Origin of the sequence: Okeania sp. SIO2C9 (assembly GCF_010672455.1) — a bacterium.
Taxonomy (GTDB): domain Bacteria; phylum Cyanobacteriota; class Cyanobacteriia; order Cyanobacteriales; family Microcoleaceae; genus Okeania.
Genome location: NZ_JAAHGO010000029.1, coordinates 1 through 57,671, shown reverse-complemented (window position 1 = coordinate 57,671; position 57,671 = coordinate 1). Strand labels below are relative to the sequence as shown.

General features: G+C 37.5%; 42 protein-coding genes and 1 pseudogene. 17 read left to right on the top strand and 26 right to left on the bottom strand.

The window, feature by feature from the left end; translation table 11 throughout:
• Positions 1–579 precede the first annotated feature (579 nt).
• From F6K23_RS21745 to psb35, 4 genes are all read left to right on the top strand, one after another.
• A complete protein-coding gene (locus F6K23_RS21745; RefSeq protein WP_293159718.1) occupies positions 580–834 on the top strand; it encodes a MoaD/ThiS family protein in 255 nt (84 codons plus the stop codon).
• A gap of 903 nt (positions 835–1,737) precedes the next feature.
• Positions 1,738–3,051 carry a threonine synthase gene (gene thrC / locus F6K23_RS21740; protein ID WP_293159716.1) on the top strand — a complete coding sequence of 438 codons (1,314 nt, stop codon included), beginning with the start codon at positions 1,738–1,740 and terminating at the stop codon, positions 3,049–3,051.
• A 196-nt stretch (positions 3,052–3,247) separates the two neighbouring features.
• Positions 3,248–3,523, top strand: coding sequence for a MoaD/ThiS family protein (locus tag F6K23_RS21735; protein WP_293159714.1), 276 nt, complete (start codon positions 3,248–3,250; stop codon positions 3,521–3,523).
• 312 nt (positions 3,524–3,835) lie between these two features.
• The gene (gene psb35, locus F6K23_RS21730; protein ID WP_293159712.1) at positions 3,836–4,003 is read left to right on the top strand and encodes a photosystem II assembly protein Psb35; all 168 of its coding nucleotides are present in this window, start codon (positions 3,836–3,838) and stop codon (positions 4,001–4,003) included.
• Positions 4,004–4,132: 129 nt separating this feature from the next.
• Here psb35 and F6K23_RS21725 read toward each other — a convergent pair whose 3' ends face one another.
• The 4 genes from F6K23_RS21725 to F6K23_RS21710 all read right to left on the bottom strand — a co-directional run bounded on the left by F6K23_RS21725 (position 4,133) and on the right by F6K23_RS21710 (position 7,590).
• Positions 4,133–4,372, bottom strand: a complete 240-nt coding sequence (locus F6K23_RS21725) for a helix-turn-helix domain-containing protein (RefSeq protein WP_293159710.1) — start codon at positions 4,370–4,372, stop codon at positions 4,133–4,135.
• Positions 4,373–4,437: 65 nt separating this feature from the next.
• The gene (locus F6K23_RS21720) at positions 4,438–5,199 is read right to left on the bottom strand and encodes a DUF2993 domain-containing protein (protein ID WP_293159708.1); all 762 of its coding nucleotides are present in this window, start codon (positions 5,197–5,199) and stop codon (positions 4,438–4,440) included.
• Positions 5,200–5,342: 143 nt separating this feature from the next.
• Positions 5,343–5,963, bottom strand: a complete 621-nt coding sequence (locus F6K23_RS21715; RefSeq protein ID WP_293159706.1) for a pentapeptide repeat-containing protein — start codon at positions 5,961–5,963, stop codon at positions 5,343–5,345.
• A 226-nt stretch (positions 5,964–6,189) separates the two neighbouring features.
• The gene (locus tag F6K23_RS21710; protein WP_293159704.1) at positions 6,190–7,590 is read right to left on the bottom strand and encodes a DICT sensory domain-containing protein; all 1,401 of its coding nucleotides are present in this window, start codon (positions 7,588–7,590) and stop codon (positions 6,190–6,192) included.
• Between the two features lie 176 nt (positions 7,591–7,766).
• Between F6K23_RS21710 and F6K23_RS21705 the strand changes: the two genes are divergently transcribed.
• The 3 genes from F6K23_RS21705 (at position 7,767) to F6K23_RS21695 (ending at position 11,296) form a co-directional block, all read left to right on the top strand.
• Positions 7,767–9,104, top strand: a complete 1,338-nt coding sequence (locus F6K23_RS21705) for a TMEM143 family protein (RefSeq protein WP_293159702.1) — start codon at positions 7,767–7,769, stop codon at positions 9,102–9,104.
• A 47-nt stretch (positions 9,105–9,151) separates the two neighbouring features.
• A complete protein-coding gene (locus F6K23_RS21700) occupies positions 9,152–9,325 on the top strand; it encodes a hypothetical protein (RefSeq protein ID WP_293159700.1) in 174 nt (57 codons plus the stop codon).
• Positions 9,326–10,831: 1,506 nt separating this feature from the next.
• Positions 10,832–11,296, top strand: coding sequence for a matrixin family metalloprotease (locus F6K23_RS21695; protein ID WP_293159698.1), 465 nt, complete (start codon positions 10,832–10,834; stop codon positions 11,294–11,296).
• 560 nt (positions 11,297–11,856) lie between these two features.
• Here the strand turns inward: F6K23_RS21695 and F6K23_RS21690 are convergent.
• From F6K23_RS21690 to F6K23_RS21645, 10 genes are all read right to left on the bottom strand, one after another.
• Positions 11,857–12,801 (bottom strand): hypothetical protein, encoded by a 945-nt coding sequence (locus tag F6K23_RS21690; RefSeq protein WP_293159696.1) that lies wholly within the window; start codon positions 12,799–12,801, stop codon positions 11,857–11,859.
• Positions 12,802–13,183: 382 nt separating this feature from the next.
• Positions 13,184–13,966, bottom strand: a complete 783-nt coding sequence (locus tag F6K23_RS21685; protein WP_293159694.1) for a glycoside hydrolase family 19 protein — start codon at positions 13,964–13,966, stop codon at positions 13,184–13,186.
• A 524-nt stretch (positions 13,967–14,490) separates the two neighbouring features.
• On the bottom strand, positions 14,491–15,096 hold the full coding sequence (locus tag F6K23_RS21680) for a C39 family peptidase (protein ID WP_293159692.1): 606 nt from the start codon (positions 15,094–15,096) through the stop codon (positions 14,491–14,493).
• Positions 15,097–15,189: 93 nt separating this feature from the next.
• Complete coding sequence (locus F6K23_RS21675) at positions 15,190–15,363, bottom strand: hypothetical protein (RefSeq protein ID WP_293159690.1); 174 nt, start codon at positions 15,361–15,363, stop codon at positions 15,190–15,192.
• 224 nt (positions 15,364–15,587) lie between these two features.
• Positions 15,588–16,199: an RNA polymerase sigma factor gene (locus F6K23_RS21670; RefSeq protein WP_293159688.1), complete on the bottom strand. Its 612-nt coding sequence runs from the start codon at positions 16,197–16,199 to the stop codon at positions 15,588–15,590.
• Between the two features lie 1,046 nt (positions 16,200–17,245).
• Complete coding sequence (locus tag F6K23_RS21665; protein ID WP_293159686.1) at positions 17,246–17,830, bottom strand: hypothetical protein; 585 nt, start codon at positions 17,828–17,830, stop codon at positions 17,246–17,248.
• On the bottom strand, positions 17,790–18,248 hold the full coding sequence (locus F6K23_RS21660) for a hypothetical protein (RefSeq protein ID WP_293159684.1): 459 nt from the start codon (positions 18,246–18,248) through the stop codon (positions 17,790–17,792). Before F6K23_RS21660 ends, F6K23_RS21665 begins: the two co-directional genes overlap by 41 nt.
• A gap of 618 nt (positions 18,249–18,866) precedes the next feature.
• Positions 18,867–20,012 (bottom strand): hypothetical protein, encoded by a 1,146-nt coding sequence (locus tag F6K23_RS21655; protein ID WP_293159682.1) that lies wholly within the window; start codon positions 20,010–20,012, stop codon positions 18,867–18,869.
• Positions 20,013–20,459: 447 nt separating this feature from the next.
• Positions 20,460–21,596 carry a patatin-like phospholipase family protein gene (locus F6K23_RS21650; RefSeq protein WP_293159679.1) on the bottom strand — a complete coding sequence of 379 codons (1,137 nt, stop codon included), beginning with the start codon at positions 21,594–21,596 and terminating at the stop codon, positions 20,460–20,462.
• 498 nt (positions 21,597–22,094) lie between these two features.
• Positions 22,095–22,394 (bottom strand): hypothetical protein, encoded by a 300-nt coding sequence (locus tag F6K23_RS21645; RefSeq protein WP_293159676.1) that lies wholly within the window; start codon positions 22,392–22,394, stop codon positions 22,095–22,097.
• Between the two features lie 612 nt (positions 22,395–23,006).
• On the opposite strand from F6K23_RS21645, the gene F6K23_RS21640 reads away from it, so the two are divergent.
• The 6 genes from F6K23_RS21640 (at position 23,007) to F6K23_RS21615 (ending at position 31,304) form a co-directional block, all read left to right on the top strand.
• The gene (locus F6K23_RS21640; protein ID WP_293159673.1) at positions 23,007–25,028 is read left to right on the top strand and encodes a PatA/PatG family cyanobactin maturation protease; all 2,022 of its coding nucleotides are present in this window, start codon (positions 23,007–23,009) and stop codon (positions 25,026–25,028) included.
• Positions 25,029–25,571: 543 nt separating this feature from the next.
• Positions 25,572–25,763 carry a hypothetical protein gene (locus F6K23_RS21635; RefSeq protein WP_293159671.1) on the top strand — a complete coding sequence of 64 codons (192 nt, stop codon included), beginning with the start codon at positions 25,572–25,574 and terminating at the stop codon, positions 25,761–25,763.
• Between the two features lie 784 nt (positions 25,764–26,547).
• On the top strand, positions 26,548–27,405 hold the full coding sequence (locus tag F6K23_RS21630) for an SAM-dependent methyltransferase (protein ID WP_293159669.1): 858 nt from the start codon (positions 26,548–26,550) through the stop codon (positions 27,403–27,405).
• A 1,008-nt stretch (positions 27,406–28,413) separates the two neighbouring features.
• Complete coding sequence (locus tag F6K23_RS21625) at positions 28,414–29,433, top strand: hypothetical protein (protein WP_293159667.1); 1,020 nt, start codon at positions 28,414–28,416, stop codon at positions 29,431–29,433.
• A 587-nt stretch (positions 29,434–30,020) separates the two neighbouring features.
• Positions 30,021–30,569, top strand: coding sequence for a hypothetical protein (locus F6K23_RS21620; protein ID WP_293159664.1), 549 nt, complete (start codon positions 30,021–30,023; stop codon positions 30,567–30,569).
• 276 nt (positions 30,570–30,845) lie between these two features.
• Positions 30,846–31,304, top strand: coding sequence for a matrixin family metalloprotease (locus F6K23_RS21615; protein ID WP_293159662.1), 459 nt, complete (start codon positions 30,846–30,848; stop codon positions 31,302–31,304).
• Positions 31,305–31,627: 323 nt separating this feature from the next.
• Here the strand turns inward: F6K23_RS21615 and mnmH are convergent, their stop codons facing one another.
• From mnmH to F6K23_RS21570, 9 genes are all read right to left on the bottom strand, one after another.
• Positions 31,628–32,644 (bottom strand): tRNA 2-selenouridine(34) synthase MnmH, encoded by a 1,017-nt coding sequence (mnmH, locus tag F6K23_RS21610; protein ID WP_293159660.1) that lies wholly within the window; start codon positions 32,642–32,644, stop codon positions 31,628–31,630.
• 689 nt (positions 32,645–33,333) lie between these two features.
• Positions 33,334–33,648 carry a Mo-dependent nitrogenase C-terminal domain-containing protein gene (locus tag F6K23_RS21605; RefSeq protein ID WP_293159658.1) on the bottom strand — a complete coding sequence of 105 codons (315 nt, stop codon included), beginning with the start codon at positions 33,646–33,648 and terminating at the stop codon, positions 33,334–33,336.
• Positions 33,649–34,048: 400 nt separating this feature from the next.
• Complete coding sequence (locus tag F6K23_RS21600; RefSeq protein ID WP_293159656.1) at positions 34,049–34,564, bottom strand: isoprenylcysteine carboxylmethyltransferase family protein; 516 nt, start codon at positions 34,562–34,564, stop codon at positions 34,049–34,051.
• A 228-nt stretch (positions 34,565–34,792) separates the two neighbouring features.
• Positions 34,793–35,215, bottom strand: coding sequence for a peptide chain release factor 1 (locus tag F6K23_RS21595; protein ID WP_293159654.1), 423 nt, complete (start codon positions 35,213–35,215; stop codon positions 34,793–34,795).
• A 31-nt stretch (positions 35,216–35,246) separates the two neighbouring features.
• Positions 35,247–35,849: an urease accessory protein UreG gene (gene ureG, locus F6K23_RS21590; RefSeq protein ID WP_293159652.1), complete on the bottom strand. Its 603-nt coding sequence runs from the start codon at positions 35,847–35,849 to the stop codon at positions 35,247–35,249.
• Between the two features lie 279 nt (positions 35,850–36,128).
• Positions 36,129–36,842: an urease accessory protein UreF gene (locus tag F6K23_RS21585; protein WP_293159650.1), complete on the bottom strand. Its 714-nt coding sequence runs from the start codon at positions 36,840–36,842 to the stop codon at positions 36,129–36,131.
• A 156-nt stretch (positions 36,843–36,998) separates the two neighbouring features.
• Positions 36,999–37,436, bottom strand: a complete 438-nt coding sequence (ureE, locus tag F6K23_RS21580) for an urease accessory protein UreE (RefSeq protein ID WP_293159648.1) — start codon at positions 37,434–37,436, stop codon at positions 36,999–37,001.
• A gap of 14 nt (positions 37,437–37,450) precedes the next feature.
• The gene (locus F6K23_RS21575; RefSeq protein WP_293159646.1) at positions 37,451–38,005 is read right to left on the bottom strand and encodes a DUF4168 domain-containing protein; all 555 of its coding nucleotides are present in this window, start codon (positions 38,003–38,005) and stop codon (positions 37,451–37,453) included.
• An 840-nt stretch (positions 38,006–38,845) separates the two neighbouring features.
• A complete protein-coding gene (locus tag F6K23_RS21570; RefSeq protein ID WP_293159645.1) occupies positions 38,846–40,612 on the bottom strand; it encodes a diguanylate cyclase in 1,767 nt (588 codons plus the stop codon).
• A gap of 325 nt (positions 40,613–40,937) precedes the next feature.
• Here F6K23_RS21570 and F6K23_RS21565 point away from each other — a divergent pair, with 325 nt between their 5' ends.
• Positions 40,938–42,947: an ABC transporter ATP-binding protein gene (locus tag F6K23_RS21565; protein WP_293159643.1), complete on the top strand. Its 2,010-nt coding sequence runs from the start codon at positions 40,938–40,940 to the stop codon at positions 42,945–42,947.
• A gap of 821 nt (positions 42,948–43,768) precedes the next feature.
• Positions 43,769–48,640 (top strand): HEAT repeat domain-containing protein, encoded by a 4,872-nt coding sequence (locus F6K23_RS21560; protein ID WP_293159641.1) that lies wholly within the window; start codon positions 43,769–43,771, stop codon positions 48,638–48,640.
• 223 nt (positions 48,641–48,863) lie between these two features.
• Here the strand turns inward: F6K23_RS21560 and rlmN are convergent, their stop codons facing one another.
• The 3 genes and pseudogenes from rlmN to F6K23_RS21545 all read right to left on the bottom strand — a co-directional run bounded on the left by rlmN (position 48,864) and on the right by F6K23_RS21545 (position 50,997).
• On the bottom strand, positions 48,864–49,916 hold the full coding sequence (gene rlmN, locus F6K23_RS21555) for a 23S rRNA (adenine(2503)-C(2))-methyltransferase RlmN (RefSeq protein WP_293159639.1): 1,053 nt from the start codon (positions 49,914–49,916) through the stop codon (positions 48,864–48,866).
• A 316-nt stretch (positions 49,917–50,232) separates the two neighbouring features.
• A pseudogene (locus tag F6K23_RS21550) lies at positions 50,233–50,463 on the bottom strand (type II toxin-antitoxin system RelE/ParE family toxin); the annotation flags it as partial.
• A 405-nt stretch (positions 50,464–50,868) separates the two neighbouring features.
• Positions 50,869–50,997 carry a type II toxin-antitoxin system ParD family antitoxin gene (locus F6K23_RS21545; protein ID WP_293159637.1) on the bottom strand — a complete coding sequence of 43 codons (129 nt, stop codon included), beginning with the start codon at positions 50,995–50,997 and terminating at the stop codon, positions 50,869–50,871.
• Between the two features lie 269 nt (positions 50,998–51,266).
• Here F6K23_RS21545 and F6K23_RS21540 point away from each other — a divergent pair, with 269 nt between their 5' ends.
• Both F6K23_RS21540 and F6K23_RS21535 read left to right on the top strand, forming a co-directional pair.
• Complete coding sequence (locus F6K23_RS21540; RefSeq protein WP_293159635.1) at positions 51,267–52,823, top strand: ABC transporter substrate-binding protein; 1,557 nt, start codon at positions 51,267–51,269, stop codon at positions 52,821–52,823.
• A 1,941-nt stretch (positions 52,824–54,764) separates the two neighbouring features.
• Positions 54,765–57,419 (top strand): ATP-binding protein, encoded by a 2,655-nt coding sequence (locus F6K23_RS21535; RefSeq protein WP_293159633.1) that lies wholly within the window; start codon positions 54,765–54,767, stop codon positions 57,417–57,419.
• Positions 57,420–57,671: the final 252 nt, after the last annotated feature.

The following is a 57,671-nucleotide window of genomic DNA, read 5'->3' as shown; positions in this document are numbered from 1 at the left end:
GTTGTTCGCCCCTACGCATGACTTTTTATTCAACGCAAAAAATAAAGAAGTAGAAGCTGATTCGCCTTCAAAAGCTCTCGAAAAAAATGCCAGGGAAATAGTTGCGTTTAAACAAAAACTCTGATATTCTGAAGATTATAAGATGTATAAGGGGTTGTTCGCCCCTACGCATGACTTTTTATTCAACGCAAAAAATAAAGAAGTAGAAGCTGATTCGCCTCTTCCCATAACATAAATATGACCAGAAAATTAGGTTTAAAGCCTCTCTATTGTAGAAAGTACTGATAACTGATAACTGAAATCGCCATCACCCTTAAACTATTCGCAGCCTACCAAGAAGCCTATGGAGTCTCCGAACTCCAGCCTATCCTTGGAAATAGTTGCATTCAAACAAAAACTCTGATATTCTGAAGATTATAAGATGTATAAGGGGTTGTTCGCCCCTACGCATGACTTTTTATTCAACGCAAAAAATAAAGAAGTAGAAGCTGATTCGCCTCTTCCCATAACATAAATATGACCAGAAAATTAGGTTTAAAGCCTCTCTATTGCAGGAAGTACTGATAACTGATAACTGAAATGACCATTACCCTCAAACTATTCGCAGCTTACCAAGAAGCCTATGGAGTCTCCGAACTTCAACTCACCCTTTCCCCAGGAACTACCGCCTCCCAACTTTTAGAACAGATCGTCACTCAACACCCCGAACTAGAGCAGTGGCGAAAAGTCACCAAATTTGGCATTAACTTCAACTTTGCTCCACCCGAAACCGTCCTTCAAGACGGCGATGAAGTAGTCCTCATTCCCCCAGTTAGTGGAGGAGTAGGGGAGTAGGGCAGGGTCAATTTATTGTCACCAGAGAAAAAAGGAGGGGGGTGGGGAGTGTGGGGAGTGTGGGGAGTGTGGGAAGCACAGGATCTTAAAAAAATATAGGGTTGTAAATATTCTCGCTACGACAAAGAATTAGCCCTGGGGGAGTAGGGGAGTAGGAAAGAAACCGAAATACATCCTCTTTCTTTTACAGGAATTACGCATAACCACCACAGATAGTAAAGGTTAACAGCCGTTAACCCCTACAAATGATGTGTAATTTCGTATTTTGCGTAAGTCCAGTTTTAATTGGAACTGAGGTCATAATAGGTGACATTATTAGGTAATTTGTCCCAAATTTCATCAATACCGTTACGGTTGCAGAACTGCCAACCATTTTAGATTTTAGATATTTTTTTTAGAAAATATAATTTCTTTAGTATATGGTATTAAACCACTTACCGCTAGAAACTTTTTTACTATAAAATGCTACATTTATTCAAATAAATCAAATCACATTATTAACATTTTATACTAAATTAAATCAAAAAAAATTGACATACTAAAAACAAACTTATTCTGAAAATTAGTAATATTAACAACTAAAATATTAATCAATACTTGCTTAAAAAAAATAATAAATTCAATTGAATTTTTGTAAAAGCAACTTATTTTTAGTTTAATCATAATAAATAACTCATTGATAATACTCCTCAAATAGCCACATTAAAAATAACTACTAAATTATTAAAATTAACTGCCAAAACAGAATAGATATATGTTGCAATCAATAATGAAAAAACAGAATAAAATTATACCCGACTATTTTAGTCGGGTATAGTTGACGGTAATTTTTACCCATGCTAGTATTTCAGAAAGTGCAGATTATAGTTAATAGTTCTTAGTTAGAAGTAGGGAGTAAAGAATATGACCCAGGCTACAAATATCGATAGTCAAATCCACAGTCAAAATACAGCGATAGAAACGCTCAAGTGTAAAGAATGTGGTGAAGAATACCCACTAGAAGCCAAACATATATGCGAAGACGTATGCTTTGGTCCCCTAGAAGTAAAGTATGACTATGAAAAGATCCGTCAAACAGTGAGCCGGGCAACAATCGAAGCAGGTCCTAACTCTATATGGCGTTATCGTCAATTCCTACCAGTAAAAACAGATAACGTAATAGACGTAGGAACAGGTATGACCCCCCTACTAAAATCAGAACGTTTAGCCCGTCGCCTGGGTCTGAAAAATCTCTACATCAAAAATGACGCAGTAAATATGCCTACCCTCAGCTTCAAGGATAGGGTAGTATCAGTAGCCCTGAGTCGGGCCAGAGAATTAGGTTTCTCCACAGTATCCTGCGCCAGTACAGGCAACCTAGCAAACTCCACCGCAGCGATCGCAGCTAAAGCAGGATTAGAGTGTTGTGTATTTATCCCCGCTGACCTAGAAGCAGGCAAAATTCTCGGTACCCTAATATACAATCCAACAGTTATGGCAGTTAAAGGCAACTACGACCAAGTAAACCGCCTCTGTTGCGAAGTTGCTAATACCTACGGTTGGGGATTTGTAAATATTAACCTCCGTCCCTATTACTCTGAAGGTTCAAAAACTCTAGGTTTTGAAGTCGCCGAACAACTAGGATGGCAACTACCAGACCATATAGTTGCTCCCATCGCCTCCGGTTCTCTCTACACAAAAATTTACAAAGGATTCCAAGAATTTGTGAAGGTCGGTTTAGTAGAAGATAAAGCAGTTCGTTTTAGTGGAGCGCAAGCTGAAGGTTGTTCCCCAGTAGCTCAAGCATTCAAAGAAGATCGTGATTTTATCAAGCCAGTTAAACCTAATACTATTGCTAAATCAATCGCGATCGGCAACCCCGCAGATGGTATCTACGCATTAGAAGTAGCTCGCAAAACAAACGGTAATATCGAGTCTGTCACCGATGCTGAAGTTATTGAAGGCATGAAGTTATTGGCAGAAACAGAAGGAATCTTCACAGAAACAGCAGGTGGTACAACTATTGCCGTCTTGAAAAAATTAGCAGAAGCAGGCAAAATCGATCCTGAAGAAACCACGGTTGCCTACATTACAGGTAACGGGTTAAAGACACAAGAAGCAGTACAAGGTTATATCGGCGAACCTCTCACAATAGATGCAAAATTAGACAGTTTCGAGCGAGCTTGGGAACGCGCTCAAACATTAGAACGTCTTGATTGGGAGCAAGTTTTAGTTTAACTCACCTCACCGTAAAGAAAGAAAATGTTTTTAGGTTAGGGGTTCGATCAAAGAACTCCTAATACATATCTTCCAAACATTAATATTGGGTTAGGAAAAATAATTTTTTTCTTAAAAATTTACAGTTTTTCTTAGACCAGCATTATAATAGAAATTTGCAAAAAAGTATTAGCTATATAATGTAGATTACTCAATTATGGCAGTTACAGTTTTAATTCCTACTCCCTTACAAAAGTTCACCGAGAGCAAAGCAAAAATTGAATGTGGCGGTGGCAATATTTCCGAACTAATAGATTCTCTAGAAACAAATTTTCCTGGTATCAAAAAAAGTCTCTGTGATGACCAAGGAGAACCTCGAAGATTTTTAAACTTCTACGTCAACAGCGAAGATATCCGATTTTTAGAAGGAACAAAAACATCTCTACAAGATGGAGATGAAGTGAGCATTGTTCCTGCTGTTGCTGGTGGTTAAATAGGTGTGGTGAAATTAGCTATACGGCTCAAACTACACTCCGCGATCGCACCAGCCAAAAAATATATCAAATTCAGATTCTAGATTGTTTCTTACTTTGACCGAGAAATTTGGGTCTGAATCTTCCTCTTTTAAGAGGATAAAAAAAAGAAGATTCCGTATTTCAACCGATACCCTCTTGATTCAGCTAGAGGTACAGATAACTGATAACTGAAATGACCCAGTCTAGCGATAATGGTTGATTTTATTTTAACTCAATCCAGGCCGTGAGATAATATTTCTAAATTATAGAAATAACTTGGAGATATAATTATGGCCCAGGGTAATATATGGCTGCCAATAGCAGTTGTTGTGGTAGGCTTTGTTGCAGCAGTTAGTATAGGTTCTATTGCTTGGTATAATTCCAAGCGTCCTCCTGGTTGGGAAGATGCCCAACGTCCAGACTACATTCCTAAAGTTAATGACGATAAAGATAGCTAAAAGCATAATTTACTGAAGATTAGAAGCTACTTTGGCTTACCTACACAGAGCCATTAGCTTTCTGTGTAGGGTCTTAATGTCTTTTAAAGACGGTCATAACTTTCTGAGAACCTGAATGTTCTACTTCTACTAGAGCTTTTTCAACTCTGGTAATTGCTTTTTCTGGTTGTAGTAATTTGGTTGGTCTTTTAATTTAGGTAAATGAGAAATCAGAGGGTAAGCATTGACAGGAAATCTGTTTTGCTCCCAACAGTTAAAGCGTTCTCCTAACATTCTGTTGTACCAATATCGACAAATACTGAGCCAGTTATTTAGTGTCAACTTCTGGCTACTTTCTTGATATATACGATATTGGTAAGTATATTTCATTAGCGATTGAGGTTTAAAATACACTAATGCTAATTAGTAGGATAATATTCTAGAAAGATTAACAACTATTTATTCTTAATCCCACTAGGAAACTGTTCAATCTTAGCTATACCATAGAATGTAATGTCATCCCTTCCTACCCGTAGTCGGTCTACTCGCAGTTGAGTATTTTCTAAAGCAAATTTATCTAAATCTAGTAAATTATTAACATGGTCTATTAAAGATTTACCTAAATCTACAGACTCTTGATCGCCATTATATTTTACATTAACAAATTTGATTTTACGCCTATCTTCCACTTCAACGTTAGCAGTGAAATCAACATCTATAGGTTGATTTGGATTTCCTACCCCGATTTGAGTTTTAAGTCTAAGGGCTCGATCTTCAGTGATAGTCATTTGAGTATTTTGGAAATGTAGGGATTGTCCCTGATATTTGAGCCTTTGCAGTTTCTCTACCACAAATGGTGTATTGAAAGATGTGGTCAAGTCAGACTCAGTTAATACAGTCCTCAGAGTGGCCTGAATAGGCTGCCTTAATTTGACTTTACCAGTAAAAATTGCACTAAAGTCTATTGAGACAGCTTGCAGGTAAAGCTCCATAACTTCAATCCGAAGGCCATTGTACATCCGCATTCCTTTGCCAATGAAATCAAACCCATCCAGACTACCCTGTAAAAGTTTGGCCACTGGCTCTGCACGGACATTGGCTTCGACTTTATCAGAGCTTTTAAACAGAGCTGCAATTGCCGCTCCTGCTGCCTTGCTCACTAGGCGATCGCCACTTTGATTTTGCATTGGTACATTGGTAAACAACGCAGTCACCATAATTTTTCAATGTTTGCCTTCACTGATATCCTAACAGTTTGATAAAGAATTGTAAAGTTTACTTGTACTTATGTACTTAATAAGCATTACTTTGCATCTACTTATCAATTTCAGAGAAGACATAGCCTACGCAAATCAAACTTTTAGGAATTGACTGAATCAAGTGGTGTACCTTGCAGACAAGCATCTGTGAGTAGAGCACCATTGAAGTCAGCCCGATCGACTATAGCACAGAGCAAATTAGCCCGTTGTAAATTTGTGCCCCGGAGTATAGCCCCAGTAAAATTAGCTTCTTCTAAATCTGCTTGGGATAAATCTGCACCAGCTAGATTAGCACTACTAAATTCTGCTTGAAATAAAATAGTTCTAGTGAAATTCACACCTCGTAAGTCAGCACCACGAAAATCAACTCCACTCAAGTCCAAATTATTCAGTACAGATCCATTCAAGAAAGCACCTGCAAAGCTAGTTCCTCTAACTTGGGCATCCATAAAAATAGTACCCCGTAGGTCAGCATTACGAAAGTCTGCCCCTCTCAAATCAGCACCAGTGAAGTCAGCTCCACGCAGGTTAGCTCTCAGAGTAGCTTTCAGTAGATTAGCCCCAGCAAAATTAACTCCAACCAAGTTAGCTTGGTAGAAGTCTGCTTCTGAAAGTTGGGTTCCTGCTAAATCTGCACCAGGGAGATTAGCACTGGCTAAAAGTTTGATTTTGCCAACTCGAATGGCCGAAATATCTAGGGATGTTGATTGATTCATATACATAAAAATTGGTCTTAGGTGTTAGGGTGAAAAAAAAATGCTTTTGTGAGGTGAAACTTCAATTATTAAGTAATTAACACAGGCGCAATGACATTTTTGAATGAGCACGCCACTAGCGTATTAATTATTCTGATGTTTACTTCTCCCCCACTCCCCTACTCCCCCACTCAAGAAATAGAAAAGCTCCTACATCCAAAGTCAAGAAAAGATCGAGGTATTTTTAAAGATATTAATTGACTGATGTCTTTGATGTAACTGCTTCCTCTAACCAAACGTTGGGCAGTTGACTTGGCCTTTGAGGTAATTGCATCAAACCCATTTCTGTTAAACGAATCACGTTGCTGAGAGATTCTACAAGAATAGGCTCAAAATATGTGCCACTGTGATTGATACATTTTTCTAAAGCTTCTCCCAAACTAAGAGCTATTCGTTTACCTCGTGCTTGTATTAACTCTTGGAAGTAAGAAATTAACCCCAGAATTCGAGATTCTATGGGTATTTCCTCTTCTCTGAGACCGTCTGGTTTACCACTACCATCCCAATATTCTAAATGATGAGCCACAATTTTAGTTATAGGCGCTAACTCTGGCATTGCTGTTAATAATTGGGCACCAAGTACGCTCCTTTCCTGCCAAAAAGTTAAAGTTGCATCATCTAATTCATCTGGTGTTTGAGTAAATACTTCGTTTGGCGCTGATGCTAACCCCACTCGAAACAATAATCCTGCTAACCGCAAACGTCGTAACTGCAAAGTAGGCAAATCTAACATTTGACCAAGAGTCTCAGATAAAGCTGCTACTTGCAAAGAGGCAATAGGGTTAGTCTGGTCGCGTTCATCTACTTTCTGCGCCATTCGTAAAAATGCTTGCAATTTATTAGCATTTAGGTTGCGACTAACTCGTAATGCTTGACCTTCTAACTCCCAAAGTTCTCTAGTTTGACGATTCATCGCAATCATCTGCTGTTGGGAAGTTTGCAGATAAGAAACTATTCGAGATACCACGTTAGTCATATCTGTAGGTGGTACATCTTTGATAGTTAGAATTTCTTGATGTTGTTTCTGAATGGTGTCTGCTAAGGCAGGATCGTAGGGGCGACATCTTTCTATGAGAATTTCTGCGGCTGTAGCTACTAAAGTTCGGTCGAAAGTCCATAAACCGTAAAATTTTCTTTCCACATCTACAGCAGGCCGACCATTGAGTACATATTCATCTTCTGATAGTTCATGGCAAAGTACCATAGCTCTGTAACTTGGAGCTAGTATAATTAGATTCCATTCATTAACTAAACTATCCTTCGTTTCCAAATTAACTAAAGAGACATTTTCTAGCTGACTTGTAGGATGTTTGGATAACCCACTATCTGGTACTGCGCTAATAACAACGTGACGACTAGATTGTGCTATTTCTTGATAACGATCTGCTTCTTGTAAATACCATTTACCTTGTTGAAAGGTTACCAAAACTAATGGTTTTTCTTCAGAATGTTTAGTGCTAGTTTGTAATATGTGGTCTTCTAATGCATGGCATAGAGCCACCAATGTATTTTTGAAATAAACTCCATAACTAGATGGAAGTTTTCCTTCCGGACTAGCTTCTTTAAGTTGATTTAAAGTTGCTTCTGGATTCATTTTATTAAATGATGATTATTTTATATGTTTGTATTTTATCTTTTAGCTACCTTTATTATCAAGGTGATCGCTTCTTGTATTTATACATACTATGATAATTTTGTCAAGTATTATCGCGTCTTTATGGGGCGAAAAAAGTGTTAAGATATATCCTCATATAATCGAGGTATACAACTATGGCAGTTTATCAAGACAGGGAAGCATTTATTCCTTATTCTAGAAAAGATATTATAGAACTTTGTATTAAAGATGGTAAGTTACCAGAAGGTTCTTTACAAAAGTTTAGAGATTTTTGTTCTATTCTGCTGGCTTATTATCATTTTAAATTACATAAAACACTGGAGATATTAAAGGAAAATTATGCTCCATTTAATCCAGATGCTAATACTAAATATATTGCCTCTCACTCTGAATCACAACTAACAATGATGAAAACTAAAGTTGTTCAGAGTTTTGAGAAAATTCTAGAGCAAGGAAATTTTTTTCCTATATCTCGAGCTAGTTTAGAACGTGCTTTTCAGCAAACTTCGCTAATTGAACTGAAGACAGAACTCAATTTTGATGATTTTGAAGAGATAATATGTTACTGTCGAGGAGATATATATAAGACAATAAAAGTTAAGAATTTTTTTTTCCGCAAAATTGAAAAGAAAATTGATATTTTTGAAAGGGTTGCTTTATTAATTAAGTGCCAAAATACAGAAGATACTGATGGTTCGGAAAACGAAGGGGAGGAATCTCATCTGAGTCCTAAAAAAATTTATATTTCTCTCTATAAAAATATTCCTAAAAATGATATAGAATTTCTATTTCCTAATGTCAAAGTTAGTATGACTTTGAAAGACCGTCTAATCCTAGTAGTACCTGCTATTGGTGCAGCAGTACCTATTGTCCTGAGAATTGTACCGCAACTTTTACTAATTATCGGTGTAATTGTTTTTCTAGTTTTCGGTCCGTCTTATGTAGAAAAATTGAACTTGAGAGCTAATCCGGAAGATGTGAGGAATATGACAGGAGTTTTATTGGCTTCATCATCTCTATTAATAACTTTAGGAGGATTTTGTTTCAAGCAGTATAGTAAATATAAAACTAAACAGATTAAGTTTCAAAAACAGGTAACAGACACTTTATTTTTTAATAATATTGCTAATAATGCAGGTGTATTTCAAACTTTAATTGATGATGCAGAAGAAGAAGAATGTAAGGAAATTATTTTAGTTTATTATCACTTATTAGCAAGCAATACATATCTAACTCCAGAACAATTGGATAAAAAAATTGAAGCCTGGATGGAGCAAAATTTTGATACAAAAATTGATTTTGATATTAATGGACCATTGAATAATCTCACAAAAATTCAGGGCAAAATTGTCAGAGATGATGAAGATGAGGATGAGATTTCAGATATACCATTATTAACCTATGATGAAAATGGTTGTTGTCGAGTATTACCTTTAGATGATGCTAAACAATTAATAGATTATATTTGGGATAATGCGTTTCATTATGCTTAAAGAAACAGGAAATTTAGGAGTCGGGAATTGGGAATTGGAGAGCAATAGTGAATAAAAATAATGTAAGCATTTCCTACGGAATGCTGCGCAAACAGCTATTAGCAGTCAGCTTTTCCTGCGGAATGCTGCGCAAACAGCAGCAAGACCCTCTTGTTAAAGACGTAAGCATTTCCTACGGAATGCTGCGCAAACAGCTATTAGCAGTCAGCTCTCAGCAATAAGACTCTGCTTTTAAGGACATAGTGTAAATGAATATAGACTTTAACGATTTTTGTAGTAAGATTAATTTTAGCTCAATTAATACAGCTTTAAAGCCACATCAAAAGCAATAGCTGATAGCTGATAGCTGACGGCTGAATGCTTACTTAAAGACAGTGTTTAAATTAAAATAGAATTTAAGGGAAAGGGAGGCAACTTTTCTAGTAAGATAATTAATAAAGTTTTTATTGTAAACTAACACGAATAGCTGATAGCTGATAGCTGACGGCTGAATGCTTACAAAATAATAGATAGCATTACTCAGCGGCTTTGTTGTATACCTCCTACATAGTCCCGCATTTCTCACAAATCGCGCATTCATACTTCAATTCAGCAACGCCGTAGTTTAAACCATCCAAAATACAAAATCCCAAATACAAAATTATCAAATCATACCCAGAATCAGCAACGTCGGAATGCCTAGTATGGGAGCAAGATGCTCCCACTGCCATGTCTGATAACAAAAATAATTAGGGCTCGCTGAATAATCATCAAAGCATTGACATATAAAAGTTTTAGCCTTTTTGAATCTAAAAAAGTACGAGATTTTCCCTCGATCAGTCTCAAAAAGTTAGCATTTTCGACAGACAACGGCAGAAAAACCAAGGGTAAATTCTGACTCCTACCTCCTCTATAATTCCCATTCCTCTTCTATCTCTAGTTCAAAAACTTCTTCTATGGTGATTTTTCCATCATTATTCAGATCCTCAGCACTCAGTTCCATCTGTAATGCAGTTTCATCTATTCTTCTATCTTCAAATCCTATTTCATACAGCGCTTTTCAGATGGATGAACCACATCGTCATAACCAAAACCTTGTAGGGGCGGCCGTTCGCCCCTACTGTGGTCTATCGAAATGAAAACCGCTGTAAGATAATACAGCAGCTTGAACAGACAGAGGAGAGGATATTGCCATTGCTATTCCCAAAGGAAAAGCAGCACAAAATTTTGCATTCTTAACAAACATTATTTCTTACCTTTTAATTTGAAAAAAACTACATTATCCGTAAGCATTTACTTAAGAGTTAAAAGTATTTAGGGACAATAGTTATATTACCATTCCCACACTTTCTTGATGCACTACCAAATTTACCATGTTCTACTTAGCATTGGTATAGAGATGTAAACTTTTTGTCCAAGTTTTTTAGAGGACTATCGCTAAATTTTATCCGGTATTAAAGACCACATTCAAGTTAACTATAATCTATATATATCAAGTTTTTCTTAACTAAAAAAATGGTTAAATAAAGTAGTCAAAAAAATATACCATATAATAAAAAGAATAAAAACTAGGTATAATCACGGTAAAAACATAAAAAAATCTAGTTTCATGAAGAATCAGTAAAATTTTTTTTGGAAGGGTTGCGGATTATTAATCATTTAAATAAGATGATTTATTAATAAGGGTGAAGCTTTTTAAACGTTTTTTTTAATTGAATTGTTCAAAATTGTAGATGAGGTAAGAAATTATGTCTGATAATTATGATATTCTGACTGGACTTGCTTTAAGTCCAGATGCAACTTATGGCTATGACAGTAGTATTACACCAGAAGTTCAAGCCTTATTTAACAATACTTTCGACTACATAGAAAACAGAACTTATTTAGACTTTCAACAAGTAGACTACAATACAGCAGAAATAAAAATTAGTATAGATTCAAATACTCCTTATCTTGGCTATGCTTACTTTCCTGGAGAGCATCAAATCAACAGCGATATTTTCTTATCTGATGAATTGCTATATGTTGAAAATCAATATTTACAACAGTATGTGGTATCTCACGAAGTAGTACACGCTATCGGTTTAAACCATACTGTCGGGCAAGATTCTGTTGTATCGGAAGTAGTTGATGACGTAAATTCTCTACACTTATTGCCCACTGCATTTGATTTATGGGCAATAGAAACAAATTATTTAATCTCACAATATTGATACCAATTCTCTATGAAGCTGTGCTTAATATAAGTTAATCAGATATAATAGTGAAGAAAACTAGAGAGCGATACAGCTGATGCCACCCTCCTCTAACGCTCTTGTATTTATGCTTCCTCTCTTAAAAGTCAAAATTAATGAAACAGTTTCCGAACTTGAAAAGCGTTTAATCAATAACAGCTAAAGAAGGAGAACAAATACAAATTATTTATATCATGTCCGGTTAAATACTTACACTTTGGAGGAAGTAAGACAGAAGGGAATAAAAGATTAAAAGAGATAAAGTTTTTTTATCACTGATTATCCAGACATGATATAACACTTCAGTTATTAAGTAATTACCTTTCAACATTTGGCGTTGGTGATTTAAGGTATGATATTTGTCTGGATCAGAGTGCGATAGAACTCCGTTCCGCTTACCCCACAAAAAAACTTTCTCCTTATACTTGGGGTTTCTTCTTATTTCTTCCCTCCTGACTCCTTACTCCTGACTCCTGACTCCTAAGTAATTAAGATTAATATCATACCCTAATTCAGCAACGCCCAACATTTTTGTCCATCTATCTATCATTTCCTAATTTCTCTGAATCAAAATGTTTTTCTGTCGTATTAATAATATCTTTTGCTAATCGCTCGCTAAATCCCACAACAAAAGACAAAGAAAATAGAGACATCCATCTTTGATCTTGCCTCTTTTCGTTATTAATTTCACCAAAGGTAATAGGAATAATTCCCCCCTGTAAAATAGCAAAGATTAAAATGCCAAATGTTCCGCCAATCAGAGGCTTATAAAAACCAACTAAGATAGGAATTATTGAATCTTGATATTGGTGCTCCTCTTCAGATTGTTGATAATTACTAAGTCGAGATAAGATACTAATTATGCTGCCAAGAGCGCCAGCAGTAAAACACAAATTTCCTAGCCAAACTGTCATTTGAAAATCTTTTATATACATATCCGGTGTGTCATTAGTCCTACTAGAAATATCTGAGGAAATAATTCCTTTTGACTGTAGAGCTTGTTCTAAGTTATTGCTTCCTGATGATAAGCCCAGGGGAACTACTATGTATAATGGAAGTCCTAAAATTAACCCTAGTAAAATTTTCAGAATAATCTTCGAGGTAAATTTTCGATAAAAATTAATAGGTAAAGCTAGCCAAAAGTTTTTAATTCTTCTGATTCTAAATTCTCCATCAATTCGCAGTTTTTCAATCAGCCGTTTTTGGGGGTTATGCTGAAAAGATTGAATGGCAATACTAAGATTAAATACTAAATTAGCAACTTCTGATTTTTGGTAACTATTTTTAGTTAATTTTCCAGATAGATATAGAGTTTTAATGTCTGATAGTAACATCAAAAATTTGGAAACTTCTTCTTGATTTTCTTCGCTTAATTCCTGGAGGAAATTATAGTCAGTAATTACCTCGTTTATTTGGGCCAATAAATCATAAACTTTAGTATCTATTTCATCAATAACCGGAATAGAATTTTGTTCCTCAGACATTTGCTTGTTTTCGAGGGAATTGAAATCAGAATTATCAAAATCATTTTGAGGCTGCATACTTATAGCGGTTTTAACAAAGGTAAACTACAAAACTTCTGCCTTCAAGCCAAAATCTCTGTATTATATTTATGATTATTTTTATGAAAACTTCTATTATAGAGAAATAAGAGTTAATCCCATGGGGATAGTTTGGGTTGAAGAATTTAGCTTGCTTCCCGCAAGAGTAACCCAACAAAATATCAATGTTGGGTTGATCCTTCAGATAAGATTTGCTAATAGATAAGTTGCCTTAAGACTAACACTTAACAAAGGCGAACATTTTGAGGTTTACCTGCACTAAATTAACTTTTCTAAGAAGGAGTCAAAATGGGCTGTTCCTTTCTTAATCAATACCAAAAACTCTTTTAGCTCTTTCCCAAAATTGCAGGCGATCGCTATAACCATTCAGACCACCATTTATCAGACGGGTGACTTTTTCAAAATCTCCTTGGTCTGCATACTCGTTAATATCGCGACTTTCCCAATACCAAGCTGCCACCGCTGCATTCGTATAAGGGTCTTGAACAGCCATTTCCGGGTTGTCTTCTAAAGGCAAATCTAATGCTTGACCACATTCACGATAATTAGCTCTACCAGTAAGTTGAATCAGACCCCTTCCTTTATATCGTTTGCCGTCTCCTGGTTGGGTATTACCTAAATCCTCTCGTCCCTCATAATCTGCACCACTAGCTAATTCTTCTTTATAATAGAAAGAACCGCTTTCATGGGCAATTTGAGCAATAAATGCACAAGCTCTAGTTGTTGTTGCTAAATCAAAATCATGTATAACTTGATTGAGAGGAGCGACATATCTATGAATATCATCATCAGAAGCATCGGGCATAATTGCTTTCAGATTTTCAGCAGTCAATAAATCTGAGTTATTAGATTCTATAATTTCTGCCTGATTTTCCCAGGATAGCTCCCAATGATCGGAGAAAATATACCAGGTTCCAGCATTATTATTGAGTTCAATTTGGTAATGTCCCTGTTCTGCTGGAGAATAATTGAGAACTTCATAAGTTTTTCCTTGAGCAACAGATGTTTTTTGACTCTCAGGAAGTTGAGAAGCTTGAGCTACTGCTTTTTTGAGAACAGTTTGACTAATTGCTTTGATAGTTTCCATTTTTTATAGTCTTGATATTTTTGTAAAGGTCATTTCAGTTATCAGTTATCAGTTATCAGTACCTCCGACTAAATTCGGAGGCTTGAAATACTGAATTGAATATTCTCTTGGTCGATTGGATATGGCGAGGAAACCTCGCCATCCCACCCTACGGGAAGCTGCGCTAACGACCGCTTTTTCATCCCCTTAAAGAGGCTTTATACCTTGATTTTTCGGTAAAGGAGCAAGGGAGTGGAAAGTTGACAAAGCAATTCCATTAGAAAGCAATCTTAGGGCATTAGAGATTGCTTCTCTCCACTCCGTTCCAGTCGCAATGACCTAGTGATATTTAATACCAAATCCGGTTTAGATAGGAACTTTATTAGTGAAGTAAGGCAAAGGGCAGATTACAGATGGCAAAAAGGTTAGAGAGAATTTGGAAAAAGTACCTTTTCATCATCGAATTTGGTATAATTAAGCATAAATCTTAATGTTTTTCCACCATTGCCTGTAGGAGAGAACAGGCAAAGACAGCATAGTAGAATCTACAAATTTTGAGGTAATCCTGTTGGTTTTCCTTTAACAGAAACAGTGACTCGACCCCATCCTGCTTCTTTTCCCTGATCGACCCAAATTTGTTTTAAAAGATCGAAACTGCAAGGATCGTAAGCTGCTTTTACCCCTACCTGGTAAGTATTGCCCGCTCCATCTCTAATACCATAAGGATCGTGTATGAAAATTTTCTGTTTGTCTAGATCGAATCCCGTAGCTACCACCATATGTCCGCTACCTTTATATGCCATACCCATAACTACTGGATATCCTGCTTGCAAGCACAGGATTAAATCTTCAATTGAAAGTGTATAGGAAAAATAGGTATCTACTTCAAAATCTCTTAAAGCACGAGTATTTGCTTGATGATCCGTAGTATCGCCATACTTATCTAGTGTCTTCCCGTACATACTTTCAAATTCACGATAACCCTCTGATTTGGCTTTTTCAACAAGATCGGGTCTGAGGAAGGCTAAAAACATCGAACAAGAAGTTAGATTACATTGTCTGTAACCAGGTCCGTGATAGGCCGTATCGTTATCCAACTGAGAGAAATAGGGAACTTCGAGTTTTTTGAATCGTTCTTTTGTCTGTGTCATTTGAGAAATTAGGGTTGTGTACGAAATAGTTAAATTTGGTATCAAATCCAGTTGAACAGTTGTCATTGTGAGGTATGAAGCAACCCTCCGCTTTTAGATATTGCTTCCTTGTTCGTTGATTTCAACTTCTAAATCGTACATACAGGGTTTATTGTTAATAAGTCTTTTATACGAATGCCCTATTATGGCAGCAGTCATAATGACATCAGCATCTGTAACAGGATTACTATTTTTGTTTAGTATTCCTTTTTGTGTGATATGTGCCATTTTGTTTATCCTCTTTGAATTTCGTTACTTCAATTACAAGACTTGTAATTGCTTTCATTAATTAGACGCTTGGGGAAGCAAATTTCTGAATTATTTTTTTCCGAAAATTCAAAGAAACTTTTCCTAGATGTTGTATTCTGAAAAAAAGCAACTTTTGAGATCATTGTCTCACCCAGGACATTTCCTATCAACCGCTCTATTACAGCAAGTGGAAATATTTTTTTTCATCTTCTTGGCCACCAAGCCCCGATAAAATATTCCCTCAACTCCTTTTGTAAAATCTTCCGTGCCTGAGAAATGCGCTTACAGACATTATCGTAAGAAATATTTTGTTGTTCGGCAATCTCTTGATGAGACAGTTGCTGACAAAAATGCAGGATAAAGGTCTCACGCAGTCTGATCGGCAAATTATCAATAGCATGACGAATCACAATCCTTTTCTCTTGTTCTTCTATAGCAGAATCTGGCCTTTGTTGAACTAAAACCAATTCTTGCTCCTCAGCAAATGTGTAATCTTCGATATTATCAACTCTATTCGCACCCCGAATGTGTTCTCGATGAATATCTACACAGAGGTTATAAGTGAGTTTTGTCAGCCATGCCTTAAAATTATCAATTTTTGTTGGATTCTTTTGCACCTTTTCCCAAGCTTTAATCATTGCCCGACTAAGTGCGTCTTCAGCATCAGTCAAGTTTCCACCCATCCACTTGACACAGCAAAAATAAAGATAATCTTGATGCTTCAGCCATTGCTGCCAAAACTCTTGCTCTGTTTTTTCAGCACAGTTGAGAGCTAAAGTAGGAACTGAAACTACTTTGAGAAAACTTGATACCATAATAGTCAAACCTTAAGGAAATCTATAAATTTTGGAGGCGAACGATAATTTCAAGGTAGCAGACAGCATTCGTAGGAATTGTGTGTTATATCATGTCCGGTTGAACAGTGATAAATAAATAACGACGGAGGAGTCAGGAGGAAAGAGGAAAGAGGAAAGAGGAAAGAGGGAAGGAAGAAGAAGAACAGGAGAAGAAGGAGAAAGTTTTTTATCACTAATTATCCGGACATGATATTAAATCTGAGTTGGATTATTTAATCATTTCCAAAACACTGATTGATTCCTAGATATTGCCAGCAGAAGTTTACGAACTGTGAAATATCTGAGAAAACCTAATTTATTTAATTTATTCTCAGTACTAATCGTAATTTTAGCTTACTTTTTTGTTCTGTTACTACAGAGCGCTGAATAACTTTATTTCTATTCTACGATCTTGTGAGTAATATCCCAATAAACGCTTTTAACGACTTTATAGTCAGGTTAATTGAGCAGATTACTATTGTCTACTTTGAGCGCTAATTTGCTCAATATTAGTAAAACTCTTTATACCAAGCACCAATCAATGCTTGTTACAAATTCTAGGGAATGAATATTGAATAAAAAAAGCGAAAAATTTATAGGTCAGGACTTACGCAAATTGACTTTCAAACCAACATCTGTAGGGGCAAATGCTATTTGCGTTCCGCAAAGATCCGAATGGCGCTATTGCTATATGTAGAGTCTCTGCGTAAGTCCTGTAGATATCGCTTTATAAAATGAATTGGAGAAGCTTTTTTTAAATATCTCTGATGTAGATGCACCTTTTTGTAGTCTTCTTTTTTTATTTCTGGTATTACTGGATAAATCAACTATAATTCGACTTTCCAGCTTTCCGACTTACCATTCTGTATCATACGATTGAGCATTCCACACTCTGTAAATCTGCTGGTTAGTTTTCAAATTTTCACAGATATGCGATGTCCACTTATTTTGACTGTATTCCCCTAAGTAACTGAGTACCTTCTGAGGTTCCAGATCCTCAAGCAACATTAATAAGACTAAAATGTCTAAACATTAACTTTAGACCATCGACATCTTTTGCCAAAAGCATTGATAATTCTGTACTCGTTCAACGTAGTATATTTTTCCTTTTCTCCATCGGGAAGAAGTCTATAACCTTTAACCTCAAATTGAGGAAGATAAAGATCATTATCCAAGAAATCAAGCATTTTATTCAATTCACCAGGTTGCCATAAATCCTTAGCTTGTTGACCAACAATCTTATTCATTGGTTGGTTACTATTAGCAATAATGGCGGCTTGATTCATCCAAATCACCTCGTTAGTATTCATATCAGTGATAAATTGCGGGTTAACCTCGCCGTAAATATCAATCAGACTTTTACCTAGTTCTTTGAGCATTATTTTTTTCCCTATAATTCTGATACCTCGTCTTGCTCCATTCCAGATGAGGCGAACCTCACCCCACTTAGTAGCCACTAAATTAAACCAACCTTGATATTGATTGTAGATGACAATCACGTCTTCTTTTCTATAGTAAATAGGAGCAATGAAGACGATGCCCTGTTCAAATACGGCTTCAGTCCATCCATCAAGGAATAGACTCTGATTGCCTTTGTTTTTCTTCATCATCTGTATTCTTCTCTAGGACGTTATCTGCATAGATTCGATCGGGTAGTAATTCCTGATCGTAATCAAGGTACTCGCATATAAGGCTGATATCTACATTATTTAAGGCTTGACCTGAAATTGATTTAATGATTGCCTTTCTGACAAAATTGTCCAAAGGAGGATCAGAGTTATCAATTTTGGCTTCAAGAGCTTTTATTCTTGCTTGTTGTTCTGCTAAAGCCTTTTTATAGTCAAAACTTAATTCATGCAGAATATCATATTCTCTGCTCCTAGCTAATCCACTCTCTATGTAAAACAAGGCCAGGCTAACCAAAGTTCGTTCTTCTTGTAAAGCTCTTTCCTCTAGCTGCCTATAGGTTCCTGCGGATATAGTGACAGATATTTTTTCAGACCTTGTTTTTCTATTGCTATCCATCATTATACACTATTCGACTGTCATATAGAACTAAAAATTAGAATAAGCTCTAATTAGCTGCTAATAGTAGTTATTTTAAAAAACTTAATATTTCATTGATAATTTAATTTTTGGGACGAAAACGAACCCATGGAAGTCCAAAATGTGGTGATGTATCTGTTAGCGGTAGTTTTTTCTAGGTTGATGGATGGGACTGAATGAAGGAATACAAAAAAAAGGAGCGATCGCCCCCTTTTGTTGCTGGAGTAAAAACAGCAGTCCAAAAATTCAGAAATTACTTCTGGGAAGCTTCTGAATAAAAAAATACAAAAAAAAGGAGCGATCGCCCCCTTTTGTTCTGGATATGTTGGGGCGATCAGCTTTTAACTTCCCTGGCGGGAAGTCCCGCGCTCTCCCGCAGGGGAGCGTCGTATGGGAAAGCCAGGGCCAAGATTCGGATACCTTCATAAGCTAAACGTTCATATGCCCTTGACAAGCTAGGTACATTTTGTTATTATAAGGCACAACACAGGGGGAGGACATCACCTCTGTCTAAACAGCGGTCAGGGTTTCCCAGACTGAAGAATCCCGCGTTGTCCCGTAAGGGCAACGGCGGGAGTATGTCAAGAATTATCTCAAGCTTTAGGAAAGCATATCAACTTTTTTGCCTACACAATGTACAAAAGCTCTTTGGCGATCCAACAATGCTTCATTGTTAGAAAATGCATTAAAATTCTTGAAATAATCATTGGTGCTTGAGGATACTTCTTTAACTATTTTGCTTACACTCTTCTTGCTATCTCTGTATTGGGTTAAAGCATCTGAGTTTTTCATTTTTGTTAAATCTACTATTTTATCATTCCAAAAAATTTCGTTCCAATTGTCATTGGATATTATTTTTCGGTAGTTTTTGAAGTTATTGCGAAAATCTTTTCCCAGCATTCCCTCGTGCGCCATAGCAGCAATATGCACATAGACATTTTCCATCTTAGGATCGGGAGAATCGGGATTGTTAATCAAGTAACCTTGTTTCGTACCAACTAAACGATCTGCATAACACTTATAGTTAATCGTTTTTTTCACCGACTTGACAATAATGTGTATCTCCTTGTTTTTTTTGCTTAGGAGTTCGACGATTTTCGCATTTGCAGTAATAATTTTTTCATCTACACTTTCCTTGCTAGAAAACCAACTCAGATTATTATCAGCATTTTTTGAGACTGGATCTAGCAAGACGATACGTTTGAGTTTTTGTGTTAATAAATTATCAGATAATTCTGTTACATTTGATTTTGATAGGGACTGGATTGCCAAGGCACAACCTCGACTATGTGCCAAAATAAATACATTTTTATAATCATTGCCTTGTTTTTTTGTCCATTCCAAAAAATCTACAATGAGTTGTTGTGAAACTTGTGAAAAACTATAAAAAGTTTCTTTCTGCATTCCTCTTGCATCTGAATCCTTAGTGTAGTTGGCGTGGCTCCAGTTTACTTTTTCAATTTTTGTTTTAAGTGCTTTTAAAACATCGTTTTCTTGCAATAGTAATTTGACTTGTAAATTTCGCAAAGTGCCAGTCGGGGTGCCTTCTAACCAGTTTCCATCTAGTTTAGACAGATATTCCTTGTCTTTATTATTAATTGAAATAAAACTAACATTAGGATTTATCGTGAGTAGATTAATTTGTAAGACGTCAACTGAAGCAGTTGACAAGTCTTGAAATGTAAATACAGTTTGGGGTTCTGATTGTGTTGTTCCACCAAAAACAATAAGAAGGTTATCAGCCATGTTATTCTCCGTGTCAATTTGTGATTGTGATTTGATGCCCAAAAAGCAACAGCGAGTCGTATTTGGTAGTACGATCGCTATGTGCAGAAATTACTTATTTTAAAGAGGGGTATTTCTGGAAAAACTTTTCCGTCCTTAACTTTCAGTATTTCAAAACAGAGATTGATTGAGTTCCTTTCTCGTTTCTATTAATAAGACGTTTATACTTGTCAATTTCTGAATTTTTTGAGTTAAATTTTAAAGAAAAAATTTGGTAGTCCTGTATAGTAATGGTGAATGGTGGCTGAAATGCTTGCTATACCGTTACCGAAAAAATTACAATGCACCACTACCGAGAATTTTATTATCTACAGAAGTTAAATTGCCTAATTTCCATAACGTCTGAGTTCTGAAAAAAAATTTGGACTTTATTTAATTCTTATTCCTTAGAAAAAACTATCTAAATGCTTAATGAGATCCGATAAACTTTTGAATTGCCTCTCGCACTGGAACCCTTGGCTTCTCATAATAAACATCCCCACAGTCAAGATAACATTCAGCAGCATCGATCAGGTCTTGACAATTATCCGGATCGTCGATATCTTCATTTATTTCTTGATAGTGGTTTCTTTTATCCCTAATATATCTGTTATGAGGCTTTTCTAGTAGCTTTCTGACTCTACCAGGCTGTTTTTCCCTTGCTAAACGGTCATTAAGATCGAAATCCAAACGGAGGATATCGCCCCCTACACTGTCCAGAATTTGGTTACAGATATCTTCAGAATTTTTCGCAGAAGGATTCAGAAAAATGTCCGGTATGTGCTGCACCCAACCCAGTAATCCCCACTCTTTGATTTCTTCATAACTGTAGGGACAAGTTGTATTGCCAGTACCGATAGAAAGTACCGCAATATCGCTCAATTTTAATCCATTGTTTTTTTGAATCCATAAGGCATGAGCGATCGCCACTAAAACAGGATTATTGGCCGATACTCCTCCATCAATATGAGGCAGACTTTCCTCTTCGTTATAGGGTAGTTCATAAGGGGGAAAAAAGGTAGGAGCAGAAGCTGAGGCAGTGCAGATTTTCCATAGTTCGATATTGTCATACCATACTCCTGAATTCGGGGGGTTATTAGTAAACCACGTTGTATTTCGGGAATAAACGTCATAAGCAGGAATCAGAATATGGGGTCGCGTTATCTCGCTAATCTTTGGAGAACCCAACTCCTGGTGAATCAATTTTTTCTGCAAGATTTTAGCCAAACCCTGCTCTCCCTGTTCGTGGGGATATAAGGCATAACTCCCGATCATTTTTCGCATTATAGTAGAAGGTCGAAAAGAGTTTCGCTGCTGACGTACTGACTCTAAAAAGATATTTTTTCCCTCTTCTAGGTAGATGTCAATCATGTCTTTAGCTTTCATCTGACAGACAACGCCCGCAGCCAGAATAGAGCCAGTGGATGTACCAGAAATTAAGTCGAAATATTCGTGTAATTCTTGTCCTTTTTTTTCTTTGACAGTGGTTTCAACCTCTTGCAGAAGTTTAGCTGATAAAACTCCCCGGATACCTCCACCATCTAGACAAAGAATCTTAAAACTCATAATTTTTTTCTCCATATAGCTAATAGGAGAGTTGTCTAGATTTGTGCGTTCTCTAGTATGAATCAATTCTCCCAAGGTTGTTAATATTTTGTCAATGCAAGGAAAAAAAACGATTAATTTTTGAATTTAAAAATAATCGCAGCATTGGTAAAATCAGGTATGAAATTTGTATCAGACCAAGATTGACAGTCAGGAAAAAAGCTGTTTTAACTACTGACTACTGACTATTAAAAATCATACAATCATTTACCAATGCCTAATTGCTTTTAGACTTCTCCAAAAATAAAAAATGAAATCAATTCAAGATATGGAATCAACAATTTCATTCCCTGTTCCCTATTCCCTGACTTCTGCAAGAAGTCTATTGCTTTGATGCCTGCTCATTCCTGGTCACATACATATACATGTACTATATAACCGGATTCTATATTATTCATGAATAGAATTAATGTTACGCAAAGCAACATTACTAACGTTACTACCATTACTATCTTTTGTTTATTTCTTTTTATTGCTGTTTTCTTTAGCATTTGTGTCTGCGTTTGTTCTTTGGTAAGCCTGAGCAATGTAGTTGTTCATACCTGCCCGAACATTAACGTTACTAACATTACTACCATTACTAGCGTTTGTTTCTTCCTTTTTATTGCTGTTTTCTTTAGGGTTTGTGCCTGCCTCTGTTCTTTGGTAAGCCTGAGCAATGTAGTCGTTCATACCTGCCCGAGCATTATCGGTGAAAAAACCAGACCAGCTACCAATAACCAGTAGCAAAACAAGAGCCATGCGAATTACTGATTTCATTTTTGGACTTCCTCCGAATCAAGTTTGTCAATCAGAATGTTGTTGTTCTACTAATAAGACGATCATGCTTATCAATTTCTGAATTTTTTGAGTGAGATTTTAAGGAGAAAAATTTTATCAAATAAAACTTATAGGCTGATATGGAAGCTAAAAAATAGATATAGAAAGACTTATAGCAATAATCTCAATGAAAACTTTATCAAAATAGTCGATTAAAAATTCAGAAATTACTACTGGGAAACGTCATATAAGTGGAAGGTAAAAAAGACAGGAAATTTTTCTATCTAAGTCCCTTTCTTTTTAAGGTCGCACATTTTGAGGCTTACACTCATAACACTTTTGAGAGCGGTTAACTACACAGTCAAAACTACAACCTTGGTAGGGACTTGATGTAGTCAATTATCAACTATTCCAATTGAGTTATTAGCAAGTGTAAGATATGTTTTTCCTTGTGTGCATCGAGTTAAGAAAAAAATCTACTCGAAAAATTCAGAAAGTGAAGAGCAAAATCGTCTTATTAGTAGAAGACAGGAAAAAGAAAAATTCAACCTTGTCTCCGGTCCAAGACCGACAGAAAACTTTCGGCAACTGACAAAATTATGAGGTTCAAGCATGGCAGCTACACAAACAAACGTTACTGATATTTCAGAATTACCGGGACTCAAACAACTGTGGTCTGAGACCAAAGGCGACTCCCAAATCTGTGTAGCCATTCTTGACGGTCCAGTAGACCAATCTCATCCCTGCTTTGACGGTGCTAACCTCACCAGAGTTAAAACCACAATTTCCGAGAACGCTACAGTTGGGCGGATGTCGAGTCACGGAACGCACATTACCAGCATCATCTTCGGTCAGCATGGCAGTAACGTTCCCGGTATTGCTCCTAGCTGTCGCGGAATCATTGTGCCAGTGTTTTCCGATAATCGCAGAGGTTCCCTTTCCCAGCTAGATCTGGCACGCGCTATCAATCAAGCGGTTGAAGCAGGTGCCCATGTAATTAACATTAGTGGGGGTCAACTTGCTCAAGCGACAGAGGCAGACCCAATGCTGGCGAAAGCGGTCAAATTCTGCAACGACAGTAACGTTATGATTGTTGCTGCAGCAGGAAATGATGGGTGTCAGTGTCTTCACGTTCCAGCTGCCTTACCTTCAGTTCTAGCTGTGGGTGCAATGAATGCACAGGGATTACCCTTCGATTTCAGTAATTGGGGGGAAACATATCAAACCCAAGGCATTCTCGCTCCTGGTGAAAACATCTTGGGTGCGGCATCGGGGGGCGGTACTGCTCTCAAAAGCGGCACCAGCTTTGCAACTCCCATTGTATCTGGAATTGTGGCGCTGCTACTGAGCGTGCAGGTACAACGGGGTGAAAAGCCAGACCCCAATGCCGTCCGCGAGGCTATTCTTAAGAGTGCTTCACCTTGCACCCCAGAAGCGGGTTCAGATTGCCGTCGCTTTTTGGTCGGAAGTCTAAATATTCCAGAGGCTTATGCCTTAATATCACAAGGAGGAACAAAAGAATTGTCTGAGGAAAAATTAGAGCAAGAAATGATTCAACCTAGTGAGGCGACTGACCTCAATCTTGAGGCATCCGCCAACCAGCTAGCAGATACAGGCGAGATAGTGGCAGAAGTCATAACATCTGAACTTGTCTCAGAAACTGTAAGTAATTTGGAGAATACAATGACTGTAACGCCTAGCCAACTAGCAACACCTGCTGTCACCCCTAGTGGTGTGGTAGCTTCTGAAGACTGTGGATGTAACGGTGCCGGTGCAAAATCCCTAGCTTATGTGATGGGAACAGTTAGTTACGATTTTGGCACAGAGGCTCGTCGAGATAGCTTTAAACAGCTAATGCCTTATGTTGCAGGGGAGCCACCTTTCCCGCCAAATCCATACGTTCTTAGCCAGATGGTGGATTATCTCGAACAAAATTCCTACGAAGCAAAATCACTGATTTGGACGTTAAACCTAGAGCTAACACCCATTTACGCAATTGAACCTGGTGGAGCTTTTACCGAGCAAGCTTATCACAACTTGATTTCAGCTCTCAAGGGGCAGATAAAACCAGAAGACGATCCTGAATATGTTTCCCGGGTTTCAATTCCAGGGGTCTTGACAGGTAAGAGCGTCAGGTTATTTTCCGGACAAGTTGTTCCTGTAATCGTTCCAGAAGTTCGCGGGATGTACGAGTGGAATGTTAACCAATTGGTATCAATGGCGGTTGAGGCAGCAAAAACAGCTACACCACCAACAGCTACACCACAAACAGCTAATCAGCACGAGGAAGCTACGCGAGCTTCTCTGAAGGAATTTCTCAATCGGATGTACTACGAATTTCGGAATCTGGGTCAAACATCCAATGAGCGCGCCCTCAATTTCGCAGCGACAAATGCATTCCAAGCAGCACAAGCACTAACTGAGGCAACTGGTCAGGGAATGCAGCTCGCCAGCATTGAGACAGAAAAAAGCCCAATCTGTCGGATGGATTCAGATTGTTGGGATGTAAAACTAAAGTTTTTCGATCCAGAGAACGATCGCCGGGCAAAAAAAATATTTCGATTTACTGTGGATGTGAGCGATCTGATGCCTGTCACGATTGGTCAGATGCGTACTTGGTCTATGTCTAACTAAAAATATCCTGCATAATCTTATTAGACATCTCCAGAAAAGAGGGAACAGGGAACAGGGAACAGGGAACAGGGAACCCACCCCTAGCCCCTCCCCTCCTGGGAGGGGAATAATTGATAATTTCTGGGTAATAATTGATTTTATTTTTGATTTTTGGAGATGTCTATTAAAAATCTTGTAAAAATTTGCCAAATTAGGAGGAGTATTGATATGAATAGTCTGCCCAAGCAATCCCAGCCCATACTGATGAATAATCTGCCTAAGCAATCTCAGCCCGTACTTCGGAATTTAAACCATACATCCCCCTTATTAGATAGTTCAGGTGTCAGCAGTTCTGACTTTAATGACTGTTATAAGCTAACAGGTATGGCTAGGAATATGTGTATGGCTGCCTATTAGAAATCAGTGATTACCGATTAAAAATTACTCAAACAGGAGAAACCACGATGAAAGTTCCAATCCAAGCCGGACACGTACCACGTTACCAGTGGTAAGTATCCGGATGCACAAAACAAGTAAACACTCAAGAAAAAACAAGGAAAAGTAATGGACATTTCCAAACAAGTTACGCCTAAAATGATTAACTTTCCTAAGCAAGTTGCCCCTGTGGAAAGGAGTCTAGCTCCAGCTGCAATTTCTGACCAAAGTGGTATTGAAGCCAGTGCTTGGTACGATCACATTATATCTGGTATTAAGACAGCACTTCCTATTGCTGCTAACGTTGTGAGTCATCTGTAATTCAGCGATCGCTAATCAGCCTAGCTAAACATATCAAATCTGGTAGTATCTAATACTGCCAGCAACCCAGAAACCGGGTTAGTTTTAGATGCCACAATTTATAACATCTAACTCCCAAAAACCCGGTTTCTTACAACACCGGTAGTACCTAATACTGCCAGAAACCCAGAAACCGGGTTGGTTTTAGATGCTACAATGTAAACATCTACCTCCCACAAACCCGGTTTCTGATAACACTTCCGTTGCAGGCGGATTTAAGATCAGCCTAGCTAAACAGCGGTAACAACATTCCTTGTTCGGTGGTTGTCAACAACTACCGAACAACTTCTAAAAACATTAAGGATAAAAAGGCAAAATTATGAACCTGCCCAAACAATCTACACCCGTCGAACGGAATCTAACTCTAACTCCGGGTGCAATTTCAGAGCAAAATGGTGTTGAAGCCAGCGCTTGGTATAACACAGCTCTGGATATTGCCAAGCATGTAGCTCCAATTGCTGCTCCAATTCTCACTTCTCTGATCTAACTCTGAGCAAAGCAACCTAGTCTAGGTTGCTAGCAAACAGTAGCCCTATGGTTGGCTCGGTGGTGGTATGCAAAACAACTACCAAGCCAGTCCCCAAAGCATTAATCAAAACCATCTTATCCTATATCAATAGGAAACTGCAACTAAATAACTTCCTCGGTGGTTGTATAGAAAACAAACATCGAGCATTTCTACAAAAGTTGCAGAACCCGGAATGCCTAGTCAATCCCTGAATGAACTCGTACTAAAAACCGCACAATGAATCTGACTTCTTTACCTGTTGAATCTATTTCTGATACAGCCTTCTTGACAGCAACCTATCGCGCCTTGGAAACTGAGCGTCCAGATTCTCTATTCCAGGATGCCTACGCCCAAATTTTAGCTGGGGAGCGGGGCAAAAAGCTTGTAGAGGCAATGCCAGGAGGAAAAGCAGGAGCAGCAGGCTGTGCGGTGCGTACTTGCGTGATGGATGAGTTGATTCTGCGGACTGTTGAAGAAAATAGCGTTGATACAGTGCTGAGTTTAGGAGCGGGTTTCGATACAAGACCTTATCGACTGCCTCTACCGACTTCCCTACGGTGGTACGAATGCGATCTGGATGTTGTCCTTGCTTACAAAATTGACAAACTCGCTGGTCTGCTGTCGCGGTGTATTCTGCAATCAGTTGCTTTAGATATTACTGACATTATTGCCCGCCATATTTTCTTTAAGAGTGTCGGTATGGCAGCAAAACGAGGACTGGTGTTTACGGAAGGGCTGCTGATTTATATGACTGTAGAACAAGTTGCTACACTGGCGACTGACTTGTATGCACAGCCGCAGTTTCAGTGGTGGTTAACGGATCTTGCCTCGCCAAGTGCGTTGCGATATTTCCAGAAAAGCGTAAATAGTTCGCTTAATTCCGGTGAAGCAACTTTGCAATTCGCTCCTGAAGAAGGCACTGAGTTCTTTAGGCAATATGGTTGGAAGAGCGTTGAATTTCGATCGCTGCTGGAAGAAGGTCAGCGCTTACATCGGGAAGTCTTGCCAAAATCGCTGCTGGCTCAATTACAAACGCCGGAGCATTGGGAAATGTGGCGGAGGATGTCTGGCTTTATTTTACTAAAGCGCCACTAAATTGAAAGTCAAGACTAAGATAAATCGTCGCCAAAAATACTGGAATGATTTAGTGTCACTTTGTCGATGAATACAACCTTTGATATTGTATTAGTATCCTCAACAAAAGGAGTAGTTATGAAACTTCCCAACCAATCTTTACCCGTAAACAGGAGAGAAATCCTAGAGCCTGAAATGAGCTTAGTAAAGTTTCGAGACAGTAAAGGCAATTTGCAACAAAAATATAGTTTTGTGCGGGGTTCTAATGTGAATCTAAACGATCCCGTTAAATTTTCAGAGCAAGTTGATTGTGGGTGTCGGATATTTTCCGGGCTGTCAAGGGCAATGTGCTTTGCTACTTGTGGCATTGTTTAGAAGCTAAATTCGACAGAATTACTTCCAAAATAAATGTTGGGAGAATTGTCTAGATTTGTCCGATTTCTAGTATGAATCAATTCTCCCAAGTTTGTTTTCATCCAAGCAAAATGATTTTACCAATCCCTCGAAACTCTTTAAGACAGCGTAACCAACATCGAAAATAATATTTGTTATTCTCGCAATTTCCAACTGTAGCATTACTGTTGATCAATGGTATCAGGAATGAGGATTGTGTTATTTTTACAAGTTTATAGCAGTTTTCATTTAGGTAAACAGCAGTAGGGACGTTCCATGGAACGTCCCTACTTGTTTTTGGTTGTGATAACGTGGTGAACAAACCTGAAAACTCCTGTAATCGTTTGATTAGATATCTCCAAGAATCAAAAATAAAATCAATTATCCTACAGAAATTATCAATCCTCTCTCCTTGCTCCCTGCTCCCTCTTTTCTGGAGATGTTTATTTAACTGTTGTCTGAGCCATAAAAAAGTTCTGGGGTGTAGTTAATTCTCAAATCCTTCAAAAAAAATTCAGAAATTTCTCTCTAGAATCGTCTTATAAATAGAACTGAACAAAACTGATTCAGAAAACTAGGTTGCATAGCATCTAGTTAGAAAAAAGATAACCAATAGGAGACTGTGTTGTGAATAGTGTGGATAGACGAATAACATTCAAGGAAATGAAAACAAAAATCCCTTCTATGATGGATGAAGTTTATGGAGGAACCACTCCAAATATCGCTCGACTTAACGATGCAAGTGTTGAAGACCACAACTTTTTGCTAGAACAACATTCAGCAGTTGTACGCAAATTCTGTCAACAATACAACTGTCATATATCCTTTAGAGCGGCTGGTGAAGACAGCTTAGACAGGATCAAAAATGGCAACCCCTGCAAAGGCCATGACATCATGGATAAGTCAATCAAACAGAAAGGAAGAAATTGGACATATAAAGCACCTTCAAGTATAGATTTAGAAAATTACAAGGGGTTAGTAGGATACAGAGACAAGAAAGACGAAGCAAACCCACCCTACCTTTTAGGTCTCTGGTATCTGGACGATAATGGCAAATCAGATAAAAAACAGATTGATTCTGTAGATCCAAATCAACAGACACGTTACTTCACTGGAGATTACGATTTGCATGACCTTTTCAGAAATAAGCAAAGGGTGCTGTCGTCAGTTGATGAAAGGCACGATCTCGATATACTTGCCTTAAGAATGATAGATGCCTGCCCATCGAACCGGAAGGATAAATTTAATTCCCAATCAGGACGAGCATTCGAGTCACCCTACTCCTTGGTGAGGCATGGCGCACAAACAAACTTTATCAGTTTCTTACTCAGTCACTCAGGAGAGGGTGATTTGACAAATATCATTCAGGGATGGCAGCAAGATATACCTGCCCGCTTACCTTTAGAAGGCGCAGTAACAACGATCGACGACAATGTGATAATGTACGATCCACAAGGTCAAGCCTCTTTCTTGGATAGTCTTGAAAAAGTCTATCATTATTATCAACGTGAAGGTCTACTCGCTCAAATACCTTTCTACTTTTTCATTGCTAATTTGAAACAGAGGGTTGACTCGGAGACAGACAAAGATTTCCTGAATGACTGTTCTAGAAATATAAACCAATGGTTGAAAAAATGTTATCCAACTGATAATTAAGCGATCGCCACCATGTTTTGAGGTGTGTTTTTTATCAATATAACTCACGCCAAATTCCAGCGTTATACCTATTATAAGGTTGTCTTGCAACACTCCCTACAGGTGGAGTTACTGCGCCAGTCCTGTATAATTAATTTTGTACGACTACTTGAACATTTTTTGGCAACAAAAAACTTGACCTGTGAAATCTAGGTTGTAAGTATTTCAGGGGACATCAAATAACACCTAAACGAGCAGGATGCTATTTCTAACTATAGAAATTATTAGTTTGATGTAAATACAAGTAGCATCACTACGCTCAAGCAAAAACAGTGGGCTGAAAATTCAGAAATTACTTCTGGGAAACATCTATTACAGGACTTACGCAATCCCTACCAAGAAACCGGGTTTATTGCCGTGATATTGTTGTGCAAACGACAAAGTTGCCGCAAAGAAACCCGGTTTCAGCGTAAGTCCTGTATTAGATAGAAAAGCCAAAGTCAGATTTTTCTCAAAAAAATTCAGAAATTGACATCGTAGATCGTCTTAATAATGGAACTACCAAATATGTTCCTGAGCGATCACACACAAAATACATAGGAGAAAAAATGGTCAAACTCAAAGTGGAATTGATTGACGTTTATTGTGCAGATACTGAAGATGTAACCGGAGCTGACGATTTTTATCTTGTTGGTTCTTTAGTTGGTGGGGGAATTACAAAACCAATCCTGACGCACCCTATCAAAATTAATGATAAGCAAAGAAAAAGTTTTCGCCCAGAAGATACCCTTTTATTTGAAGGAGAAATCCAATCAGGGGAAAGTATCAAAGGCGGATTACAAGCTTATGACGAAGATGCTGCCAAAGACTGGAATAATGGTTACGCTGATACAGTTAATAGTATTACTAATACTGTTTCAGGTGCTTTAGCAGCGACAGGTCCACAAGGAGCTACTGCGGCAACGATTCTTAAAGTAGCTACGAAAGGGATAGGTATACTCGCTAGTCTTGATAAAGACGACTTACTAGGTTCTACCGAATTAGAAATTTCTGCTACAGGACCAGCTAATGAAACACGAGAGTGGAAAATGAGTGAAAAAGGTTTGGGTTTTTCTACCTGGGATTACAGCGTTAGGTATCACATTACTCGCTCCTAAAAGATAACTGGTAGAGTGCTTTAGTCATAGCTCACTGCACTTTGTCAATTGTTAGGTTATAGGTTGGGTTGCTACAGTAAGACTCAACCTTTCCAAATCTGAGAACTGAGCGATCGCTACCAGCTTTAGCTGTGAAATACCGGTTGTAAGTATTCAATTGGACATCAAATAACACCTAAATGAGTAGGATGCTATTTCTAACTATAGAAATTACTAGCTTGATGTAAATAAAAGTAGCATCACTACTTTCTTTTTTTCTACTCTTTAAAATTAGTTATGTACCATTACGATATTCTCACTGGACTTGCTTTAAGTCCAAATGCAACTTATGGCTATGACAGTAGTATTACACCAGAAGTTCAAGCCTTATTTAATAATACTTTCAACTACATAGAAAACAGAACCTATTTAGACTTTCAACAAGTAGATTACAATACAGCAGAGATAAAAATTAGTATAGATTCAAATACTCCTTATCTTGGCTATGCTTACTTCCCTGGAGATAGTCCAATCAACAGCGATATTTTCTTATCTGATGAATTGCTATATGTTGAAAATCAATATTTACAACAGTATGTGGTATCTCACGAAGTAGTACACGCTATCGGTTTAAACCATACTGTCAGGCAAGATTCTGTTGTGTCGGAAGTCATTGACCTAAATTCTCTATACTTATTTCCTACAGCCTTTGACTTATGGGCAATAGAAACAAATTATTTAATATCACAATTTTAGGACTATCGGATTTGAGATTAGGCAACTAATCTAGGGCTTAGGGGTAGGAGACAGGAGACAGGAGAAATGGGAATTTAGAGGAGGTAGAAGTAAAAATTGTCCCTAAATTTTCCTGTCATAATCATCCCAAAATACTAGCTTTATGCAGTTTTTGCCACCGAAAAGCTGTTACTTTTTTCAACAAAAAAACGCTCAAGCCAATAGCAGTCAATACTTTGAAAATTAATCAGCAAACCCTAATATACCTATAGATGCGTAACAACGCACCCTACAGAATAACGTAGTTGTTCCCTGTTCCTGGCAATACTATCTGGCGATCGCCACTATATCTGTTGACTTTTTTCCCGCACCAAAACGGCAGTATCAACCGCCGACAAACCAGAAATATCTACTTTCTGAATACTAACTCCTCTTTTTTCCAAATCATAAGTATAGGTTTTGTCATAATAGTGGAGAATTAAATCTGAAGCTGCTGCCAAATTTCCCTCCCTCAGAAAATTAATCGCTTGTTGCGTCCGTAGACCTCCTAAACGCCTCCTAATGCGTTCGGTCGAAGCAATTAAATCATTAATATCCGCTTCTCCATAAATTTCCACCAAAAATGCTACTCTTTCCTGACGACTGCGACTTATTTCAATAACTTTCGCCCTTTCCATTTGCTCAAAAATTTCCTGGGGAATACAACACATTCCAATACGCTTACTCTCCGCTTCAACCCATAAAACTTGACTCCGGTCGAACTTTGCCCATTCCATTGCGATCGCATTCCAAAATTGTTCATTAGTGGGTTGAGGCAACTGCCCCAAAGCACCAAAACTACTACCCCGATGGTTAGCAAGAGCTTCCAAGTCTAACACTTGTTCTCCCATAGAACCCAGAGCAGACAATATCTCAGTTTTACCACTGCCAGTCATTCCCCCCAGAATAATCATTTTTTGGGGAACTGAAAACAGAGAAAGCGCCCAACGTCGAAACCCTTTATAACCGCCAATAAGTAGAGCAACATTAAATCCTGCTGTTTCCAGTAACCAAGCAACTGAAGCGCTACGCATTCCACCTCGCCAACAGTGAATTCTAACTTGACGGTCTGGAGCTAATACCTTAGCACGGGCAACAAAATTAGCTAATTTCGGACCGACGATCGCTAACCCTAATTCTACTGCTTCATCTTTACCTTTTTGTTTATAGCAAGTTCCCACCAAGGCGCGTTCATCATTATTAAATAGAGGAAAATTAACAGCTCCAGGAATATGACCTTGAGCATATTCGCCGGGACTACGAACATCAAGAATGACTCCTGGTGTTTGGAAAAATGCGTCAGGTTTTAGGGATTTTGCCATTAGTTAAAGATGGAAGACAGAAGTAGGAAGGAAAAAAATTTGCATATTACATTTTATCATGTTTGTGTGTAGCATATTTGCTGAAGTCCTAGATTTTTTATTCTGATAACTTGACTAGACACGATCGGGAATTGTGCAAAAGACGAAATTATACAGCATTTGTAGGGGTTAACAGCTGTTAACCCCTACAATAAGTGTTAGTTATGCTTCAACAATGAATAATGAATAATGAATAATGAATAATGAATAATTACCTCTCCTTGAAAAGAAGAGGATTGACAAAGAGATGAAAATTTTTCTTCACAGGAGTCGATTGGATATGGCTCCGAGACCTCGCCATCCCATCCTACGGAATGCTGCGCAAACGACCGCTTATTATCTCCTTAAAAGGGGAGGCGCATACCCACAATTTTTCGGTAAGTACTGATGATATAATTATCTTGAAGCGATCGCATCCGACAATGATAAAGAGCTTAGTTTCATAGAAAAACTAAGCTACTAGTAGTATAATCTAAATATCATTTAGCTACTCTAAGACAAAATGTTAGAAGCAAGTATTTAAAATCAAAAAATATATAGCAATCACCGAATCAGATGTGATAATTTTATTACTTTGGTGTTTCCTGTTTCCTGTTCCCTGTTCCCTAAAAATCTACAATATCTCACAACTCGAATAAGATTGCTATATTTTAACAATAACTCGTAATATCTTCTCCACAAACATCCGCTAGAAAAGTTAAAGCACGAAATCGTAAGCCGATCAATTGGTCATACAAAGGATTCAATTTACACATTGCAGGAATATGAAACAGTAGATGTCCGAATAGTTTCACGTCTCTCTCAAAAGGACATTGAGCCGGGATCAATTGACACAGCAAATGTGCCATTTTTTGATTATTTATTTCTACACGATCGAGATATTCGCGAATTGGTTGCAGTAGTTTATCTAGGTAGTGATGGTTTGGTTGCGCGGCTTGGTGTGAAATACCTGTAATAGAACTCATAATTAGATCGTCCGATATATAAACTAACTCTGTCAATATATTTTCAGTCTAACTTTGATCTCATTTACTTGTATAGTCAATTTGGCCTGATTTTGCAAACTTTCACAATTACTTTAATTTTTATCCTAGTATTGTGAAGATTAGATGAAATCTGTTGATATTTGTTTAAAATAACTAGCTTTTATCGCCAAAATTTGTTATTCCAAAAATCAAATCATTGAAGCTCAAAAAATTACTGTTATTCACAGTTTAGCAGAATATTCAGTAGAATTACGTTAAAAAATAGTTATGGAAATCATAAATTTTTGATAAATTGTTATCTAATATACTGATTTTATTATCTCATTACTTCCGAATAAATATATTGACCTCGAGCCAAATATCGTGAATTAATATCTAATTAATAAATCCTTGGAATTAATTTTTTCACCCGTTGTTGATAATCTGAATATTCTGGATATTTTTCACTTAACCAAGTTTCTTCTCGCCTTGCTTTCAGGTCAAGAAACAAAAAAATCACAATAACACCTACAAAATGAGACAAACTAAGTTGAAAAATGCTCCAACCGAGAGTCAAGAAAATTAAACCGCTATACAAAGGATGTCTGACAATGCCATAAATTCCAGTTTGCACTAGCTCACCATCTGCCCTTGGATAGGGCAAAGGTGTCAGATTTTTGCCTAAATCTAATAATCCTTTCACAATAAAAACTAATGCAGCGACACTAAAAAGCGCTGCTATGATCCAACAAGAGTATATTAATTTTGGCAATTCTAAACTAATTCCTGGTAGGTGATATGTAGGCAAAAAAATAAATCCTACCAGTAATAAGCCTTGAATTAATACCAAATATTCGCCATGTTTGCCACTGCGCCACCCATCTCTGGTAAAACCCCAATTTGTAAGTATTTTCATCGATTATATTTCCATAATTTTGCGTTAGTGATTTGAGGTATGATATCATGTCTCGATAAGAGCGCGATAGAACTCCGTTCCGCTTATGCAACCACAAAACTTTCTTCTTCTTTCTTCTCTCCTGACTCAGTCCTCCTGAGTTACCCTCCTGGGAGGGGTTAGGGGTGGGTTGACTCCTAAGTAATTAAGGCTAATATCATACACGTGCTTCAGCAACGCAATTTTTTTTTAACGTTGCCAATAAGGTCGCCCTTTCCAGAAAACTCCTATAGCTAGACTTATTAATGAAGCTCTAGATGCACTAACTAATACAGGAGGCAGAGGAAATAAAGACTTGAATAATAATCCGATAAATAAACATAAAACTAGCGTCCAAAGACTAGAATTATTCAGTAACCACTGCTTTTGCCAGAATTCTAATAAATAAACTGCTAAAGCTCCCATTCCTACTGCTGCTCCTACAGGTATTAATACCCCAAAAATTGGAGAGGAAAATAGCATACTCAATGGTTTTAGGATAACAACAAAATAAGTGAAGCTTAAGATTAATAATACTTCTGTTGCTACAACTGCCAAAATAGCAATGAAACTTACTAAAAATAGTTCTCGCCAAGGTAAACTTTTTAAACGTTGCCAAATATTATTATTCATGTTTTAAGTTGATAGAGTTAGGAAAATTGAGTTAATCTACAATTAGATACTTGTGGATAAAGTTTAAAACTGCTTCTAAACCAACTTTTGTTTTGAGATTAGTCAAGACAAAAGGGCGATCGCCTCGCATATTTTTAGTATCTTTTTCCATAATATTCAGGTCTGCTCCTACATGGGGAGCAAGGTCAATTTTATTAATCACAAGCAGATCGGATTTAGTAATACCTGGACCTCCTTTTCTTGGAATTTTATCACCGGCAGCTACATCAATTACATAGATTGTTAAATCAACTAGCTCGGGGCTAAAAGTTGCTGCTAAGTTATCACCGCCACTTTCGACAAATACTAAGTCTAGATCGGTAAATTTATTTTCTAACTGCTCAATAGCAATGAGATTAATAGAAGCATCTTCCCTGATAGCTGTATGAGGACAACCACCTGTTTCTACTCCTATTATACGAGAACTATCTAATGCTTGGCTTCGCACCAAAAATTGGGCATCTTCTTGGGTATAAATATCATTGGTGACAACTGCAATATTATATTCTTGTCGCATTGACTTACATAAGGCATCAACTAGAGCTGTTTTACCTGAGCCTACTGGGCCAGCTATTCCAATCCGAAAAACATTCATAAATTACTAATTGTTAATGGGTATAGCAGAAGGAACAAGAAAGAAGGAAGAAGGAAGAAGGAAAAGCCTTACTTTGTCTGAGTTTTAAACTTTTGAACTTTCCACGCCCTTTCTTTCGACGGCTATAATTATAATAGGTAAACTTATCAAACAATAGTTTACCGAAAAATCGTGGTCTAAAGCCTTCCCTTTTAAGAGTATAAAAAAAGAGAATATTTCAGATTTCAAGCCTCCTTATTGCAGAGGTACTGATAACTGATAACTGATAACTGAAATAACCTAACTTCTAAATAATCTAGTATATTGAACTTCGTGAGCCATACTTGCTAGAGATAATCCCCAACTACAACTGTTTAACTCATCATCTTTTAATTTGAGGATTTCTTTGGCACTCAAAACGATTTGATTTTGCAATTCCCATAATAACTTTTGTCCTACTGTTTGACCTAGAGGAATTAATTTGACACCAGCATTAACTAGATTAGTTGCCCAACTATGTAGATAACCTAAAATTGCAGTTTCAATCTCAATTTGCCAGCTAGCAGAAATTAGACCATAAGCGATCGCAAAGTTACAAAAATCTGTTTCTGTTTCGAGCTTTTTTTGGACAAAACTCATTAATTCTGTTGATACATCTGGCTGAATATTCATAAATAAACGAATCAAAGTTCGACCCATTTGTAAACTTTGCAGACGCAATTCTTCTGTCTCTTTGACTGCAGTTGCCCAATTATTCCAATTATTTAAAAGCGGTAAATTTCCTGAATTCGTTTCCAAATAAGCTCTAACTATTAATGCTGCTTCTAATCGAATACTTCCAAATTTGAGAGAATCTATCAACCAATTTTTGAGACTATCATAATCGGAAATTTTTCCTGTAGTTACTAATAATTCAATACCTTCTGAATAACTGTAAGCTCCTACAGGTAATGCCGGACTTGCTAACTGTAAAAGACATAAAAGTTGATTTTCTCCCTGGTTTTGATAGTGCATTATTTGCGGTTTATAAAACAGACTGATAATTGTTTCCTGCTAATATCAAATCCACCTAATTCGATATAAAAAAATGTTCCTTCTGAGCGCCATTATCATATCTTTCTCGATCTCACCATCTCCCCACCCTTCCCACACTCCCCACTCTCCCCACCTCTAATGACCATGACCATAAGCTCCTATTTCTGGTTGAAATGGAGAGATTTCTTCTATAATTTCCATACCTAATTGTTCCAGCATAGCTTTTAACACTGGGTCTGGAGATAACTTTAAATTGGTAGGAGTAATTTCTATTGGTATATGTCTATTACCTAAATGATAGGTTGCCCTGAGTAAATCTAAGGGAGTTTTCCCTGTTATTATCAGGATGGGTTCTGGTTTAGCAATTATTCTGACTATAAACTCACCTGTCTCATTGGCCAGTAAGTCGCGATCGCGCAGCACTGTTCCTCTAGACAAACGCAGATGTAAAATTTCCCCAGTCTCTGTATCAAAACGATAGCGACTCCTGGTCCGTTGTACTGCAGTCAGAGGTAAGGTCAAACAAACTACTGCATTTTGGTCAGCAGCTAAACGTTGGGTTAAAATTACCATTGTCAGTCATGGGTTTATTGACTACTTGTTCGCTCTTGTTGAAGACGGAGCAATTCAGTTTGAATTCTTTCTCGTAAGGTTTGATTAATCTTTTGAGCCATTGTAATCTGATTAAACAGAGTAACGGTCATATCATTACTATCAATAATTTTTTTAGCTTGATTGCAGTAATTCACGGCAATTACTTTAATATTTCGTGGTAGATCGTTAACAGTTTTTTTCTCATTGCAAATAATTGGAGGAATAGAGTCTCCGGGACTTTGTTTTTGAAATTCATTTTGAATTTCTTGATAAACTCCTATTCTTAAGTCTTCAATTTGTAAAACTGCTTTGCTATATTTAGTTATTTCTTCATCTGTAAAGTTTGCTTCTTGTTCTTCTTCTGTATCTGTAAAAGATTCCTGAGCGTAGACAGCTCTATCAAATACAGGAAATAATGAGTTAGATAACCTAGTAGGTATTACACCCATCATTAAGCCTAATATAGATAGAGTTACTGCTGATAAAGATTGGGATATTAGTCTATGGGGATATAGTTGAACAGTACGAAATAAAGCTTTAATCTTCATAATCTGTGATAACGAATAAAAATTAAACTATCTAAATACTTACGAATTATTTTAGTCCGATAAAGTTCCTAATTACTTAAGAGTATCTAATGAAAGTGGAAAAATTAAAGTTATTTATAATACAGCACATCATCTGTGTTTTATCCAAGAATTTGTAATTTTTAGGAGCTAGATATTTTATTCAATAGGTATATTTTCAATATTTAGTTTTTCATTCTCCTGCTTAAATACTTAAAATAAGTTAGTAAAATATTTTACTAATTATTATGCTCAATACTGAAAATCAATAAATTTGATGACCCAAAGCTCTGGGATATGTAATACCAATTACCAAAAGTAATGCTATACTTCAGCTATACTTCAACACCTCAATAGTTACTAAGATTAAAAGTCTGTTTTTGACAATTATTAGTCGGTTAGTATAGATTTTTCGTACGGACGCCCTTATGCAACGTCCCTACCTCTCCCCACACCTCCCACACTTCCCACACTTCCCCACCCAATCATATATAGCATTCTTTTTGAGAAATGGTATAATAGCTGTAGGCCAATTGGGAATTCTACTTATAGAACCCATTTGAGATATATTTAAAAAGAGATGGAAAGTTAGGAAGATGGGGAGTATTTTTCAACCTGCTTGGTGCGCATTCCCTCTCTTGGTCAGCATTCCCATGGCTAGGAGACCTCGCTGGGTTCCGACTGCTTGCGTCTGAGGTGGACGCGGGATCTGACCGCTCTGTTGGTCGATTGGATATGACGAGGAGACCCGAAGAGTGACAAAGCCGCTGCCTCTATACCCTGTCTCCCCATCGACATAAAAGGATACTCTATAAATCGAATTTAGTATAATATGTCATTCCTCACAATCATGTTTTTTCCTTGTTTTTTCGCTTTATAAAGCCCCCGATCGGCAGCAACAATTAAAACTTCACGAGACAATTGTTGATTAGGAACTATGCCAGCAACCCCCATACTGACAGTTACATATCTACTTACATCAGATGAATGATGTACTATTTCTAATAGTCTTACTTGCTGCTGAATTCTTTCTGCTACATGAATACCCCCTTCAGTTGTGGTATTAGGTAAAATTATGGCAAATTCTTCGCCCCCATAACGCGCCACTAAATCAGCAGGACGTTTCACCGAGAGCTTAATAGCTTGAGCAATTTGCCTTAAACAATAGTCTCCTGTTTGATGGCCATAAGTATCGTTATAGCTTTTAAAATAATCTATATCGCACATAATTATAGTTAGGGGCAACTGTTCCCGTTTCAATATTTGCCACTGTTGACGCAAATATTGATCGAATTCACGACGATTTGCTACTGCGGTTAAACTATCTATAGTAGCAAGGCGCTCCAGCTCTTGATTAGCTCTTGACATAGCTGTTTCCATCTGTTTACGATCTGTGATATCTTTCCCTACTCCTACTACACAAGCTTCTCGATCTATGTAAATAACTTCTGCGGATAGGAGAGTCGTTACAATTTTCCCTGACTTGGTGCGAAAATTAACTTCTTGGTTTTTTACTTTTCCTTTTAAAGTTAATATTTTAGTAATGCGACCGCGTTCTTTTGAGTCTACCCAAATTCTTAAATCTATAGTGCTTTGGCGAAGTAATTCCTCTCTGTTATAGCCACTTAAGCTACAAAAACTATTATTTACATCCAGTAACTGCCCTTCTCTGAGGGTACAAATCATCATTGGAGCTGGATTAGTACTAAATGCTTTGGCAAATTTTTCTTCAGATAATCGCAGCGCTAACTCTATTTCTTGGCGTTGAGTTATATCAGTTTGCACGCCTATATAGTGAGTTAATATTCCAGTAGCGTCTGGTACTGGAGAAATAGATAGTTGATTCCACCATATTGTGCTATTCTTACGAGTATTTTTTAAGATTACATTACATTTTCTTTGTTCTTGCAGAGCTGTGGAGACTTCTATCAGAGCAGTTTGATTTGGGTGGTTTTTGTGTAAAAATCTCGGGTTTTTTCCCATTACTTCTGCTTTTGAATAACCAGTCAGTGTTTCAAAGCCTTGATTGACATAAACAATTGGATTATCTGTTTGAGTAGAGTCAGTAATCATTATCCCATTTTGACAAGCATCAATTGCTCTGTGTAATAATTGTAATTCCTCCTCGGTTTGTTGATGTTCTGAAATCTCTTGTTTGAGTTTAGTATTTTCTTGTTTCAATTTTTGTTTTTGTTGAGTCATCATCATTTGATTTTCTACACGAGCCAATAATTCTTCTATTTTTAGTGGTTTAGTAATATAATCTACTCCTCCCATGCAAAATCCTTTTACTTTATCTACAGAACCGTTGAGAGAGCTAACAAATATGATAGAAATATCTTTCGTTTTAGGGTTTGCTTTTAAGTGTTGACAAACTTTATAACCATCTATTTCCGGCATCATAATATCTAATAAAATTAAATCTGGCACTTGTGATTGGATAGCTATTAATGCCATTTCTCCATTGGTGGCTTCCCTTACTTGATACCCTTTTTTAGAGAGTATTTTAGCTAAAATTCGGAGATTATTAGGTTGGTCGTCCACTACTAAGATATCACCCAAAAATTCTTTAAATTTATTGTTATCCATAATTTTAAGTATATACACTTAAATTAGTAATTTACTTTAACTAAATTCATTGAAATATTTCAGTAAAATTATCTAAAAAAAGATGATTTTTTCACGTTATTTATTATCTAGTAGGTAATTATTATCTACTAAGTCATAGTTGGTAACTATTTTACCTTAATAATTTTCTAGATCCAAATACTTGTTAGTAGAGTCTCTAACTGGGCAAATTAAAAACTAGATAATATTGTAACTATTAAAAAATTGACAAAATCATAGTCTTGTTATATAATATTTGAAAAAATCTTATATATAAATTAACCTAATTATTAATACTTAGTTTATAATGAGTAATATTGTACTAGATGTTCGCGAACTTAAAGTTAAATTTACAACAGAAGAAAAACTACTAAAAGCTGTTGATGGTATATCTTTTGCAGTCAAACGAGGACAAACTCTAGGAATTGTAGGGGAATCGGGCTCCGGAAAATCTGTTACATCTCTGGCAATTATGGGTTTATTACTAACAAAATCTTGTCAAATTAGCGGTGAAATTTGGTTCAATAATTCTGCTAAAAATGAACAAAATTCTCAACCAATAAATTTATTACAGTTACCAGAAGAGCAAAAACAAGAATACCGGGGTGGCAAAATAGCCATGATTTTTCAGGAACCTATGAGTTCTCTTAACCCTGTTTATACTATTGGATTTCAGTTAACAGAAGCTATTAGATTTCATCAAAATGTTTCACCAGCAGAAGCACGACGTCAAGCAGCATCTCTACTTCAAGAAGTAAAACTTTTGCCCAATGATGAAGTGTTGCGAGAAAAATGTATAGAAGAAATAACAGAAGAAGGAAGAAGGAAGAAGGATGAAGTAAGAAGGAAGGAGGATGAAGGAAGAAGCGGTGCGACTCAAAATCAGGCAAAAAGATTAGATGCTTCTAGTAAACCTTTTGTCAGTCAAACACAAATAGGTAGTGGCACAAGCGATCGCGAAATTATGCTACAAGTCAACAAAAAAAAGCTGGCCATGTTAGACCGTTATCCCCACGAACTTTCTGGCGGTCAATTGCAAAGAGTGATGATAGCAATGGCGATTTCTTGTAATCCCACTTTATTAATTGCAGATGAACCTACAACAGCTTTAGATGTCACAGTGCAAGCGAGAATTTTAGAATTACTGCGGGAGTTGGGAGAACGCAGAGGAATGTCAGTCATATTTATCTCTCACGACTTAGGAGTAATGGCTGAAGTTGCGGACACTATAGCAGTAATGTATCAAGGTAAAATAGTTGAGTCTGGCGATATCAGACAAATATTTACTCAACCACAACATCCCTACACAAAAGGTTTATTAGCTTGTCGTCCTCCCCTCCATGGAAAAATTTTGCGCTTGCCTACTGTTTCTGATTTTATGGAAGAGGTAACAAACTCAAATGGCGAAATTGAAATTCGCGAAAAAAAGACAGCAGCAGCAAAACAACAAAATGTAAATTTGCTAAAACAAACTGCTCCGCAAACAACGGAAAATCCAATTTTACAAGTTAATAATTTGCGAGTAGGGTTCCCAGTAAAAGGAATGTTTGGTCAAACTAAACGTTTATATATGGCAGTTAATGACGTTTCTTTTAGTGTTGCTCCTGGTGAAACTTTGGGTTTAGTGGGAGAATCTGGTTGTGGTAAAAGTACCTTAGCTAGAGCAATATTACAATTGATTCCGATTACAAGTGGGCAGGTATTTTTTGAGGGTCAAGAAATTACAAACTCCCATAGAGGTAAGTCGGGAATTAAGAAATTGATGGGGAGGTTGCGACGGGATCTGCAAATTATTTTTCAAGACCCCTTTAGTTCTCTTGACCCTCGTTTCACTGTTGGCGATGCAGTAATGGAACCAATGTTAATTCATCGGGTAGGTAATAATTCCAAAATTAGACGCGATCGCGCAGCACATTTATTAGAAAGGGTAGGATTAACTGTTGATTCATTAAATCGTTATCCTTATGCTTTTTCTGGTGGTCAACGTCAACGAATTTGTATTGCTCGTGCTTTAGCTTTAAATCCTAAATTGATTATTTGTGATGAGTCTGTTTCAGCTTTAGATGTATCGGTGCAAGCGCAAGTGTTGAATTTGTTTAAAGAGTTGCAAGATGAGTTTGGTTTAACTTACATATTTATTTCCCATGATTTGAGTGTAGTCAAATTTATGAGCGATCGAATTATGGTAATGAATCAAGGTAAAGTTGAAGAAATTGGCCTTGCTGAACAAGTTTATAATCAACCGCAACGAGAGTATACGCGACAACTTATTGCCTCTATTCCTACTGGAAATTTAGAGAGGTTTAAGGTTTCTTAATTTAGAGGAGTCAGTAGGGAAGGAAGAAGGAAGAGGGAAGAAGGAAGAAGGAGAAAGTTTTTTAGTCGCGGAGCGGTGTTCTATCGCGCTCTTATCCGGACATGATATTAGTAGGTACGGAGAAAAAAATGATTGGGGTTTTCCTGCTTGCTAATATGCGAAGATATAGCGGTTTTCAAAAGGTGTGAGGTAAATTTATGATCCCCCTAAATCCCCCTTAAAAAGGGGGACTTTGAAGAAATCTCCCTTTCAGTGGTTCCCCTATGATCGCCCTAAATCCCCCTTAAAAAGCTATCCCTTACCCATAAGTCTTGAAACCGTTGTGGGGAGTAGGGGAGCAGGGAGCAGGGGAGAAAGGAGAAAAAATCAATTTAGCCAAGTAAAACTACTGAAGTAGTCAAAATAAATGTATGGAAAAGTACATTTTTTCTCCCGAAAAAGCCGAACCAAGACTAATCCATAACTCGTCTATTTTGTCAATTTTTATGTTAAGAAAGATGTTTATAAAGCATAGCTTAAAAAGGGGGAGTTTGAAACCTCCCTTTAATATCAAATCCGGTAGCATCGGTGTAATTAGATGGGGAGATGGGGAGATGGGGGGAGCGAGAAATATTTGGTAATGGTTGAAGATGGAACATTTTTTTATACTCAATTAAACGGATTTGATATAAGCAGTTCCCCCCTTATTAAGGGGGGTTAGGGGGGATCTAAAACTGTATGTCACGCCTTTTGAGAAATGCTATATATTTATCTTACTCCTATAAATTCTTCCTAATTTTTTTATAATGAAAAATAACTAACACATAACAGATGAAATAATTATGATTGAATTGTTAATTGCTTGGGGGGGTAGTGAAGCGGTTAAATTTATTGCTCAGGAAGTTATTGGAGAATTAGCTAAGGGTACTGCTGAAGACTATGTTAAAGATTTTTTTAAACAAGGTATTTCTGATGCTATTGGTGGCATAACAAATGGAAAAGTTTTACAAAAAGCTACGGCACAAGCTATTAAATATTTTTTAGATTTGATACAGCAAGAGTTAGAAAATGCGGAATTGAGTGAAGGTGAGTTAAAGAAATATACTAAACCTTTAAAAAAGTTTATTGAAAATAAGTCAGTTTTAGAAGTTTTGGTTAGTGCTTTTGATAATGATATAAAATTTTTGGAGACTAAGAAATTAGTTACTATTGGGAATGAAATTAATCCACGTTTGCCAGATGAATTTAACTGGAATTTTGTTGCGGAGCAATATCGGAGAAGGGTGAAAAAGATTATTCGCGAGTCGGATGAATTACGGGAAATTTTAAATTCAGAAAATCTGGATAAATTGGCAAATCAAAATACGGAAATTAAACCAGATTTTGACCTAGAAAAATATCAGGAGGGAATCCGAGAACAATATGGGAATCTGAAATTAGAAAGTTTAGATACGAGTGGTTATGCTTATAATCAATTGAAATTATGGCGAATGTTTATTCCTCAAAATGTCCGGGAATCTCAGGAATTTCTGCCTCAAGTACATGAAATTCCTAAAGAATATCGGCAGCGATTAAAGGAGACTGGACAGTTTGAGGAAGAACTTTCTCAAGAAAGATTAGAAGGTCTTAGACGCAGATATTTTGAACAGCAGACTCGCTCGGTTTTAGAATTAATAGAAAATAGCAATTATCAATATTTAGTTATTCTGGGAAACCCTGGTTCTGGCAAGTCTACTTTATTACAATATATGGCTCTTCAATGGGCAGAATTATCTCGGAAAGATTTATATTTACAGCCAATTCCTATATTAATTGAACTGCGGACTTATGTTAGAAACCATGATGCTAATAAATGCCAAAATTTTCTGGATTTTCTGGAAAAAGGTAGCGGAATAACTTGTCAATTACCTCAACAGGAACTCGATGCTAAATTACATAATGGCGATGCTATTGTGATGTTTGATGGATTGGATGAAGTTTTCGACCCTGCTAAACGAGAGGAAATAATTACTGATATTCATCGATTTACTAATGTCTATAAAAATGTGCGGGTTATTGTTACTTCGCGGGTGATTGGTTATAAGCCACAAAAACTCCGGGATGCTGAGTTTTATCATTTTATGTTGCAGGATTTGTCAGCGGAAAAAATTGAGGATTTTATTCAACGTTGGCATAATTTGACTTATCAAGATGAGGCGGAAAAAGAGAGGAAAAGAGAAAGGTTGAAACGGGCAATTAAGGATTCTCGATCTATTAAAGAGTTGGCAGGAAATCCTCTGTTATTAACGATGATGGCTATTCTAAATCGAAATCAAGAATTGCCGAGAGATAGAGCTGAACTTTATAATCAAGCTTCGCGGGTTTTGTTACATCAATGGGATATGGAAAGAGCATTAATTGATGCGAAAATTGACCCGATTACTATTGACTATAAAGATAAACAGGCAATTTTGCGTCGAGTAGCTTTTTTTATGCAGGGAAATACTGCGGGTTTAGCTGGTAATTTGATTTTGGGAGATGATTTAGAAAGGATTATTTGGGAGTATCTAAAAAGTGTAGATATTAATGATGCTAGAGGTGTGGCTAGGGCGTTGATGGAACAGTTGCGGAGTCGGAATTTTGTTTTGTGTTTTGTTGGAGCTGAATATTATGCTTTTGTGCATCGAACTTTTTTGGAATATTTTTGTGCTTGGAGTTTTGTTTTGCAGTTTGAAAAGGAACAGAAAATTTCTAAAAAAGAGTTAATTGAGGATGTTTTTGGTAAGCATTGGCGGGATGAAAAATGGCATGAAGTTTTGCGATTAATTGCTGGAATGATCGATGCTAGATTTGTAGGAGAAATTATTAGTTATTTAATGGAGCAAGAGGGGGAATATGAAAAGTTTATGAATTTATTTTTGGCTGGCAAGTTGTTGTTTGAAGTTAGGGTTCGTCATGGTATTTCTAATATAGAATCTCGGTTATTAGAAAAGTTAAAAGATTTGACGAGGTATGAAGTTGGCTATTATTATGACAACTATTATTACGGACCTTATACCGATTATTCTAGACAACTTCGTTTAGAAAGCGATCATAAAAATGAATCCTTAGTTCGTAAAATTAATACTCAAGCTGTGGTAGTCGTAGCAGAAACCTGGAATGATTATTCAACTTATACTTGGCTGAAACAAACAGCTAAGTTTGGTTTTAATGAGGATGTACGACGAGAAGCAATACAACAAATAATTATTGGTTGGAAAGATAAACCGGAAACTTTACCCATGCTCCAACAATTGGCACAATATGATGGTGATTGGCAGGTGCGACAAGAAGTAGTGCGACAGTTAGCAGATGGTTGGAAAGACGAGCCAGAAACTTTATCCATGCTCAAACACCTGGTACAGTCTGATGATGATAGATTTGTGCGACGAGAAGCAGTGCGACAGTTAGCAGATGGTTGGAAAGATGAGCCAGAAATGTTAACTATACTTAAGCACCTAGTACAGTCTGATGATAATACTTGGGTCCGACAAGAAGCAGTGGAACAAATAGCAACTGGTTGGAAGGATGAACCAGAAACTTTATCAATTCTCAAACACCTAGTACAGTCTGATGATGATGAAGATGTGAGAGTAGAAGCAGTGCGACAGTTAGCAGATGGTTGGAAAGATGAGCCAGAAATGTTAACTACACTTAAGCACCTAGTACAGTCTGATGATAATACTTGGGTCCGACAAGAAGCTATAGACCAAATAGTTGCTGGTTGGAAAGATGAGCCAGAAACTTTACCCATGCTCAAACACCTAGTACAGTCTGACAATGATACTTGGGTCCGACAAGAGGCAGTGCGACACTTAGCAACTGGTTGGAAGGATGAACCAGAAACTTTACTCATGCTCAAACAACTGCTACAGTCTGATGATGATGAAGATGTACGAGAAGAAGCAGTGCGACACTTAGCAACTGGTTGGAAAGATGAACCGGAAATTTTAACCATGCTCAAATACCTGGCGCACTCTGATGATAAGTTGCGGGTTGAAGTAGTGCGACACTTAGCAACTGGTTGGAAAGATGAACCGGAAACTTTGTTGATGCTGAAACACCTGGTAAAGTCTGATGATGATTCGGTTTTGCGACTTGTCGCAATGCAGCAATTAGCAACTGGTTGGAAAGATGAATCAGAAACGCTACCAATGCTAAAACATCTGGTACAGTCTGATGATGATTTGATTTTGCGACGAGAAGCAGTACGACGGTTAGTTCTTGGTTGGAAAGATGAACCAGAAATTTTACCCATGCTCAAACACTTGGTACATCCTAATAATAATTGGCAGGTGCGACTAGAAGCAGTGCGACAATTAGCAACTGCTTGGAAAGATGAACCAGAAACCTTACCCATGCTGAAACACCTGCTACAGTCTGATGATGATTTGATTTTGCGATGTGAAGCAATGCAACAATTAGCAACTGGTTGGAAAGATGACCCAGAAATTTTACCGATGATTAAACGCTGTGTAGAGTCTAATGATGATAAGTTAAAGATAAAAGCAGTGCGACAATTAGCAACTGGTTGGAAAAGCAAACCAGAAACTTTAGCGATACTGAAGCATTTGGTACAGTCTAATGATGATTCAGATGTGAGACGAGAAGCAGTGCGACAATTAGCAACTGGTTGGAAAAGCAAACCAGAAACTTTAGCGATACTGAAGCACTTGGTACAGTCTAATGATGATTCAGATGTGAGACGAGAAGCAGTGCGACAATTAGCAACTGGTTGGAAAAGCAAACCAGAAACTTTAGCGATACTGAAGCACTTGGTACAGTCTAATGATGATTCAGGTGTGAGACGAGAAGCAGTGGAACAAATAGCAACTGGTTGGAAAAGCAAACCAGAAACTTTAGCGATACTGAAGCACTTGGTACAGTCTAATGATGATTCAGATGTGAGACGAGAAGCAGTGGAACAAATAGCAACTGGTTGGAAAAGCAAACCAGAAACTTTAGCAATGCTGAAACACTTGGTACAGTCTAATGATGAGTATCTAAAGGGAGAAGCAATGAAACAATTAGCAACTGACTGGAAACGTGACCCAGAAACTTTACTAATAATTAAACAAATAGCACAGTTTGATTCTGATGAGTATCTAAGAGAAGAAGCAATGGAACAATTAGCAACTGGTTGGAAACATTACCCAGAAACTTTACCAATACTTAAACAACTAGCACAGTCTGATGATGATTCAAATGTACGACAAAAAGCCGTGGAACACTTAGCTACTCTGGGAAAAAATAACCCAGAAACTTTACCATTACTTAAACAACTAGCACAGTCTGATGATGATTCAAATATACGACTAGAAGCAGTACAACAAATAGCAAAAGGTTGGAGACCTGACCCAGAAATGTTTGAATTATTTCGTAATTGCGCCCTTAATGACCCCTTTCAACCTGAGTATGACCTTAAAGATCGACCCCGAAAATTTGTCCCTGTAATTTCTAGCAGCATTAAGTATCGTCCCTTTTATGATGACCTAGATGATTTAATTCGCGATCGCCTCCGCAATGAATTTCAAACTATTGAAGACAACCCTCGACAAATTGCACTAAAAGCAATAGTCAAACATTACCCAGAGCATCCGCAAACTCTCCCACTATTAAAAGACAGAGCAGAAAATGACCCAGACGAACAACTGCGGGAGTGGGCAAAAAAGAAATTGCAGCGATTAGAGAATTAGTCCACGCTATTTCAGTTATCAGTTATCAGTTATCAGTTATCAGTACCTCTGTCTACATTTTTTGGTCAGATTTTTCGCTTTTGTTGGGTTGTGCTGCCGCTTAACCCACACCTCCCACACTCCCCACACCTCCCACACCTCCCACACTCCCCACACCTCTCACACCTCCCACACCTCCCACACCTCCCACACTCCCCACACTCCCCACACCTCCCACACTCCCTTACTCCCCTACACCACTAACCCGCGACGCCCGTAATTGCCCACAAGCGGCATCAGCTTCTAAACCACGGGAATAACGAACGCTAACTGCAATATGTTTTTCTTCGAGAGCATTAACAAAAGCGTTGATATCTTCTCCTGTTGGTCTTTGATAGTCAACCTCACTAATAGGATTATAGGGAATTAAATTAACATGACACTGAAACCCCCGCAGATTTTTAGCTAATTCTTTAGCATGGTCTGGTAAATCATTAAAACCTGTTAACATCACATACTCAAAACTAATTCTTCGCTTTGTGAGGTTGACATATTCACGACAATCTGCTATTAAATCTCCCAAAGGATAAGATTTAGCACTAGGAATCAGATGTTCCCGCAATCTTTGATTAGAAGCATGAAGACTAACAGCGAGAGTCACTTGCAATTTATGTTCGGCTAATTGACGAATGCGATCGCGAATTCCCACAGTTGAGATAGTTATATTACGTTGTCCAATACCCACATCTTGATTCAGGGACCTAACAGCAGCCAAGACATTTTTAGTATTCAGCAACGGTTCCCCCATTCCCATAAACACAATATGGCTAACTCGTCGCTCAAAATCTTCTTGCACAGTCAGCACCTGGTCGATAATTTCATGTGCTTCTAGGTTCCGCGTAAAGCCTCCTTTTCCAGTAGCACAGAAATCACAAGCCATTGGACAACCGACCTGAGAAGACACACACACAGTTAGACGTTTATGACTAGGAATGCCCACAGTTTCAATAATATTACCATCTGATAGTTGTAGCAAATATTTAACTGTTTTGTCTGGAGCAACAGAGCGGTAATGTATGGCAGATCGACCTATGGAAAAATGCTTAATCTCCTCGCGCCATTGTTTGGAAAATACTGTGATGTCTGCCAGAGACTTAGCCCCTTTTTGATATATCCATTGATAAAGTTGTTTGCCTCGATAAGCAGGTTGTCCTTGCTGTTGTACCCACTCTGTTAACTCAGGTAAGGATAAGCCTAATAAAGGGGTTTGGGTAGGAGTAATTAAAGATTGAGTCATTTCAGTTTAGTAATTCATTTATTTCTATAAATAAGCGGTTGAATGCCTTTATTCTTCAACTATAGCAGTTGAAGCAAAGCTTAGGACATTCCTAAATTCTCAAACGAGCGTCAGAGATTATTTCTGACTGTACGTCGCCAATTCGATGGCTCCCTATACAATGTACCACTACTAAACAATTAACGATCGTACTAGCGCGTTTAGGCTAAATTTGTGGGAAAAACTCAACGCTACGATCCCCCCCAACCCCCCTTGGAAAGGGGGGGGGAGAGGTCTATATTTTCTAAAATTTACCCACATTTTCAAGCTAGACGAGCTAGTACCCTGAATTTTCATCTGACTGAAACAAGTTTTTTAAATAACGAGAACCATGCACAACTCGTAGAATTTCTAAAGTATTATCAGCAACCTGATATAAGATAATATATTTATCTAAAGGTACACCTCTTAACCCCGGTCTAATTTCTGCATAACTGCGCCCCATCATCGGAAAATTAATTAAGTTTTGACATTTTTTTGAAAGGCTACGATAAAACTTTCCCCTCTGGTAATATTGAAATCGGCAAAATAATCTATAATTTCGTTTAAATCTTTACTAGCGGAGGGAGCAATAATATAAGGGACTAGCAAAAAAATAGACTACCAGCTAATTAATTGATAGAGTAGAGATTGCTTCGGCTGGCTTGACTATTTCCGATTGGGGTTGAGTCTAATATTATCGCCTCGCAATGACAGCCACGGAACTTTTTCTACAGTAATAATCGGTACTTTATTAAGTTGCAAATCCCTAACGATTCATACTTACTTATTTTTGACGAGATTGACGTAACTTTTCTTTCAACTGATTAACAACAATTTCTACATCTATTCCTTCACCTCGCCTGATTTCTTCAATAGCTATATCTACTTTTTCTTGAGTTTCTTCTATCCATTTTTGATAGGTTATATCTCGTTATTCTAATAATCTAAAAGCTTCGACAATGACTTCATTGGCATCTTGATATCTACCACTTTTTAGTTTTTGTTGGATGAACTCAATTTGTTCTGAATTTAAAGTAATATTCATTGCTAATTTTGACATCGTGTCTCTTTTTGCGTTTATCTTGTCTATAATTCAATTATACTAATTTTATGTGAGGCTGCACAGAATTAGGTGTTAGGTCGTAGGTTGAAATTAAAGAGCTAACACTAGAATCCGGACATGGTATTAAATCTAGCTTTGATAATTTTAATCTCAACTATACAGTTATGATACTATACAGTTATAATACTATATTTATCAAATAAAAACAAGTTAAAAAGTAGTCCTATCAGGACAAGGCTTCAAATCTAATTTTTCGGTGAATAATAATGAATCAGAATCATCTTTTCTGGGTTCCTGCAATCTTTAGTAAGTTGCCCATTTTTAAAATTTCCTCCCTGCTTTTAACGACACTTTTTTTAAGTGTATTTGCTGTTAGCTGTAAAACAACATCATCAACAGAAGAAAAAGTATCCTCCGCACCATCTGATAAATTTGCTGGAGTCAATATCAATGTCATCTCCCTCAGTAAACCTGTTGCTGCCACTGTTGAAAAACGTGCTGATGAATTTGAAGCACTGACAGGAGCAAAAATTACGGTTAAAAGTGCTGGCTATTCTGAACTATATCAAACAATTTTGCAGGATCTGACAACAGGTACCAATCAATATGATGTGATGATTATGACCTCAAATTGGATGCCAGACTATATTGAATCTGGTTACCTCAAAGACCTAACGGAATATGTCAATGAAGATTCAAATTTGGCATGGAACGATATTGCACCATTTTTTCAGGAATACGGTCCTGTTTATGCCAACAAAATCTATGCAATTCCCATTGATGGCAACTATCATCTAATGTATTATCGAGCCGATCTATTAACTGAAGAAGGTTTTGAGCCTCCCAGAACTTGGGATGATTATCTCAAAATTGCCAAGTATTTTCATGGTAAAGACTTAAATGATGACGGGGAAGCAGACTATGGTTCTTGCTTATCAAAAAAACAGGGAAACGTTACCTACTGGGCAATGTGGTCAATTGCAGCTTCTCTTTTGCAGTCTCAAGGAACCAAACAAGGGGTTTTCTTTGACCCCAATACCATGAAACCCATGACGAATAATGTTGCCTTTGCTAAAGCTCTCGATATTTACAAAGCAACCAATGAGTATGGCGCTCCTGATGAAATGGAGTGGGGGTTGAACGACGGTCGTCAAGCCTTTGTTTCCGGTCGCTGTGCTTTATCTATGGATCATGGAGATATTGGGACATTAGCACTCTTACCAGGGTCAAAGGTTAAAGATAAATTTGGTACTACCATTATGCCAGGGTCTACCGAAGTCCTCAATTGGGAGACTGGAGAATTAGTACAATGCGATAAATTTACCTGTCCGTTTGCAATTAATGGGGTAAACCATGCCCCTTTTACAGCAGCCATTGGTTGGGTCGGAACGATTAATACGGCAGCAGAACCCGAAGTTCAAGCAGCAGCAGCAGCCTTTATTTCTTATATTAGCCAGCCTGATCGCTCCAATATAGATGTAACAAATGGGCGATCGGGTATGAACCCCTATCGTATTTCACAGTTTTCTGATTCTCAGAACTGGATAGCAGCAGGTATGACCCCCGCAGTGGCTAGCACCTACTTGGGGGCAATTGGCGCTAGTCTCAACAGTCCCAATATGGTGTTGGATTTGACTATTCCCAGAAACTACAATTATCAGAGAGAACTACTAGATGCAGCAGTTTCAGACTTTCTCGCGGGGAAGATTAACCGGGATGAAGCTATGGCGAAGATTACTCAGGAATGGGAGAATCTCACCGATGAAATGGGACGAGATTCCCAAAAAACATTCTACCAGAAGAGTTTAGGATTGGAACGTTAGCGCTATGCGCTACGCGCAAGTTAAAAGTTAAAAGGTAAAAGTTAAAAGTTAAAAGTTAAAAGTTAAAAGTTAAAAGTTATCTCTAATATCATGTATTGTCAATTATTTCCCCCTATACCCTATTCCTTATTTTCTCTCCCGCCTTCCACCAAAATCTAATTACTAAACCGGAACAGAAATTGTCAATTATTTCCCCCTATACCCTATACCCTATTTTCTGGAGGAGAAAACCTTCTACTCCCGCCTTCCATCAAAATCTAATTACTAAACCGGAACAGAAATTGTCAATTATTTCCCCCTATACCCTATACCCTATTTTCTGGAGGAGAAAACCTTCTACTCCCGCCTTCCATCAAAATCTAATTACTAAACCGGAACAGAAATTGTCAATTATTTCCCCCTATACCCTATACCCTATTTTCTGGAGGAGAAAACCTTCTACTCCCGCCTTCCATCAAAATCTAATTACTAAACCGGAACAGAAATTGTCAATTATTTCCCCCTATACCCTATACCCTATTTTCTGGAGGAGAAAACCTTCTACCTCCCGCCTTCCATAAAAATCTAATTATTAAACCGGAACAGAAATTGTCAGTTATTTCCCTCTATTCCCTATACCCTATTTTCTGGAGGAGAAAACCTTCTACTCCCGCCTTCCATAAAAATCTAATTACTAAACCGGAACAGAAATTGTCAGTTATTTCCCTCTATACCCTATACCCTATTTTCTGGAGGAGAAAACCTTCTACTCCCGCCTTCCAACAAAATCTAATTACTAAACCGGAACAGAAATTGTCAGTTATTTCCCTCTATACCCTATTCCTTATTTTCTGGAGTAGAAAACCTTCTAACTCCCGCCTTCCATAAAAATCTAATTATTAAACCGGAACAGAAATTGTCAATTATTTCCCCCTATACCCTATTCCTTATTTTCTCTCCCGCCTTCCACCAAAATCTAATTACTAAACCGGAACAGAAATTGTCAATTATTTCCCCCTATACCCTATACCCTATTTTCTGGAGGAGAAAACCTTCTACTCCCGCCTTCCATAAAAATCTAATTATTAAACCGGAACAGAAATTGTCAATTATTTCCCCCTATACCCTATACCCTATTTTCTGGAGTAGAAAACCTTCTACTCCCGCCTTCCATAAAAATCTAATTATTAAACCGGAACAGAAATTGTCAATTATTTCCCCCTATACCCTATACCCTATTTTCTGGAGGAGAAAACCTTCTACTCCCGCCTTCCATAAAAATCTAATTATTAAACCGGAACAGAAATTGTCAGTTATTTCCCTCTATACCCTATACCCTATTTTCTGGAGTAGAAAATCTTCTACCTCCCGCCTTCCAACAAAATCTAATTACTAAACCGGAACAGAAATTGTCAGTTATTTCCCTCTATACCCTATTCCTTATTTTCTGGAGTAGAAAACCTTCTAACTCCCGCCTTCCATCAAAATCTAATTATTAAACCGGAACAGAAATTGTCAATTATTTCCTCCTATACCCTATTCCTTATTTTCTGGAGTAGAAAACCTTCTACCTCCCGCCTTCCATCAAAATCTAATTACTAAACCGGAACAGAAATTGTCAGTTATTTCCCCCTATTCTCTATTCCTTATTTTCTGGAGTAGAAAACCTTCTACCTCCCGCCTTCCAGCAAAATCTAATTACTAAACCGGAACAGAAATTGTCAATTATTTCCTCCTATACCCTATTCCTTATTTTCTGGAGTAGAAAACCTTCTACCTCCCGCCTTCCATCAAAATCTAATTACTAAACCGGAACAGAAATTGTCAATTATTTCCTCCTATACCCTATTCCTTATTTTCTGGAGTAGAAAACCTTCTACCTCCCGCCTTCCACCAAAATCTAATTACTAAACCGGAACAGAAATTGTCAGTATTCCCTATTTTCTAGAGATATCTATTTTTATGAACTATTGGAATCTTAGTAGCAAACTGGTTATCGCTTATTCGGGATTAATTGCTCTCACAGCAGGCGCACTTTCGATCACAATCTATTGGCAACTGCGGATATCCCAGCAAGTCGCACTGCAAGACCGCCTCTTGGGGATAACCAGTTTGGCCGCTCGTCAAATTGACAGCGATTATCATGGTTTAATCAACGACCCCGAAGATGTTGATACAGCTTACTACACTGTTAATCAGCGGCGACTCAAGGAAATTCAAGCCTCAGACCCAGATATTGTTCGTCTTTATACCCTGCGCTTTCGAGATGGAAGTTACAGAGTCGTTTTAAATTATGCACCAAATTCTCAACATCTCAAGCAACCCCTTGCCAAGTTTGGAGATGTACCACAGGATTTGCCACCACGCTTACAGCAGAAGACAGAAATCCAGACTCCAATTACCGAAACTACTATCCGTGCTAATGGTGTAGGTCAATTTGTTTTGTATGGTTATGCCCCCATTAAAAGTCAATTGGGGCGTTCCGACGGTATTCTTGTAATTGAGATGGATGCTACTACTGTGACTCAGAGTGCAGTGGGAGCATTAGCTGTTGCGGGGGGAATTTTCCTAGTTGTTTTGCTAGTTTCCTTACCGTTAGTTTGGTGGCTCGCCCAATCAGTAGTGGTACGACCAACATTACATCTTAATCGTGTTGCTCACCGTTTGGCAGACGGACACTGGGATGAACCGTTACCTACAAATCGCCGGGATGAATTGGGGCAGTTAGCGGACTCGTTTAGCCACATGGCTTTACAGCTACAAGCGTCGTTTAAAGAATTGCAAGACTACTCTCAAAACCTAGAGCAGAAAGTAGAGGCGCGGACTCAAGAATTATCAGAGTCGCAACAGTTGCTTAACCTGGTGATCGACAATATTCCCCAATCTATATTTTGGAAAGATCGAGAAAATGTTTATCTGGGGTGTAACCAGAGTTTTGCCTCGGTGGCTGGCATGACACGTCAGGAGATTGTGGGCAAAACCGACGATGAAATGTCCTGGAGTAGGGAAGAAGCAGACTTTTATATTAAGAGCGATCGCCGGGTAATGGATTCTGGAAAACCGGAATTGGGAATTGTTGAACCGATAACACAAGGGGATGGCAAACAAGGTTGGTTGGAAACGAGTAAAGTCCCACTCTATGATGTTCAGGGTAGAGTGATAGGAATTATTGGTATTTTTCAAGATATTACCCGTTACAAAGAAGCTGAAAAAGCTGCCCAGCAAGCTAACCATGCTAAAAGTGCTTTTATTGCCAATATGAGTCATGAGTTACGTTCTCCTTTAAATGCAATTCTCGGTTTTGCTCAAATCATGACTCGTTCCCAAACTCTTCCCCAAGAGCATATTGAAAATATTAGTATTATTAGTCGCAGTGGGGAACACCTTCTGACTTTAATTAACAATGTCCTCGATCTTTCTAAAATTGAAGCCGGACGCATTACTCTCAATCAGAAAAACTTTGACCTCCATCGCTTGCTCAATGATATTGAAGATATGCTCTACCTGAAGGCACAAGAAAAAGGCTTACAACTTTTAGTCGAACATACTAATGATGTTCCTCAATATATTTGCACCGATGAACTGAAATTACGTCAGGTTTTGATTAATATTATTAATAATGGGATTAAATTTACTTCAGACGGAGGAGTTTCTCTCAGAGTTGCTCAAAAATTTCCTCCATCTAATCCTAGCAAAATTATTTTTGAAGTTGAAGATACTGGAGCTGGAATTGCAGCAGAAGAGTTAGACAAACTTTTTGAAGCCTTCACTCAAACTGAAACAGGAAAACAAGCTCAAGAAGGAACGGGATTAGGATTACCAATTTCTCGTAAATTTGTCCAACTGATGGGGGGAGACATTCATGTTAGCTCCAGACTTAACAAAGGAACGATATTTACCTTTGAAATCAAAGCTAGCATTGTCAGCGAAAGCGATGTTGTTGAGACCCAAATTCCCCAACGTCGTATTATTGCCCTGGAACCAAATCAACCAAAATATCGAATTTTAATCGTGGATGATAAACCTCTCAATCGTCAATTATTAATTAAGCTGCTTTCTCCTCTTGGATTTGAACTCAAAGAAGCTATTAATGGTCAACAAGCAATAGAAATATGGGATGATTGGCAACCTAACTTAATTTGGATGGATATGCGGATGCCAGTGATGGATGGATATGAAGCCACAAAACAGATCAAAGCTACAACCAAAGGACAAGCAACAACAATAATTGCTCTGACAGCGAGTGTATTGGAAGAAGAAAAAGTAGTAGTTTTATCAGCAGGGTGCGATGATTTTATGAGAAAGCCATTTCGCGAAGCAGATATCTTGAACAAGATGGAAGAATATTTAGGAGTGCGCTATGTGTATGAGGAGATTGAGAGTAAACCTCAACAAAAGAAAAAGGAAGAAACCCTGGAATCTATTCAAGAAAAAGTGAGTGTATTATCTGAAGAATTAAAAGTACAGTTAAGAGATGCTTTACTGACGGGAAATTTAGCAGGAATTGCTAATACAATCACGACAATTCGCCAATCAGATAATTCTCTAGCTGAAGCCATACAAAAATATTGTGATCATTTTGAATATGAGAAAGTTTTGAATTGGTTGAATTATTAATAATATGGAAATATTCAGATAATTTTTCAATTTTTTTGCCCTTAATTAACAATAAAAATTATCAGTTATATCATGTCCGGTAGCATCGGTATTGTATAGTAAATAGGCAACAGACAACAGGCAACAGGCAACAGGCAACAGGCAACAGGCAACAGGCAACAGGCAACAGGCAACAGGCAACAGGCAAGAAAAAAACTTAAATTATCCTGTAGATATCCACGCTAACTTTTACACAAACGATTGCCTTCGGAC

What these genes read in the sequence shown, in the direction of transcription:
- F6K23_RS21745 (WP_293159718.1), top strand. Translation starts at nt 580, where the DNA reads ATGACCATTACCCTCAAACTATTCGCAGCTTACCAAGAAGCCTATGGA.
- thrC (WP_293159716.1), top strand. Translation starts at nt 1,738, where the DNA reads ATGACCCAGGCTACAAATATCGATAGTCAAATCCACAGTCAAAATACA.
- F6K23_RS21735 (WP_293159714.1), top strand. Translation starts at nt 3,248, where the DNA reads ATGGCAGTTACAGTTTTAATTCCTACTCCCTTACAAAAGTTCACCGAG.
- psb35 (WP_293159712.1), top strand. Translation starts at nt 3,836, where the DNA reads ATGGCCCAGGGTAATATATGGCTGCCAATAGCAGTTGTTGTGGTAGGC.
- F6K23_RS21725 (WP_293159710.1), bottom strand. Translation starts at nt 4,372, where the DNA reads ATGAAATATACTTACCAATATCGTATATATCAAGAAAGTAGCCAGAAG.
- F6K23_RS21720 (WP_293159708.1), bottom strand. Translation starts at nt 5,199, where the DNA reads ATGGTGACTGCGTTGTTTACCAATGTACCAATGCAAAATCAAAGTGGC.
- F6K23_RS21715 (WP_293159706.1), bottom strand. Translation starts at nt 5,963, where the DNA reads ATGTATATGAATCAATCAACATCCCTAGATATTTCGGCCATTCGAGTT.
- F6K23_RS21710 (WP_293159704.1), bottom strand. Translation starts at nt 7,590, where the DNA reads ATGAATCCAGAAGCAACTTTAAATCAACTTAAAGAAGCTAGTCCGGAA.
- F6K23_RS21705 (WP_293159702.1), top strand. Translation starts at nt 7,767, where the DNA reads ATGGCAGTTTATCAAGACAGGGAAGCATTTATTCCTTATTCTAGAAAA.
- F6K23_RS21695 (WP_293159698.1), top strand. Translation starts at nt 10,832, where the DNA reads ATGTCTGATAATTATGATATTCTGACTGGACTTGCTTTAAGTCCAGAT.
- F6K23_RS21690 (WP_293159696.1), bottom strand. Translation starts at nt 12,801, where the DNA reads ATGTCTGAGGAACAAAATTCTATTCCGGTTATTGATGAAATAGATACT.
- F6K23_RS21685 (WP_293159694.1), bottom strand. Translation starts at nt 13,966, where the DNA reads ATGGAAACTATCAAAGCAATTAGTCAAACTGTTCTCAAAAAAGCAGTA.
- F6K23_RS21680 (WP_293159692.1), bottom strand. Translation starts at nt 15,096, where the DNA reads ATGACACAGACAAAAGAACGATTCAAAAAACTCGAAGTTCCCTATTTC.
- F6K23_RS21675 (WP_293159690.1), bottom strand. Translation starts at nt 15,363, where the DNA reads ATGGCACATATCACACAAAAAGGAATACTAAACAAAAATAGTAATCCT.
- F6K23_RS21670 (WP_293159688.1), bottom strand. Translation starts at nt 16,199, where the DNA reads ATGGTATCAAGTTTTCTCAAAGTAGTTTCAGTTCCTACTTTAGCTCTC.
- F6K23_RS21665 (WP_293159686.1), bottom strand. Translation starts at nt 17,830, where the DNA reads ATGATGAAGAAAAACAAAGGCAATCAGAGTCTATTCCTTGATGGATGG.
- F6K23_RS21660 (WP_293159684.1), bottom strand. Translation starts at nt 18,248, where the DNA reads ATGATGGATAGCAATAGAAAAACAAGGTCTGAAAAAATATCTGTCACT.
- F6K23_RS21655 (WP_293159682.1), bottom strand. Translation starts at nt 20,012, where the DNA reads ATGGCTGATAACCTTCTTATTGTTTTTGGTGGAACAACACAATCAGAA.
- F6K23_RS21650 (WP_293159679.1), bottom strand. Translation starts at nt 21,596, where the DNA reads ATGAGTTTTAAGATTCTTTGTCTAGATGGTGGAGGTATCCGGGGAGTT.
- F6K23_RS21645 (WP_293159676.1), bottom strand. Translation starts at nt 22,394, where the DNA reads ATGAAATCAGTAATTCGCATGGCTCTTGTTTTGCTACTGGTTATTGGT.
- F6K23_RS21640 (WP_293159673.1), top strand. Translation starts at nt 23,007, where the DNA reads ATGGCAGCTACACAAACAAACGTTACTGATATTTCAGAATTACCGGGA.
- F6K23_RS21635 (WP_293159671.1), top strand. Translation starts at nt 25,572, where the DNA reads ATGGACATTTCCAAACAAGTTACGCCTAAAATGATTAACTTTCCTAAG.
- F6K23_RS21630 (WP_293159669.1), top strand. Translation starts at nt 26,548, where the DNA reads ATGAATCTGACTTCTTTACCTGTTGAATCTATTTCTGATACAGCCTTC.
- F6K23_RS21620 (WP_293159664.1), top strand. Translation starts at nt 30,021, where the DNA reads ATGGTCAAACTCAAAGTGGAATTGATTGACGTTTATTGTGCAGATACT.
- F6K23_RS21615 (WP_293159662.1), top strand. Translation starts at nt 30,846, where the DNA reads ATGTACCATTACGATATTCTCACTGGACTTGCTTTAAGTCCAAATGCA.
- mnmH (WP_293159660.1), bottom strand. Translation starts at nt 32,644, where the DNA reads ATGGCAAAATCCCTAAAACCTGACGCATTTTTCCAAACACCAGGAGTC.
- F6K23_RS21605 (WP_293159658.1), bottom strand. Translation starts at nt 33,648, where the DNA reads ATGAGTTCTATTACAGGTATTTCACACCAAGCCGCGCAACCAAACCAT.
- F6K23_RS21600 (WP_293159656.1), bottom strand. Translation starts at nt 34,564, where the DNA reads ATGAAAATACTTACAAATTGGGGTTTTACCAGAGATGGGTGGCGCAGT.
- F6K23_RS21595 (WP_293159654.1), bottom strand. Translation starts at nt 35,215, where the DNA reads ATGAATAATAATATTTGGCAACGTTTAAAAAGTTTACCTTGGCGAGAA.
- ureG (WP_293159652.1), bottom strand. Translation starts at nt 35,849, where the DNA reads ATGAATGTTTTTCGGATTGGAATAGCTGGCCCAGTAGGCTCAGGTAAA.
- F6K23_RS21585 (WP_293159650.1), bottom strand. Translation starts at nt 36,842, where the DNA reads ATGCACTATCAAAACCAGGGAGAAAATCAACTTTTATGTCTTTTACAG.
- ureE (WP_293159648.1), bottom strand. Translation starts at nt 37,436, where the DNA reads ATGGTAATTTTAACCCAACGTTTAGCTGCTGACCAAAATGCAGTAGTT.
- F6K23_RS21575 (WP_293159646.1), bottom strand. Translation starts at nt 38,005, where the DNA reads ATGAAGATTAAAGCTTTATTTCGTACTGTTCAACTATATCCCCATAGA.
- F6K23_RS21570 (WP_293159645.1), bottom strand. Translation starts at nt 40,612, where the DNA reads ATGGATAACAATAAATTTAAAGAATTTTTGGGTGATATCTTAGTAGTG.
- F6K23_RS21565 (WP_293159643.1), top strand. Translation starts at nt 40,938, where the DNA reads ATGAGTAATATTGTACTAGATGTTCGCGAACTTAAAGTTAAATTTACA.
- F6K23_RS21560 (WP_293159641.1), top strand. Translation starts at nt 43,769, where the DNA reads ATGATTGAATTGTTAATTGCTTGGGGGGGTAGTGAAGCGGTTAAATTT.
- rlmN (WP_293159639.1), bottom strand. Translation starts at nt 49,916, where the DNA reads ATGACTCAATCTTTAATTACTCCTACCCAAACCCCTTTATTAGGCTTA.
- F6K23_RS21545 (WP_293159637.1), bottom strand. Translation starts at nt 50,997, where the DNA reads ATGTCAAAATTAGCAATGAATATTACTTTAAATTCAGAACAAATTGAG.
- F6K23_RS21540 (WP_293159635.1), top strand. Translation starts at nt 51,267, where the DNA reads ATGAATCAGAATCATCTTTTCTGGGTTCCTGCAATCTTTAGTAAGTTG.
- F6K23_RS21535 (WP_293159633.1), top strand. Translation starts at nt 54,765, where the DNA reads ATGAACTATTGGAATCTTAGTAGCAAACTGGTTATCGCTTATTCGGGA.